The organism is Kitasatospora sp. NPDC057595 (assembly GCF_042800875.1).
Classification (GTDB): Bacteria; Actinomycetota; Actinomycetes; order Streptomycetales; family Streptomycetaceae; genus Kitasatospora.
Genome location: NZ_JBHVGL010000007.1, coordinates 1 through 56,305 on the forward strand (window position 1 = coordinate 1; position 56,305 = coordinate 56,305).

The 56,305-nt window shown below is 73.6% G+C and carries 47 protein-coding genes, 1 tRNA gene and 1 rRNA gene (1 of these 49 cut by a window edge); 22 read left to right on the top strand and 27 right to left on the bottom strand.

Going from position 1 to position 56,305, the window contains the following annotated elements; all coding sequences use genetic code 11:
• Positions 1-93 (top strand): 5S ribosomal RNA (rrf, locus tag ACFU9E_RS13070); the annotation flags it as partial.
• Between the two features lie 57 nt (positions 94-150).
• On the opposite strand, the gene ACFU9E_RS13075 is transcribed toward rrf, so the two are convergent.
• On the bottom strand, positions 151-603 hold the full coding sequence (locus tag ACFU9E_RS13075; RefSeq protein ID WP_380688352.1) for a GNAT family N-acetyltransferase: 453 nt from the start codon (positions 601-603) through the stop codon (positions 151-153).
• A gap of 47 nt (positions 604-650) precedes the next feature.
• Positions 651-1,445 (bottom strand): VOC family protein, encoded by a 795-nt coding sequence (locus ACFU9E_RS13080; protein WP_380688354.1) that lies wholly within the window; start codon positions 1,443-1,445, stop codon positions 651-653.
• A 216-nt stretch (positions 1,446-1,661) separates the two neighbouring features.
• Here ACFU9E_RS13080 and ACFU9E_RS13085 point away from each other — a divergent pair, with 216 nt between their 5' ends.
• From ACFU9E_RS13085 to ACFU9E_RS13095, 3 genes are all read left to right on the top strand, one after another.
• On the top strand, positions 1,662-3,836 hold the full coding sequence (locus tag ACFU9E_RS13085) for an ATP-dependent RecD-like DNA helicase (RefSeq protein WP_380688358.1): 2,175 nt from the start codon (positions 1,662-1,664) through the stop codon (positions 3,834-3,836).
• Between the two features lie 224 nt (positions 3,837-4,060).
• Positions 4,061-5,350, top strand: coding sequence for a citrate synthase (locus ACFU9E_RS13090; protein WP_380688356.1), 1,290 nt, complete (start codon positions 4,061-4,063; stop codon positions 5,348-5,350).
• A gap of 539 nt (positions 5,351-5,889) precedes the next feature.
• A complete protein-coding gene (locus tag ACFU9E_RS13095; protein ID WP_380690376.1) occupies positions 5,890-6,609 on the top strand; it encodes an SDR family NAD(P)-dependent oxidoreductase in 720 nt (239 codons plus the stop codon).
• Positions 6,610-6,699: 90 nt separating this feature from the next.
• Here ACFU9E_RS13095 and ACFU9E_RS13100 read toward each other — a convergent pair whose 3' ends face one another.
• Both ACFU9E_RS13100 and ACFU9E_RS13105 read right to left on the bottom strand, forming a co-directional pair.
• The gene (locus tag ACFU9E_RS13100) at positions 6,700-9,015 is read right to left on the bottom strand and encodes a heavy metal translocating P-type ATPase (RefSeq protein WP_380714999.1); all 2,316 of its coding nucleotides are present in this window, start codon (positions 9,013-9,015) and stop codon (positions 6,700-6,702) included.
• 73 nt (positions 9,016-9,088) lie between these two features.
• A complete protein-coding gene (locus ACFU9E_RS13105) occupies positions 9,089-9,307 on the bottom strand; it encodes a heavy-metal-associated domain-containing protein (RefSeq protein WP_380685848.1) in 219 nt (72 codons plus the stop codon).
• Between the two features lie 318 nt (positions 9,308-9,625).
• Here ACFU9E_RS13105 and ACFU9E_RS13110 point away from each other — a divergent pair, with 318 nt between their 5' ends.
• Positions 9,626-10,801 carry a PP2C family protein-serine/threonine phosphatase gene (locus tag ACFU9E_RS13110; protein WP_380685850.1) on the top strand — a complete coding sequence of 392 codons (1,176 nt, stop codon included), beginning with the start codon at positions 9,626-9,628 and terminating at the stop codon, positions 10,799-10,801.
• A gap of 48 nt (positions 10,802-10,849) precedes the next feature.
• Here ACFU9E_RS13110 and dhaL read toward each other — a convergent pair whose 3' ends face one another.
• The gene (gene dhaL / locus ACFU9E_RS13115) at positions 10,850-11,506 is read right to left on the bottom strand and encodes a dihydroxyacetone kinase subunit DhaL (protein WP_380685852.1); all 657 of its coding nucleotides are present in this window, start codon (positions 11,504-11,506) and stop codon (positions 10,850-10,852) included.
• Positions 11,507-11,525: 19 nt separating this feature from the next.
• Complete coding sequence (dhaK, locus tag ACFU9E_RS13120) at positions 11,526-12,521, bottom strand: dihydroxyacetone kinase subunit DhaK (protein ID WP_380685854.1); 996 nt, start codon at positions 12,519-12,521, stop codon at positions 11,526-11,528.
• A 125-nt stretch (positions 12,522-12,646) separates the two neighbouring features.
• On the opposite strand from dhaK, the gene dhaM reads away from it, so the two are divergent.
• Entirely contained in the window at positions 12,647-13,039 is a 393-nt protein-coding gene (gene dhaM, locus ACFU9E_RS13125; protein WP_380685856.1) for a dihydroxyacetone kinase phosphoryl donor subunit DhaM, read from the top strand.
• A gap of 4 nt (positions 13,040-13,043) precedes the next feature.
• On the opposite strand, the gene ACFU9E_RS13130 is transcribed toward dhaM, so the two are convergent.
• On the bottom strand, positions 13,044-14,759 hold the full coding sequence (locus tag ACFU9E_RS13130; RefSeq protein ID WP_380685857.1) for a bifunctional 3'-5' exonuclease/DNA polymerase: 1,716 nt from the start codon (positions 14,757-14,759) through the stop codon (positions 13,044-13,046).
• Between the two features lie 281 nt (positions 14,760-15,040).
• On the opposite strand from ACFU9E_RS13130, the gene ACFU9E_RS13135 reads away from it, so the two are divergent.
• A complete protein-coding gene (locus ACFU9E_RS13135) occupies positions 15,041-17,065 on the top strand; it encodes a M3 family metallopeptidase (protein ID WP_380685858.1) in 2,025 nt (674 codons plus the stop codon).
• Positions 17,066-17,164: 99 nt separating this feature from the next.
• Here ACFU9E_RS13135 and ACFU9E_RS13140 read toward each other — a convergent pair whose 3' ends face one another.
• A complete protein-coding gene (locus tag ACFU9E_RS13140; protein WP_380687355.1) occupies positions 17,165-18,619 on the bottom strand; it encodes a cellulase family glycosylhydrolase in 1,455 nt (484 codons plus the stop codon).
• Positions 18,620-18,766: 147 nt separating this feature from the next.
• Positions 18,767-19,393, bottom strand: a complete 627-nt coding sequence (locus tag ACFU9E_RS13145; protein ID WP_355368581.1) for a TetR/AcrR family transcriptional regulator — start codon at positions 19,391-19,393, stop codon at positions 18,767-18,769.
• A gap of 123 nt (positions 19,394-19,516) precedes the next feature.
• On the opposite strand from ACFU9E_RS13145, the gene ACFU9E_RS13150 reads away from it, so the two are divergent.
• A complete protein-coding gene (locus ACFU9E_RS13150) occupies positions 19,517-20,734 on the top strand; it encodes an acyl-CoA dehydrogenase family protein (RefSeq protein ID WP_380687357.1) in 1,218 nt (405 codons plus the stop codon).
• A gap of 53 nt (positions 20,735-20,787) precedes the next feature.
• Here ACFU9E_RS13150 and ACFU9E_RS13155 read toward each other — a convergent pair whose 3' ends face one another.
• The 3 genes from ACFU9E_RS13155 to ACFU9E_RS13165 form a co-directional block, all read right to left on the bottom strand.
• A complete protein-coding gene (locus tag ACFU9E_RS13155) occupies positions 20,788-21,375 on the bottom strand; it encodes a hypothetical protein (RefSeq protein WP_380687359.1) in 588 nt (195 codons plus the stop codon).
• A gap of 183 nt (positions 21,376-21,558) precedes the next feature.
• Entirely contained in the window at positions 21,559-22,371 is an 813-nt protein-coding gene (locus ACFU9E_RS13160) for an enoyl-CoA hydratase/isomerase family protein (protein WP_380687361.1), read from the bottom strand.
• Between the two features lie 56 nt (positions 22,372-22,427).
• Positions 22,428-22,856 (bottom strand): hypothetical protein, encoded by a 429-nt coding sequence (locus tag ACFU9E_RS13165; RefSeq protein WP_380687363.1) that lies wholly within the window; start codon positions 22,854-22,856, stop codon positions 22,428-22,430.
• Here ACFU9E_RS13165 and ACFU9E_RS13170 point away from each other — a divergent pair.
• Positions 22,815-23,849, top strand: coding sequence for an MFS transporter (locus ACFU9E_RS13170; RefSeq protein WP_380687366.1), 1,035 nt, complete (start codon positions 22,815-22,817; stop codon positions 23,847-23,849). The genes ACFU9E_RS13165 and ACFU9E_RS13170 overlap by 42 nt on opposite strands.
• A 109-nt stretch (positions 23,850-23,958) precedes the next feature.
• Here the strand turns inward: ACFU9E_RS13170 and ACFU9E_RS13175 are convergent, their stop codons facing one another.
• Entirely contained in the window at positions 23,959-24,519 is a 561-nt protein-coding gene (locus ACFU9E_RS13175) for a GNAT family N-acetyltransferase (protein ID WP_380715001.1), read from the bottom strand.
• Positions 24,520-24,619: 100 nt separating this feature from the next.
• Between ACFU9E_RS13175 and ACFU9E_RS13180 the strand changes: the two genes are divergently transcribed.
• On the top strand, positions 24,620-25,270 hold the full coding sequence (locus ACFU9E_RS13180) for a TetR/AcrR family transcriptional regulator (RefSeq protein WP_380688746.1): 651 nt from the start codon (positions 24,620-24,622) through the stop codon (positions 25,268-25,270).
• Between the two features lie 165 nt (positions 25,271-25,435).
• Here ACFU9E_RS13180 and ACFU9E_RS13185 read toward each other — a convergent pair.
• A tRNA-Arg gene (locus ACFU9E_RS13185) sits at positions 25,436-25,511 on the bottom strand.
• 646 nt (positions 25,512-26,157) lie between these two features.
• Here ACFU9E_RS13185 and ACFU9E_RS13190 point away from each other — a divergent pair.
• The 5 genes from ACFU9E_RS13190 to ACFU9E_RS13210 all read left to right on the top strand — a co-directional run bounded on the left by ACFU9E_RS13190 (position 26,158) and on the right by ACFU9E_RS13210 (position 31,808).
• Positions 26,158-26,751, top strand: a complete 594-nt coding sequence (locus tag ACFU9E_RS13190; RefSeq protein WP_380688748.1) for a single-stranded DNA-binding protein — start codon at positions 26,158-26,160, stop codon at positions 26,749-26,751.
• Between the two features lie 362 nt (positions 26,752-27,113).
• Positions 27,114-28,604: a Cys-Gln thioester bond-forming surface protein gene (locus ACFU9E_RS13195; RefSeq protein ID WP_380688750.1), complete on the top strand. Its 1,491-nt coding sequence runs from the start codon at positions 27,114-27,116 to the stop codon at positions 28,602-28,604.
• A gap of 240 nt (positions 28,605-28,844) precedes the next feature.
• A complete protein-coding gene (ettA, locus tag ACFU9E_RS13200; protein WP_355368563.1) occupies positions 28,845-30,509 on the top strand; it encodes an energy-dependent translational throttle protein EttA in 1,665 nt (554 codons plus the stop codon).
• A 113-nt stretch (positions 30,510-30,622) separates the two neighbouring features.
• Positions 30,623-31,063 (top strand): thioesterase family protein, encoded by a 441-nt coding sequence (locus tag ACFU9E_RS13205; protein WP_355368561.1) that lies wholly within the window; start codon positions 30,623-30,625, stop codon positions 31,061-31,063.
• Between the two features lie 55 nt (positions 31,064-31,118).
• Entirely contained in the window at positions 31,119-31,808 is a 690-nt protein-coding gene (locus tag ACFU9E_RS13210; protein ID WP_380687501.1) for a hypothetical protein, read from the top strand.
• Between the two features lie 39 nt (positions 31,809-31,847).
• Here the strand turns inward: ACFU9E_RS13210 and ACFU9E_RS13215 are convergent, their stop codons facing one another.
• From ACFU9E_RS13215 to ACFU9E_RS13260, 10 genes are all read right to left on the bottom strand, one after another.
• Positions 31,848-32,252, bottom strand: coding sequence for a globin (locus tag ACFU9E_RS13215; RefSeq protein WP_380687503.1), 405 nt, complete (start codon positions 32,250-32,252; stop codon positions 31,848-31,850).
• Between the two features lie 100 nt (positions 32,253-32,352).
• On the bottom strand, positions 32,353-33,516 hold the full coding sequence (locus ACFU9E_RS13220; protein ID WP_380687505.1) for an ABC transporter permease: 1,164 nt from the start codon (positions 33,514-33,516) through the stop codon (positions 32,353-32,355).
• A complete protein-coding gene (locus ACFU9E_RS13225; RefSeq protein WP_380687507.1) occupies positions 33,513-34,430 on the bottom strand; it encodes an ABC transporter ATP-binding protein in 918 nt (305 codons plus the stop codon). The genes ACFU9E_RS13220 and ACFU9E_RS13225 overlap by 4 nt, the downstream gene beginning before the upstream one ends.
• Before the next feature lie 92 nt (positions 34,431-34,522).
• The gene (locus ACFU9E_RS13230; RefSeq protein WP_380687509.1) at positions 34,523-35,755 is read right to left on the bottom strand and encodes an FHA domain-containing protein; all 1,233 of its coding nucleotides are present in this window, start codon (positions 35,753-35,755) and stop codon (positions 34,523-34,525) included.
• Between the two features lie 139 nt (positions 35,756-35,894).
• Entirely contained in the window at positions 35,895-37,247 is a 1,353-nt protein-coding gene (locus ACFU9E_RS13235) for a VWA domain-containing protein (RefSeq protein ID WP_380687511.1), read from the bottom strand.
• 130 nt (positions 37,248-37,377) lie between these two features.
• Positions 37,378-38,775: a PP2C family protein-serine/threonine phosphatase gene (locus tag ACFU9E_RS13240; RefSeq protein ID WP_380685016.1), complete on the bottom strand. Its 1,398-nt coding sequence runs from the start codon at positions 38,773-38,775 to the stop codon at positions 37,378-37,380.
• Positions 38,776-38,778: 3 nt separating this feature from the next.
• A complete protein-coding gene (locus ACFU9E_RS13245; protein ID WP_380685017.1) occupies positions 38,779-41,418 on the bottom strand; it encodes a tetratricopeptide repeat protein in 2,640 nt (879 codons plus the stop codon).
• Entirely contained in the window at positions 41,418-42,833 is a 1,416-nt protein-coding gene (locus tag ACFU9E_RS13250; protein ID WP_380685019.1) for a hypothetical protein, read from the bottom strand. The genes ACFU9E_RS13245 and ACFU9E_RS13250 overlap by 1 nt, the downstream gene beginning before the upstream one ends.
• Positions 42,834-42,939: 106 nt before the next feature.
• Complete coding sequence (locus ACFU9E_RS13255; protein ID WP_380685020.1) at positions 42,940-43,959, bottom strand: glutamate ABC transporter substrate-binding protein; 1,020 nt, start codon at positions 43,957-43,959, stop codon at positions 42,940-42,942.
• Positions 43,960-43,975: 16 nt separating this feature from the next.
• Entirely contained in the window at positions 43,976-45,328 is a 1,353-nt protein-coding gene (locus tag ACFU9E_RS13260; RefSeq protein WP_380685021.1) for a hypothetical protein, read from the bottom strand.
• Between the two features lie 397 nt (positions 45,329-45,725).
• On the opposite strand from ACFU9E_RS13260, the gene ACFU9E_RS13265 reads away from it, so the two are divergent.
• The 3 genes from ACFU9E_RS13265 (at position 45,726) to ACFU9E_RS13275 (ending at position 48,435) form a co-directional block, all read left to right on the top strand.
• Complete coding sequence (locus ACFU9E_RS13265) at positions 45,726-46,301, top strand: nucleosidase (protein ID WP_380685023.1); 576 nt, start codon at positions 45,726-45,728, stop codon at positions 46,299-46,301.
• A 39-nt stretch (positions 46,302-46,340) separates the two neighbouring features.
• The gene (locus ACFU9E_RS13270) at positions 46,341-46,859 is read left to right on the top strand and encodes a DinB family protein (protein WP_380685024.1); all 519 of its coding nucleotides are present in this window, start codon (positions 46,341-46,343) and stop codon (positions 46,857-46,859) included.
• A gap of 148 nt (positions 46,860-47,007) precedes the next feature.
• Complete coding sequence (locus tag ACFU9E_RS13275; RefSeq protein WP_380685025.1) at positions 47,008-48,435, top strand: trypsin-like serine peptidase; 1,428 nt, start codon at positions 47,008-47,010, stop codon at positions 48,433-48,435.
• Between the two features lie 73 nt (positions 48,436-48,508).
• On the opposite strand, the gene ACFU9E_RS13280 is transcribed toward ACFU9E_RS13275, so the two are convergent.
• Positions 48,509-49,414, bottom strand: a complete 906-nt coding sequence (locus tag ACFU9E_RS13280) for a sigma-70 family RNA polymerase sigma factor (protein WP_380683654.1) — start codon at positions 49,412-49,414, stop codon at positions 48,509-48,511.
• A gap of 132 nt (positions 49,415-49,546) precedes the next feature.
• Between ACFU9E_RS13280 and ACFU9E_RS13285 the strand changes: the two genes are divergently transcribed.
• Positions 49,547-50,389, top strand: a complete 843-nt coding sequence (locus ACFU9E_RS13285; RefSeq protein WP_380683640.1) for an SDR family oxidoreductase — start codon at positions 49,547-49,549, stop codon at positions 50,387-50,389.
• On the opposite strand, the gene ACFU9E_RS13290 is transcribed toward ACFU9E_RS13285, so the two are convergent.
• Complete coding sequence (locus ACFU9E_RS13290) at positions 50,376-50,999, bottom strand: cysteine hydrolase family protein (protein ID WP_380683641.1); 624 nt, start codon at positions 50,997-50,999, stop codon at positions 50,376-50,378. The two genes, ACFU9E_RS13285 and ACFU9E_RS13290, sit on opposite strands and share 14 nt — an antisense overlap.
• Before the next feature lie 101 nt (positions 51,000-51,100).
• Here ACFU9E_RS13290 and ACFU9E_RS13295 point away from each other — a divergent pair, with 101 nt between their 5' ends.
• The 3 genes from ACFU9E_RS13295 to ACFU9E_RS13305 all read left to right on the top strand — a co-directional run bounded on the left by ACFU9E_RS13295 (position 51,101) and on the right by ACFU9E_RS13305 (position 55,808).
• Positions 51,101-52,063, top strand: coding sequence for a GlxA family transcriptional regulator (locus ACFU9E_RS13295; protein WP_380683642.1), 963 nt, complete (start codon positions 51,101-51,103; stop codon positions 52,061-52,063).
• 86 nt (positions 52,064-52,149) lie between these two features.
• Complete coding sequence (locus tag ACFU9E_RS13300) at positions 52,150-55,173, top strand: ATP-binding protein (protein ID WP_380683643.1); 3,024 nt, start codon at positions 52,150-52,152, stop codon at positions 55,171-55,173.
• Positions 55,146-55,808 carry an SLATT domain-containing protein gene (locus ACFU9E_RS13305; RefSeq protein ID WP_380683644.1) on the top strand — a complete coding sequence of 221 codons (663 nt, stop codon included), beginning with the start codon at positions 55,146-55,148 and terminating at the stop codon, positions 55,806-55,808. The genes ACFU9E_RS13300 and ACFU9E_RS13305 overlap by 28 nt, the downstream gene beginning before the upstream one ends.
• Here ACFU9E_RS13305 and ACFU9E_RS13310 read toward each other — a convergent pair.
• Positions 55,805-56,305 carry the 3' portion of a GntR family transcriptional regulator gene (locus ACFU9E_RS13310; RefSeq protein WP_380683645.1) on the bottom strand. It continues 429 nt past the right edge of the window, so only the last 501 of its 930 coding nucleotides appear in the window; its start codon lies beyond the right edge, outside the window; it ends in the stop codon at positions 55,805-55,807. The two genes, ACFU9E_RS13305 and ACFU9E_RS13310, sit on opposite strands and share 4 nt — an antisense overlap.

Sequence of the window (56,305 nt, forward strand, 5' to 3'; positions counted from 1 at the left end):
ACGCCCGGTTACATTCCGAACCCGGAAGCTAAGCCTCACAGCGCCGATGGTACTGCAGGGGGGACCCTGTGGGAGAGTAGGACGCCGCCGAACAATTCTTCTGAGAAGCCCCTGCCGGGGATACCGGCAGGGGCTTTTCGCATTTCCGGGTCAGAGGGCGAGCTTGAATCCGATGTGCGAGGGAACGAAGCCGAGGCGCTCGTAGAAGCGGTGCGCGTCGGTGCGGGTGGCGTCGGAGGTGAGCTGGACCAGGTCGGCGTCCAGCGCGCGGGAGCGGTCGATCGCCCACCGGATCAGGTCGGTGCCGAGGCCGGTGCCGCGTTCGTCGGCGTGGATGCGGACGGCTTCGATGACGGTGCGGGTCGAACCCTTGCGGGCGAGGCCCGGGACGACGGTCAGTTGGAGGGTGCCGATCGTCCGGCCGGCGCGTTCCGCGACCACGAGGTGCTGGTGCGGGTCGGCGTCGATGCGCGTGAGAGCGGTGCGGTAGGGGGTCAGGTCGTCGGGGCTTTCGCGGGTCGCGCCGAGCGGATCGTCGGCGAGCATGGCGACGATGGCCGGGAGGTCGTCCTCGGTCGCCCGGCGGATGATCAGATCGTTCATGGGCACACCCTAGAAGGCCCTGGAGGCCCCTTGGGCGTGATCGGGCGTCATGTGCCGGTCGGCGGGCTGGTGATGACCGCGAAAACGGCTCCCTGCGGGTCGACGAGCTGGCCGAGGCGGCCGACGCCGTGGACGTCCATGGCGGGGATCCGGACGGTGGCCCCGAGGCGCTCCGCGGTGGCGAGGCGCGCGTCGACGTCGGGCACCTCGAAGTAGGGGAGCCAGTGCGAGGAGGTGCCGGCGGCGGTCTGCTCGGGGCCGAGCTGCATGATGCCGCCGTGGGCGTCCTCCGTGCCGCCGCCGGGCGGGGTGAGGACGGTGTACTGGAGTTCGCCGCCGACCGGGACGTCCTGTTCCTGCCAGGCGAAGACCGCGCGGTAGAAGGCCTTGGACGCCTCGGCGTCGACGCTGTAGCACTCCGTCCAGCAGAGGCTGCCGGGCTCGGTGACGGTGTCCAGGCCGTGCACGTCCTGCGGCTGCCAGATCGCGAAGTCGGCGCCGGTGGGGTCGGTGTAGCCGGCCATCCGGCCGCTGGTGAACACGTTGAACGGGGCGAAGCGGACCCGGCCGCCGGCCTCGCGGACCAGGGCCGTCGTGCGGTCGGCGTCCAGGGTGCAGAAGTAGACGGTCCAGGCGGGGGCGGCGTGGGTGTCGGTGAACGGTCCGAGCGCGGCGACGGTCCGGCCGTCCTGCTGGAAGAACCCGTAGCCGCCGGCCTCGGGACCGGCCGAGGCGTAGGTCCAGTCGAACACCGAGGTGTAGAAGCCGACCGAGGCCTCGGTGTCGGGGCTGGTGAGGTCGAGCCAGTTGGGTGAGCCGGGACGGAAGGCGGTGGTGAGCATGGTGTGCTGCCCTTCGACGACGTGCCTGGCCCCTCCCTCGTCCTTCCAGCGTGGCACTCGGGCCCCCGGTGTCGCACCCGGACGGTACGGTGCGTAGCGGAAGTCGTCCCGCGCGGTGAAGGGGGCCCGGTGGCCAGGCAGACAGGGGCACGGACCGCCACCGGCGGCACCGCGCAGGCGGCCGCGCCGCCGCGCCAGCTCGCCCAGGTCGAGGGTGTGCTGGAACGGATCACCTACGCCAACGAGGAGACCGGCTACACGGTGGCCCGGGTGGACACCGGGCGGGGCGGCAACGACCTGCTGACGGTGGTGGGCGCGCTGCTCGGGGCGCAGCCGGGCGAGTCGCTGCGGCTGCACGGCCGGTGGGGGTCGCATCCGCAGTACGGGAAGCAGTTCGTGGTGGAGAACTACACCACGGTGCTGCCGGCGACGGTGCAGGGCATCCAGCGGTACCTGGGGTCGGGGCTGATCAAGGGGATCGGGCCGCGGTTCGCGGAACGGATCGTGGAGCGGTTCGGGGTGGACACCCTGGAGGTGATCGAGAACGAGCCGGGCCGGCTGATCGAGGTGCCGGGGCTCGGTCCCAAGCGGACCAAGAAGATCGCGGCCGCGTGGGAGGAGCAGAAGGCCATCAAGGAGGTGATGGTCTTCCTGCAGGGGGTCGGGGTCTCGACGTCGCTGGCTGTACGGATCTACAAACAGTACGGGGACGGCTCGATCGGGGTGGTGAAGAACGAGCCGTACCGGCTGGCGTCGGACGTCTGGGGCATCGGCTTCCTCACCGCGGACCGGATCGCGCAGGCCGTCGGCATCCCGCACGACAGTCCGGAGCGGGTGAAGGCGGGGCTGCAGTACGCGCTGTCGCAGAGCAGCGACCAGGGGCACTGCTACCTGCCCGAGGAGCGGCTGATCGCGGACGGCGTGAAGCTGCTCCAGGTGGACGTGGGGCTGGTGATCGACTGCCTGGCGGAGCTGGTGGCCGTGGAGGGGGTGGTGCGCGAGCAGGTGCCGGGGGACGACGGCCGGCCGATCACGGCGGTGTACCTGGTGCCGTTCCACCGGGCGGAGATCTCGCTGGCGAACCAGTTGCTGCGGCTGCTGCGGGCGGACACCGACCGGATGCCGTGGTTCGCGGACGTGGACTGGCCGGCGGCGCTGGCCTGGCTGGCGCGGCGGACGGGGGCGGAACTGGCGCCGGAGCAGGAGCAGTCGGTGCGGCTGGCGCTGACCGAGAGGGTCGCGGTGCTGACCGGCGGGCCGGGGTGCGGCAAGTCGTTCACCGTGAAGTCGATCGTGACGCTGGCGCTGGCGAAGCGGGCCAAGGTGGTGCTGGCGGCGCCGACCGGGCGGGCGGCGAAGCGGCTGTCGGAGCTGACCGGGGTGGAGGCCTCGACGGTGCACCGGCTGCTGGAGCTGCGGCCGGGCGGGGACGCCGCGTACGACCGGGACCGGCCGCTGGACGCGGACCTGGTGGTGGTCGACGAGGCGTCGATGCTGGACCTGATCCTGGCGAACAAGCTGGTCAAGGCGGTCGCGCCGGGGGCGCACCTGCTGTTCGTGGGGGACGTGGACCAGCTGCCCTCGGTGGGGGCGGGCGAGGTGCTGCGGGACCTGCTGGCCGAGGGCGGGCCGATCCCGTCGGTGCGGCTGACCCGGATCTTCCGGCAGGCCCAGCAGTCGGGCGTGGTGACCAACGCGCACCGGATCAACGAGGGCCTGCCGCCGCTGACCGAGGGCCTGCCCGACTTCTTCCTGTTCGCCGAGGACGACGCGGAGCGGGCGGCGGGGCTGACGGTGGACGTGGTGGCGCGCCGGATCCCGCAGAAGTTCGGCTACGACGCCCGGCGGGACGTGCAGGTCCTGGCGCCGATGCACCGGGGCCCGGCCGGGGCGGGGAACCTCAACACGCTGCTGCAGGCGGCGGTGACGCCGGCCCGGGAGGGGCTGGCGGAGCGGCGGTTCGGCGGGCGGACGTTCCGGGTGGGGGACAAGGTCACGCAGGTCCGCAACAACTACGACAAGGGGCGGAACGGGGTCTTCAACGGCACAGTGGGAGTGGTCACGTCCCTCAGCGCGGACGACCAGCGCCTGACGGTGCTGACGGACGAGGACGAGGAGGTGCCCTACGACTTCGACGAGCTGGACGAGTTGGCGCACGCCTACGCGGTCACGATCCACCGGTCGCAGGGGAGCGAGTACCCCGTGGTGGTGATTCCGGTCACCATGTCCGCGTGGACGATGCTCCAGCGAAATCTGCTCTACACAGCGGTGACCAGGGCCCGAAAACTGGTCGTGCTGGTCGGGTCACGGAAAGCGATCGGGCAGGCGGTTCGCAGCGTCAGCGCAGGTCGGAGGCATGCGGCGCTGGACCACCGGCTTGCGTCTGGATGATTCTCCAAGGGATGGTTGCCTCTATTGTTCTCTTGACGTGAAGAGATTTACGGCAGAGCCTGGTGGGGTGCCGATCTTGTCCGGTTCGTACCGGCGGCGGCGGCAGGTTTTGTAGGGGCGGGCCCTTTCGGGTCACCCCGGGTGCGCGGCTGTCCGCCGGATGGGGGATGGTAGAGACAGTCAGGGCACCTTGGAAGAGGATTCATTTCGTCGGTGAGGAAGACGTGAGCGACAACTCGGTAGTACTGCGGTACCAGGACGGCGAGTACGAATACCCCGTCGTCGAGAGCACTGCGGGCAACGCCGGCTTCGACATCTCGAAGCTGCTCCCGCAGACCGGCCTGGTCACCCTGGACAACGGCTTCGGCAACACCGCCGCCTACAAGTCCGCGATCACTTTCGTGGACGGTGACAACGGCATCCTGCGGTACCGCGGTTACCCGATCGAGCAGCTCGCCGCCAAGGGTGACTTCATCGAGACCGCGTACCTGCTGATCAACGGCGAGCTCCCGGACTCCGAGCAGCTCGCGCAGTTCAACCGCGAGATCACCCAGCACACCCTGCTGCACGAGGACGTCAAGCGCTTCTTCCAGGGCTTCCCCCGGGACGCGCACCCGATGGCGATGCTGTCCTCGGTGGTCGGCGCGCTGTCGACGTTCTACCCGGAGAGCCACAACCCGTTCGACGCGGCCCAGCGCCACCTGTCGACGGTCCGCCTGCTGGCGAAGCTCCCGACCATCGCGGCGTACGCGTACAAGAAGGCGATGGGCCAGCCCTTCGTCTACCCGCGCAACGACCTGAGCTACGTCGAGAACTTCCTGCGGATGACCTTCGCGGTCCCGGCCGAGGACTACGAGCTCAACCCGGTCATCGTCAACGCCCTGGACAAGCTGCTGATCCTGCACGCGGACCACGAGCAGAACTGCTCGACCTCCACCGTGCGCCTGGTCGGCTCCAGCCACGCCAACCTGTTCGCGTCGATCTCGGCGGGCATCTCGGCGCTGTGGGGCCCGCTGCACGGCGGCGCCAACCAGGCCGTGCTGGAGATGCTGGAGAGCATCCAGAAGGACGGCGGCGACGTCGACGCCTTCATCACGAAGGTGAAGAACAAGGAAGCCGGCGTCAAGCTGATGGGCTTCGGCCACCGGGTCTACAAGGCGTTCGACCCGCGTGCCGCCCAGGTGAAGCTGCTCGCCCACGAGGTGCTGGGCCAGCTCGGCAAGTCCGACGAGCTGCTCGACATCGCGCTCAAGCTGGAGGAGCACGCGCTCAAGGACGACTTCTTCGTCTCGCGCAAGCTCTACCCGAACGTGGACTTCTACACCGGTCTGATCTACCGGGCGATGGGCTTCCCGACCAGCATGTTCACCGTGCTGTTCGCCCTCGGCCGGCTGCCGGGCTGGATCGCCCACTGGCACGAGATGATCAAGGACCCGACCAGCCGGATCGGCCGTCCGCGCCAGATCTACACCGGCACCGCGATCCGCGACTACGTCGAGATCGACGCCCGCTGACGCCGTGCACCCGCACTGACGCCATGCGCACGCCCTGACACCGTGCCACGAGGGCCCGGCCGCACTCCTGCGGCCGGGCCCTCGCGCTTCTCCACCTCAACGTCCGGCGCACGACTCCGGGGGCGGCGGTGGACCGGGAACGGCCGCTCAAAGCGTTCCCGGTCCCGCCACACCCCGGCGTCGTGCGCGAAGGCCGCCAACTGTCGGCGACCGACCCGGGGCCCGCCGGAGCCCCGTCGGCGGCAGCGGTGGTCATGCGTCGACGCTGTGCCGTTCGCCACGTCTCCGCCCACCGAAAAACTGCCGCACTACCAACCTAAGACGTATCAGCGTGTGAGAAGTTACGCCGGGGGGGTGTGAGCTGCCTCTCGCCACGCTCCGTGTGCGTGCCGTGCCGCCCCCATACCACACCTTCCACCGGCGGCGACGTCACCCTCCCCGCAGTCACGGCAACCGAGCGTGATAGGAATCGTGGCATTCCGGTACGGACCGTCGCGCACCTTGCAGCGTGGCGGCGGAGCTGGGGAGGGAGTGCGCAGATGACCAGGAACGTGGTTGTCACCGGCGGTGGCACGGGGATCGGGTACGAGGTGGCACGACGGTTCGCCGAGGCGGGCGAACAGGTCGTGATCGTCGGCCGACGGCGGGTGGTGCTGGAGGACGCCGCCGCGGCGCTCGGACCGAACGTGACCCCGCTGGTCTGTGACCTCGCCGACCCGGACGCCGTGGAGGCCGCGCTGGCCGACCTGCCGGAGCGGATCGACGTGCTGGTGAACAACGCGGGCAGCCGGGAGACCGTGATCGGCGCCGGGCCGCACGCCCTGCTGGCCCGCTGGCGCGGGGACTTCGAGCGCAACGTGCTGACCGTGGTCCTGCTCACCGAGTCGATCCGCGACCGGCTCACCCCCGGCTCCGGCCGGGTGGTCACCATCAGCTCGATCGCCGCCCTGCGCGGGGCCGGCTCGTTCGGGGCGGCGAAGGCCTCGCTGCACGCCTGGAACCACTTCCTCGCCGCCCAGCTCGGCACCTCGGGCATCACCGCCAACATCGTGGCGCCCGGGACGGTGGCGGGCACCGAGTTCTTCGGGCCGCGGCTGGACGAGGCGGAGGTCTCCCGGCGGTCCGCCCGGACGCTGCTCGGGCGGATCGGGGAGACCGGCGAGGTGGCGGCGGCGGTGCACTTCCTGGCCTCGCCGGAGGCCGGGTTCATCACCGGCGAGATCCTGCACTGCAACGGCGGCGAGCTGCTCGGCCGCTGAGCCGGGGCGGACGCCCGCAGGGCCCGTACCGCACGCGCGGTACGGGCCCTGCGGGTCCGGAGGGTGCACCAGGTGCCGGGGCGCCCCGGGTCAGGCGGCCCGGAAGCGGCGCAGCCGCAGGCTGTTGGTGAGCACGAAGACCGAGGAGAAGGCCATCGTGGCACCGGCGATCATCGGGTTGAGCAGGCCGGCGGCGGCCAGCGGGATCGCCGCCACGTTGTAGCCGAAGGCCCAGAAGAGATTGCCCTTGATGGTGCCGAGGGTCCTGCGGGAGAGCCGGATGGCGTCGGCGGCCGAGCGCAGGTCGCCGCGGACCAGGGTGAGGTCACCCGCCTCGATGGCGGCGTCGGTGCCGGTGCCCATGGCGAGGCCGAGGTCGGCCTGGGCGAGCGCGGCGGCGTCGTTGACGCCGTCGCCGACCATCGCGACGATCCTGCCCTCGGTCTGGAGGATCTCGACGGTGGCCACCTTGTCCGCGGGCAGCACCTCGGCGTACACGTCCTCGGCCGGGATGCCGACCTCGGCGGCGACCGCCTCGGCGACCAGCCGGTTGTCACCGGTGAGCAGCACCGGCCGCAGGCCGAGGGCGCGCAGTTCGGCGATGGCCTCGGCGCTGGTGGGCTTGACCGCGTCGGCGACCTCCAGGACGGCCCGGGCCGCACCGTCCCAGCCGACCGCGACGGTGGTCCGTCCGGCGGCCTCGGCGGCGCGCTTGGCCCCGGCGAGCGCGGCGGGCAGCGGCAGGCCGTGCTCGGCGAGCAGGGACTCCCGGCCGGCGAGCACCCGGTGGCCCTCGACGTCGCCCCGCACGCCCAGGCCGGGGACGTTCTCGAAGCCCTCGACGGCGGGCAGGGTGCCGAGCTTCTCGGCGGCCGCGCCGGCGACGGCGGCGGCGATCGGGTGCTCGGAGGCGTGCTCCAGGGCGCCGGCCAGGCGCAGTGCCTGCTCCTCGGTGACGCCCTCGGCGGTCCGTACGGCGAGCAGGGTCATCCGGCCGGTGGTGACGGTGCCGGTCTTGTCCAGGACGACGGTGTCGACCCGGCGGGTGTTCTCCAGCACCTCGGGGCCCTTGATCAGGATGCCGAGCTGGGCGCCGCGGCCGGTGCCGACCATCAGGGCGGTCGGGGTGGCCAGGCCGAGGGCGCACGGGCAGGCGATGATCAGCACCGCGACGGCGGCGGTGAACGCCTCGGTGGCGCTGTCGGCGGTCAGCAGCCAGACGATCAGGGTGCCGATCGCGATGAGGATCACCACGGGCACGAAGACGGCGGAGATCCGGTCGGCGAGCCGCTGGGCGGCGGCCTTGCCGCTCTGCGCCTCCTCGACGAGCGCGGCCATCCGGGCGAGCCGGGTGTCGGCGCCCACCAGGGTCGCCTCGACCACCAGCCGGCCGCCGGCGTTGACGGTGGCGCCGGTGACGGTGTCGCCGACGGCGACCTCCACCGGGACCGACTCGCCGGTCAGCATCGAGGCGTCGACGGCCGAGGCGCCCTCGACGACCACGCCGTCGGTGGCGATCTTCTCCCCGGGGCGGACCACGAACCGCGTCCCGACGGTGAGGTGCCCGACGGGCAGCCGCACCTCGCGGCCGCCCTGCAGCACGGCGACGTCCTTGGCGCCGAGGTCCAGCAGGGCGTGCAGAGCGGCCCCGGCGCGGCGCTTGGAGCGGGCCTCCAGGTAGCGGCCCAGCAGGATCAGCACGGTGACGGCGGAGGCCGTCTCCAGGTAGAGCATGGACGAGGCGTCGGTGTCGCCGACCGAGAACGAGAACTCGTGCCGCATGCCGGGCATGCCGGCCTCGCCCCAGAACAGGGCCCAGAAGGACCAGCCGAAGGCGGCCAGGGTGCCGAGCGAGACCAGGGTGTCCATGGTCGCGGCGCCGTGCTTGAGGTTGGTCCAGGCGGCGCGGTGGAACGGCAGGCCGCCGTAGACCACGACGGGGCCGGTGAGGGCGAAGGCCAGCCACTGCCAGTTGGTGAACTGGAGGGCGGGGACCATCGACCAGAGGACCACCGGGAGGCTGAGCACGGCGCTGACGAGCAGTCGGTCGAGCAGCGGGTCGGCCGGCTGCGGGTGGGCGGCGCCGGCGGGGGCCTCGGCCGGGGCGACGGGTACCGGCGGCGGGGGGAGTTCGGCGGTGTAGCCGGTGTTCTCCACGGTGGCGATGAGGTCGGCCACGGTGACGTCCGGCGTGAACTCGACCCTGGCCTTCTCGGTGGCGTAGTTGACGGTCGCCTCGACGCCGGCCATCCGGTTGAGCTTCTTCTCGATCCGGGCGGCGCAGGCGGCGCAGGTCATGCCGCCGATCTGGAGTTCGACGCGCTCGCGGACCGCGGTGGGGTCCTCCTGGCCGGCTATGGCGGTCGCCGCGTCCGGGGAGGTGGAGCCCGAGGTGGAGGTGCTCATGTGCTGATCAGCTCCTAGGGGAGGGCACGGCGGGGGCGGGGTTCGCCGGGCCCCCGCCGCGCGGCGGGGGCTCTCAGGCGGCGCGGCCGACCAGCTCGTAGCCGGCCTCGTCGACGGCGGCGCGCACCTGCTCGTCGTCCAGCGGGGCCGCGGCGAAGACGGTGACGGTGCCGGCCTTGGCGTCGGCGGAGACCTCGGTGACGCCGTCGAGGGCGGAGAGCTCCTTGCTGACCGAACTCTCGCAGTGTCCGCAGCTCATGCCGGTGACGGTGTAGGTGATGGTGCTGGACATCGTGGCCTCCGCAAGGTCGGTACGGCCGCGAGCGTACGCCCGGGCCCGGCTGATAACCACACCATACCCCTAAGGGGTATTCCGTAGGGGTACGGATGGTGTGGTGTGGATCGCATTCCGGTTGGCGCTCGGGTGTCGCCCGGGCCTCGGCCGGTGCGCGCTCCGAGAGCAGAGCGTAGGCGCCCGGACACGCCGCGCTCGAAACCGCGCCGTGACATGGGCGGATTCGGGCGCCGGGAGGGGCCGGGAGGGTCCCTGGGGCACGAAGGGGCCGGGGGTGCGGCGGTGGGCGTACCGCTCGTCCGTTATGTTCGATATGTGTCACCGATCCGCCGTGCCCAGTCGCCGTCCGTCCCGACCGGCGTCGGGCAGCCACCGGCCAGGCGGCGCAGCGCGCTGCTCGCCGTCGACCTGCTCGACCTCCCGTTCTGGCGCCGGGCCACTCCCGCGCTGATCGCGATCGTGCTGGTCGGGATCGCCGACCTGTACTCCGGCCAGGACCGCTACCTCGCGCCGCTGATGACCGTCGTCCCCAGCATCGCGGCGCTCACCCTGAGACCGCTCGAACTGCTCGGCGTCTGCTCGGTCGGCCTGCTCACCGTCTTCGGCCTCAGCCACTACGACCAGGTCGACAACATCAACGACGTCCGCTTCCTGTGGGGCGCGATGGTCAGCTACCTGCTGCTCTCGGTGTTCTCCGCCTGGGTCGCCAGGATCCGGATGCGCCGGGCCGCCGCCTACGCCGCGGTCAGCTCCGTCGCGGAGGCCGCGCAGCGCGCGCTGCTGCGGCTGCCCGGCCCGGTCGTCGGGCCGCTGCACCTCGCGGTGCGGTACGTCTCCGCCGCCGACGCCTCCAGGATCGGCGGGGACCTCTACTCCGTCCTGGAGACGCCGCACGGCACCCGGGTCGCGGTCGGCGACGTGCGCGGCAAGGGGCTCGGCGCGGTGCAGACCGCCGCCGTGGTGCTCGGCGCCTTCCGGGAGGCCGCGTACGACGAGGCCGGGCTGCGCGGGGTGGCCGCCCGGATCGAGGCCAGCGTCGAGCGGCACGTGCCGGACGGCGAGTTCACCACCGCGCTGTTCGCCGAGTTCCGCCGGCCCGGCGTGGTGCAGCTGCTCCAGTACGGGCACGTGCCGCCGATCCGGGTGGACCCGGACGGCCGGGTGCACGTCCTGGACGCGCCCGACCCCTGGGTGCCGCTCGGCCTGGGCCGGCTGGCCCACGGCGAACCGAGCACCTGGGACCAGCCGTTCGGGACCGACGACGTGCTCGTGCTCTGCACGGACGGCGTGATCGAGGCCAAGCACCGGCACAGCGGCGTGTTCTATCCGCTCGCCGAGCGGGTCGGCCCGCTGGTGCGGGGCGCGGCCCGCTCCGCGGCGGAGCTGGAGGCGGCGGTCGGGCGGGTCTACGCCGACCTGCTGGCGCACACCGGCGGCGAACTGCGGGACGACGCGCTGCTGCTGCTGATCACGCGTACGGACACGGCCTGAGACACGCGTCGGTCTCCCGGAAGCCCCACGCCCCGAGCCCCGTCGCCGTCAGGCGAGCGGGCGACCAGCAGCCTCGGCGAGGGCGCGGAAGAGCAGGGCGGTGGAGGTGGCGCCCGGGTCCTGGTGCCCGGTGCTGCGCGGGCCCAGGTAGGAGGCGCGGCCCTTGCGGGCCTGCAGCGGCACGGTCGCCAGGGCGCCCCGCTCGGCGCCCTCGGCCGCGGCCGCGGTGGCCTCCGGGAGGTCGGCGCCGGCGGCGACCGCCGCGCGGTAGGTGTCCAGGGCGGGCGTCCAGGCGTCCACGATGGTCTTGTCGCCGGGTTCGGCCTTGCCGAGCTCCCGCACCGCCCGCAGACCGGCCGCCAGCGCCTCGCCGAGCCCGGCCGCGTCGGCGGGTGCCTCGCCGGGCTGCGGCAGCGCGGCGCCGATCGCCCGGAACGCCTTGCCGTAGAGCGGGCCGGAGGCGCCGCCGACCTTGGAGATCAGCGTGGTGCCGGTCCTGGTCAGCAGTGCGCCGGGCCCGGCGGGGGCCGGGGCGTCCGGCGCGTCCAGGGCGGCCAGCACGGCGGTGAAGCCGCGCCGCAGGTTGCTGCCGTGGTCGCCGTCGCCGATCGCGGAGTCCAGCTCGGTGAGCCGCCCGTGCTCCCGCTCGACGGCGGCGGCCAGCGCGCGGACCCAGGCCTCGGCGAGGCGGGTGTCGACGTCCATGTCGGTGCTCCTGTCCGGCCTAGGCGCGCTTGAGGGCGGGGGTGTCCACGGGGGCGTCCCACAGTTCCAGCAGTGGGCCGTCGGCCTTGGCGAGGGTGAGCGAGAAGCCGGCCATGTCCAGGCTGGTCACATAGTTGCCGACCAGGCTGCGGGCCACCGTGATGCCCTGCTCGGCCAGTCGGGCGGCGACCTCGCCGAAGACGATGTACAGCTCCATCAGCGGTGTCGCGCCCAGGCCGTTGACCAGGGCGATCACCTCGTCGCCGGCGGTCAGGTCGTGGTCGGCGAGGACCGTCTCCACCACCTCGGCGACCAGCTCGCGGGCCGGGCGCAGCCGCTCCCGGCGCCGGCCGGGCTCGCCGTGGATGCCGACGCCGACCTCGATCTCGTCCTCGGCCAGCTCGAAGCCGGGCTTGCCCGCCGCCGGCACGGTCGCCGCGCTCAGCGCGATGGCGAAGGAGCGGGAGGCCGCGTTGACCCGCCGGCCGAGGGCGGCCACCTCGTCCAGCGGCGCGCCGCGCTCGGCCAGCGCGCCCGCGATCTTCTCCACCAGCACCGTCGCCCCGGTGCCGCGCCGTCCGGCCGTCCAGGTGGAGTCCTCCACGGCGACGTCGTCGTTGACCAGCACCGTGCGGACCTCGACGCCCTCCTCGGCGGCCAGCTCCGCGGCGAGTTCGAAGTTCATGACGTCGCCGGTGTAGTTCTTGACGACGAACACCACGCCGGCGCCGGAGTCCACGGCCTTGGCCGCGGCCAGCATCTGGTCCGGGACGGGGGAGGTGAACACCTCGCCGGGGCAGGCCGCGTCCAGCATGCCGGGCCCCACGAAGCCGCCGTGCAGCGGCTCGTGCCCGGACCCGCCGCCGGAGACCAGCGCCACCTTGGGCGCGGCCGGCCGCACGGCCCGGGTGATCACCCGGTTGGTGAGGTCCACCGCCAGCTCCGGATGGGCGGCGGCCACCCCGGCCAGCGCGTCCTCCAGGACGGTCTCCGCGTCGTTGATGAGCTTCTTCACGGCGTACGCGCTCCCCTCGGCAGACGGTGCTGCCCCGACGCTACGCCAGACGGGGGGCCGGGGCACGGAAACCGACACGCCGGAGTGACTCACCCGGCTGGAGCACACCCCCTAGGGTCGGCGGTATGAGTGGACACGTGGGCATCGTTCTGGTCTCGCACAGCGCGGCGCTGGCCGGCGGGTTGAAGGAGCTGCTGTCCGAGCTCGCCTCGGACGAGGTGCGGGTGGTGGTGGCCGCCGGGACCGAGGAGGGCGGGCTCGGGACCAGCTACGAGCTGATCGCGCGGGCCGTGGTCGAGGCGGACGGCGGCGCGGGGGTCGCCGTGCTGCCGGACCTCGGGAGTTCGGTGCTGACGGCGGTGACCGTGCTGGAGGACGAGCCGCGCCCCGGCGTGGTGCTGGTCGACGCGCCGTTCGTGGAGGGCGCGGTGGCCGCGGCGGTGACCGCCTCGACCGGGGCCCCGCTGGCCGAGGTGGTGGCGGCGGCCGAGGAGGCGCGCGGCTTCCGCAAGCTGTGACGGTTCACTTGGCGTCGGCGTAGCACTCCACCACGGCGGTGCTGAGCGGGAACCGCACCGGGGTGTCGCCGAAGACCAGCCGGCGGGCCTCGTCCGCCGCGGCGTCGACCACCGCCGCCACCTCGTCGGCCAGGTTGGCCGGGGTGTGCACCATCACCTCGTCGTGCTGGAAGAACACCAGGTGCGGGCGGTCGGCCGCGGTGGCCACCGGGAGCTCGGCGAGCCCGCGGCGCAGCGCGGCCAGCAGGGCGAGCGCCCAGTCGGCGGCGCTGGCCTGGACGACGAAGTTGCGGGTGAACCGGCCGCGGGCGCGGGCGGACCGGCCGCCGGCGTCACCCGCCGTCCCGGGTGCCTCGGTGAGGTCGAGGAAGTCGGCCGAGGCGGGCGGGCACGGGCGGCCCAGCCGGGAGGCGACCACGCCGCCGTCCTCGCCGGTGCGGGCGGCCGCCTCGACGTAGCCCATCGCGGCCGGGTAGCGGCTGCGCAGGGTGGTCAGCAGCGGGCCGATGTCGCCGCTGGTCTGGCCGTACATGGCGCCGAGCAGGCCGAGCTTGGCCTTGTCGCGGTCGCCCTGGAAGGCGGTGGCGGCCAGTGCCTCGTAAAGGTCGCCGCCGGCGGCGGTACGGGCCAGCCCGGCGTCCCCGGAGAGCGCAGCGAGCACCCGCGGCTCCAGCTGGGCGGCGTCGGCGACCACCAGCAGCCAGCCCGGGTCGGCGACCACGGCGCGGCGCAGGATGCGCGGGATCTGCAGCGCGCCGCCGCCCCGGCTGGCCCAGCGGCCGGAGACCACGCCGCCGACCACGTACTCGGGGCGGAACCGGCCGCCGCGGGCCCAGGCGTCCTGCCAGGCCCAGCCGTGTGCGACGTGGATCCGGGACAGCTCCTTGTAGCGGACCAGCAGCCGGGCCGCCGGGTGGTCGATCGTCTTCAGCTCCCAGGAGCGGGTGGAGCCGAGCGGGATGCCGGCGTCGGCGAAGGCGCGCAGCACCTGGCTGTGCGAGTCGGGGTTGAACGGGCGCCCGCCGAGCGCCCGCTGGAGCTCGACGGCGAGCTCGGCGAGCAGCCGGGGCTGGGTTCCGGGGACGGTGGGGCGCGGGCCGAGCAGTTCGGTGAGCAGCCGGTCGTGGACGTCGACGCTCCAGGGCAGGCCGTCGTGGGCCATCTCGGCGGCGGCCAGCGCGCCCGCCGACTCGGCGGCGGCCAGCAGCCGGAACCGCGCGCGGGCGGCCGGGTCGGTGATCGCGGCGAGCCGGCGCTGCTGTTCGGCGTGCACGGCGACCACGGCGGCCAGCGGGTCGGTGCCGGGCGGCAGCTGGAGCCGGTCGGGGGCGAACAGGGTGTCCTGGCCGTCGCCGGCCTCGGCGGAGCCGGGCTCGGGCAGGTCGGCCGGGACCGGCAGCCCGCGCAGCCGGGCCCAGCCTGCGCCGAGCGAGCGCGGGGCGCCGAACCGGCCCTCGTGGGCGAGCAGCAGCGCCTCGACCAGCCGGAGGTCGTGGCAGCGGGCGAGCCGGTCGGGCAGCCGGGGGAGCAGCGGCGCGTACCCGGAGTCGGCGGCGGCCCACACCCACCGGGGATGCTCGGCGGCCTCCCGGGCGGCGACGGCGGCGGCGAGGTCGGCCACGGGTTCGGGCGGGCCGAGCGGGGCGCCGGCGTCGTCGAGCGGCCGGAGCCGGCCGCCGGGGCCGTGCGGATCGGGGGCGAGGGCGATCCGGGGTGCCATTTGGGCTCCTCCTCCCGTGCGGGCGCTGTTCGGGCTCGGTGCGGACTGTGGACGGGCTTGCGCGCGGACTCCGGCGCGGACTCCGGCGCGGACCGTGGCCCGGCCGGGCCGTCCGAGGCGTACGGTCGGCCGGTGTCGACGGTAGCGGGAGGGTACGACAACCGGAGCCGCGCCGTCCGGAGCGGGCCCCGGGACGCCCCCGGCGCGTGCCGCCGCAGGTGCGCCGGACGGTGCCGGAAAGGGTGTGGGCAGCGCCGATGACAGCGCGTAAGGTCGGCGAAATGACCGAGAACCCGTTCTTCAGGCCCAGTACCCTGGCCTACGAACTGCCGCCGTTCGCCGAGATCCGGCCGGAGCACTACCTGCCCGCCTTCGAGCGCGGGATGGCCGAGCAGCTCGCCGAGATCGCCGCGATCACCGCCGACCCGCAGCCGCCGACGGTCGAGAACACTCTGCTCGCGCTGGAGCGCTCGGGGAGGCTGCTGCACCGGGTCAAGGTGGTCTTCGAGAACCACTCCGCCGCCGACACCACCCCCGAGGTCGACCGGATCGACGCCGGGATCAGCCCCCGGCTGGCCGCCCACCGGGACGCGATCCACCTGGACGCCGCGCTGTTCGGCCGGATCGAGGAGCTGCACGCCGGCCGCGCCGAGGCGGACCTCGACCCGCAGACGCTGCGGCTGCTGGAGCGCCGCCACACCGCGTTCGTCCGGGCCGGTGCCCGGCTGGGCGCCGAGCAGCAGGCCCGGCTTCGCGCGATCAACACCGAACTGGCCGCCGCCTCCTCGGAGTTCCGGCAGAACGTGTCCGCCGACTCGCAGGCCAGGGCGCTGGTGCTGGACTCCGCCGAGCAGCTGGCCGGCCTCTCGGCCGACGAGGTCGCGGCCGCCGCCGAGAACGGCCGGGCGCTCGGGCACCCGGGCAAGTACGTGCTGAGCCTGAAGAACTTCTCCAACCAGACCGAACTCGCCTCGCTGACCGACCGCTCGGTGCGCGAGCGGCTGCTCGCCGCCTCGCTGGACCGCGCCGTCGACACCAACGGCCCGCTGGCGATCCGGATGGCCGCGCTGCGCGCCGAGCGGGCCCGGCTGCTGGGCCACGACACCCACGCCGCCTACGTGGTGGCCGACGAGACGGCCGGCACCGTCGAGGCGGTGGACGCGCTGCTCGCCCGGCTGGTGCCGCCGGCGGTGGCCAACGCCCGTCGCGAGGCCGAGGAGCTGGCCAAGGTCGCCGCCGCCGACGGCGTCGAGGAGATCGCCGCGCACGACTGGGCGTACTACTCGGAGCAGGTCCGGCAGACCTCGTACCGGGTGGACGCGGGGGCGCTGCGCCCCTACTTCGAGCTGGAGCGGGTGCTGCGGGACGGCGTGTTCTTCGCCGCCAACCTGGCCTACGGGGTGACCTTCACCGAGCGGCCGGACCTGGTCGGCTACCACCCGGACACCCGGGTCTTCGAGGTGTTCGACGCGGACGGCTCGGCGCTGGGCCTGTTCCTGGGCGACTTCCACGCCCGGGCGTCCAAGCGCGGCGGTGCCTGGATGGACGAACTGGTCAGCCAGTCCGGTCTGCTGGGGCAGCGGCCGGTGGTCTACAACAACCTGAACATCGCCAAGCCGGCGCCCGGCGAGCCGGTGTTGCTCTCCTGGGACGAGGTCCGCACGCTGTTCCACGAGTTCGGGCACGCGCTGCACGGGCTGTTCTCGGACGTCCGCCACCCGTACGTGGCAGGCACGGCGGTGCCGCGGGACTTCGTGGAGTTCCCCTCGCAGGTCAACGAGATGTGGATGGTGTGGCCGGAGGTGCTGGCCAACTACGCCCGGCACCACGAGACGGGCGAGCCGCTGCCGGCCGGGCTGGTCGAGCGGATGGCCGCGGCGGAGTCCTTCGGGCAGGGCTTCCGGACCGTCGAGTACCTGGCGGCGGCCCTGCTGGACTGGGCCTGGCACACCCTGCCGGAGGGCCAGGAGATCGCGGACGCCCGGGAGTTCGAGGCGGCGGCGCTGGCCGGGGCCGGGCTCGCGGTGGCGGCGATCCCGCCGCGCTACCGGACCACCTACTTCGGGCACATCTTCGCGGGCGGGTACAGCGCGGGCTACTACGCGTACATCTGGTCGGAGGTGCTGGACGCGGACACCGTGGAGTGGTTCAAGGGCGACGGCCGGAGCGTGCGGGAGAGCGGCGAGGTGTTCCGGCGCGAGCTGCTGGCGCGCGGCGACAGCCGGGACGCGCTGGACTCCTTCCGCGCGGTGGTCGGACGCGACCCGGAGACCGGGCCGCTGCTGGCCCGGCGCGGGCTGGTCTGAGCCCGGGCGGCCGGAACGATCCCGGGCGGGTACGGCCCGGCGGCGGGCGAGCGGCCCGGCCCGGCGGCACGGTCGGTGCCGCCGGGCCGCGCCCACGCCTCAGCGCGGCTCGACGGTGACGGTGACCGGGGTGCCCGGGCGGGCGTGCGGCAGCCGGACCCGGACCCGGCCGGCGTGCTCGCCGCCGGGCTGCTCGACCTCGGTGAGCGCGCCGTCCGGGGTGACGGTCACCCGTGCCCCGGCGGGGAAGCCGGCGGCGGGCAGGGCGAGTTCGGTGGACCGGCCGGTGCCGTCGGCCTGCCAGCGGACGGTGTGCCGGGTGCCGTCCGCGCCGGTGCGGACGGCGGTGCCGGCGACCGCGACGGGGTACGGGCCGAAGGCCGGTCCGTCGCCCGGGGCGGGCCGCCCGGCAGGGTCGAGCACGCAGTAGCCGCCGTTGCCCCGGCACCAGTACCACATCGTCCAGCCGGCCGCGAAGCCGTCCATCGCGTCGACCTGACGGCGCACCAGCAGGGTGTTGCCGGGGGTGCGGGAGTCGGGCGGGCCCCACTCGCCGACCAGGACCGGCAGCCGGTGCGCGGCCGGGTAGGCGGTGACGGCGGCGGTGTAGCGCTCGACGAAGCCGCCGGACGGGTCCCAGTCGGCACCGGACTCGACGGCGGTGTCGTAGAAGTGCGGCGCGTAGCCGAGCCGGGGCGCGCCCGGGCGCGGGTCGGCGAAGCCGGGCAGCCGGGTCGGGACGCCCTGGCCGACCAGGACCGTCGGTTCGACGAACAGCCAGGCACGGGCGTCCACTCGGCGGACGGCGGCGATCAGCCGGCGGTACATGGCGGCGAGCCGGCCCTGCTCCAGTTCGGCGGCGGAGCGCGCCAGCACCTGCGGGTCGGCCGGGTCGCCGTCCACCGGGCCGAACGGCTCGTTGAACAGGTCGTAGCCCAGTAGCGAGCGGTGGCCGCGCAGTTCGCGGGCCAGCCGGGTGTAGAAGTCGGCCTGCCAGGCGCGCAGGTCGGGGTCGTCGTAGAGGTGCCGGAAGGCGGCCTGGACGGCGGGCTGGAAGTAGCCGGCGAACCAGTCGTCGGGGTCCGCCTCGAAGGGCAGGCCGTCGTCGCGGGTGGCCCAGGGCGGGACGCCGTTGGTGCCGCCGACGAACCGCGGGCCGTAGACGTCCTGGTGGAAGTCGACCAGGACGAGCACGCCGTAGCGGTCCGCCCAGCCGAGCAGCGCTTGCAGCCTTCGCAGTTCGGCGGGGTCGAGGTGGCCGCGGACGGGCTCCAGCCTGGTCCAGGAGACGGGCAGGCGGATCAGCGTGAAGCCCTGGGCCGCGATGGACCGGACGTCCCCTTCGGTGGCCTCGGCGTACTTGTCGAGGTTGAAGCCGCGCAGCCGGAGCCGGCGGCCGGCGGCGTCGGTGAGGTCGGTGCGGCCGTCCGGGGCGGTGGCCGTCCCGGTGGGGAACGCCGGTTCGGGGGAGGGGGATTGGGCCCGGGCCGGGACGGCCGGGAGGGTGAGGGCGGCGGCGAGCAGGAGGGTGGCGGCGGTGCGGCGGGGGCGCATCGGGACCTCCGGGGCGGGCGAGGGTGGGGCCCGATGATGCCGGGGCGGGCACGGCCGCCACAAGAGCGCGGTGCCGGGCGGCCGTTCGAGAAGCCCGCCCGGCGGCCCTCGGCCGGTGCCCTCGGCCGGTGCGCTCAGTCGGTCGGCTCAGTCGGTCGGCTCCGGCGCCGGGCCGGCGGGCAGGACGGCGCTCGGCAGGTCGGCGGCGGCGGCCAGCCGGCCCCAGAGCAGGTCGGCGAGGGCCTGGACCATCCGGGTGCGCGAACAGGGCCGGGACTCCAGCCACCAGTCGCCGGCCGCCAGCACCATGCCGGTGATGGCCCGGCCCCAGGCCTCGGCGAGCAGTTCGCGGTCGGCGCCGAGGTCGATCTGGGCGGCGACGGCCCGGGTGATCTCCTCGGCGATCTGCTGGAGCGCCGGGGCGAGCGCGTTGCCCGCGCCGCTGGGGTCGCCCGGCTCGGGGTGGGTGAGCAGCCGGTAGACCTGCGGGCGGGCCTCGATCCCGGCGAGATAGGTGTCCAGCACGTGCTCGACCCGGTCGCGGCGTTCCAGCGGCTCGGCGAGCGCGGCCCGGACGGCGGCCAGCAGCCCGCCGGTGTGACGCTCGGTCAGAGCCCGGACCAGGCCGTTCCGGTCGCCGAAGTGCCGGTAGAGGATCGGCTTGGTGATGCCGGCCTCGGCGGCGATGGCGTTCATGCTGGCGCCCGGGCCCTCGCGCTGGATGACCCGGTCGGCGGCGTTGAGCAGTTGTTCCCGGCGGGGCTCTGGATCCATGCGCGGTTCCCTCGTTTCGTGCGTACGGGCGTTGACACCGGTTACCAAGCAGTAGCAGACTCCGACGATGTTACCGGCGGTAACACCCCGGTCGGTCGCACCCTTCCTCGGAGGCCCCCACCCATGAGCACCTTCTCGCTGGACCCGGGTCCGGACCAGATCGCCGTCCGCGACTGGCTGCACGGCTTCGCCGCCGATGTGCTGCGGCCCGCCGCCGCCGAGTGGGACGAGCGGGAGGAGACCCCCTGGCCGATCATCCAGGAGGCCGCCAAGATCGGCGTCTACTCGCTCGACTTCTACGCCCAGCAGTACTTCGACCCCTCCGGCGTGGGCATTCCGATCGCCATGGAGGAGCTGTTCTGGGGCGACGCCGGGCTCGGCCTGTCGATCGTCGGCACCACCCTCGCCGCCGTCGCGGTGCTCGCCAACGGCACCGACGAGCAGATCGGCACCTGGGCCCCGCAGATGTTCGGTACCCCGGACGACGTCAAGGTGGCCGCGTTCTGCTCCTCCGAGCCGGACGCCGGCTCCGACGTCTCCGCGCTGCGCACCCGGGCCCGGTACGAGGAGGCCACCGACGAGTGGGTGCTGAACGGCACCAAGACCTGGGCCACCAACGGCGGGATCGCCGCCGTGCACGTGGTCGTCGCCACCGTCGACCCGGCGCTCGGCGCGCGCGGGCAGGCCTCCTTCGTGGTGCCGCCGGGCACGCCCGGCCTCAGCCAGGGCCAGAAGTTCAAGAAGCACGGCATCCGGGCCTCGCACACCGCCGAGGTGGTGCTGGACTCCGTCCGGGTGCCCGGGCACTGCCTGCTCGGCGGCAGGGAGAAGCTGGACGAGCGGCTTGCGCGGGCCCGCGAGGGCGTCCACAAGGGCGGGCGGAACGCCGCGATGGCCACCTTCGAGGCCTCCCGGCCGGCCGTCGGCGCGCAGGCGATCGGCATCGCCCGGGCCGCCTACGAGGTGGCGCTCGACTACGCGAGGACCAGGGTCCAGTTCGGCCGCCCGATCATCGACAACCAGGGCGTGGCCTTCCAGCTGGCCGACATGCGGACCCGGATCGACGCGGCCCGGCTGCTGGTGTGGCGGGCCTCCTGGATGGCCGCCACCAAGCAGCCGTTCACCGCGGCCGAGGGCTCGATGTCCAAGCTGTACGCGGGCGAGACCGCGAAGTGGGTCACCGCGCAGGCGATGCAGATCCTCGGCGGCAACGGCTTCACCCGGGAGTACCCGGTCGAGCGGATGCACCGGGACAGCGCGATCTACTCGATCTTCGAGGGCACCAGTGAGATCCAGCGGCTGGTCATCGCCCGCGCGATCTCCGGGCTGCCGATCCGCTGACCGCCGCCGCTCCGGCGGGCCGCCGCCACCGGGTGACCGTCATCGGGCCGCCGCTACCGGGCGGCCCAGAAGGTGAGCCCGGCCGAGAGGGCGCCCACCGCCGTGCCGACGACCGTCTGCGCGACGGTGTGGTCCCGCAGCACCACCCGGGACCAGCCGATCACCGCGACCAGCGGGAGCAGCAGCAGCCACCACGCTCCGAGCGCGACGGCCAGGCAGACCACCGCACCGCTCGCCACGGCGGTGTGCACCGAGACCTTCCACCAGGCGGTGATCACCAGGATCGGGACCAGCGAGGCGAACATCGCCAGCACCACCGCGGTGAGGTCGCGCGGCGCGTGGGCGAGGAACATCCCGGTGAGGCCGATCGCGACCGAGACCATGATGAGCGGGAAGAGCGTCAGGCGCCGGCTGCGGTTGCCGACGTGCCGGTCGTCCACGGTGCCCCGGCGCATCCCGTACTGGATGAGCAGGGTGGGGATCACGGCGGTGAAGAGGGCGGCGAACGCGGCCCAGGCGAGGCCGGTCCAGCCGTAGCGGGCCCCGCCGAGCAGGAGCAGCATCGCGATGATGACGTTCTTCGGTTCCAGTCCGTCGGTGATCCGGCGGGCCCAGGACGTCGCGGGCGTGGGGGCGGTCATCGCGTGGTGCTCCAAGGGGACGGCGGTGAATCGGTCGTATTCGATCGGGTGATCGTATCGACCTGTCCCCGGGCCCGCCGTCCCCCGGTGAGGGCTCGCAGCCGGGCGGCACCGGTGAGGGCTCGCAGCCGGGCGGCACCGGTGAGGGCTCGGAACGGATGCGGGCGCGGGGCGGACGAGGGCTCAGAACCGGGGCGGGCGGCGTTCGAGGAAGGCGGCCAGGCCCTCGCGGACGTCCGGCGTCTCGCGCGAGCGCCGCTCCCAGGGGGCGAGCGCGGCGGCGGCCTGCTCCGGCGGGACGGCCAGGGCGGCCTTGACGGCGCCGATGGTCTGCGGCGAGCGGGTGGTCAGCAGCCGGGCGAACTCCAGTGCCGCCGCGTCCAGTTCGGCGGCCGGCAGGACGCGTTCGGCCAGGCCCAGCGCGGCGGCCCGCGGTCCGGGCAGCAACTCCCCGGAGAACAGCAGGTACTTGGCGCGGGCCGGGCCGACCAGCCGGGCCAGCCGCAGGGTCGGCACCGCCGGGTAGACCACACCCAGCTTGGCCGGGGTGATGCCCAGCCGGGCGTCCTCGGCGACGAACCGCAGGTCGCAGGCGAGCGCCAGCTGGCAGCCGCCGCCGACGCAGGCGCCGTGCACCACGGCGAGGGTCGGGTGCGGGAAGGCCGCCAGCGCCTCCTCGGCGGCGACGTTGACCGCGTGGTAGGCGTCGGCGCGGTCCGGATCGCCGTAGACGCCGGCGAGTTCGTCGATGTCCGCGCCGGCGCTGAAGGTGCCGCCGGCGCCGGTGACCAGCAGGGCGCGTACCCCCGGTTCCCCGGCGAGCCGCTTGAGCACCTCGGGCAGCGCCTGCCAGATCGCCAGGGTGACGGCGTTGCGCCGGTGCGGGCGGTCGAACTCCAGGACCGCGACGCCGTCCTCGCCGACGTGGGCGTTGAGGCCGTCGGCCCCGGTGGGCAGCGGGGCGCGCTCGCGGGTCAGCAGCGGCCTGGTGGCCATGGGCACCTCCGGGAGGGTGTGGGTGCGGACACTCTCGCAGAGCGCGGCGGTGCCGGTCAGGGCCGGGTGGCGCCGTAGTCGCCGAGTCCGCGCTCGACCAGCGCGAAGGCCCGGTGGGCGTCGGCGAGGGCCTCGGGAAGGACGTCCGCCGCCCGCTCGCCGGCCAGCATCCGGCGCTGGTTCTCCTCCGTCAGCATCAGCTGGATGCCGAGCAGCTGGGAGGCGGCGGCCTTGGCGGCCAGCGGGTCGTGCTCCGGATCCTGGGCGAGCAGTTCGGCGGCGAGTTCGGCGCGGGCCTTGGTGTCGAACCCGGCGTACGCCCGCAGCGCCAGCACCGGGGTGCGGTGGACCAGCCGGACCACGTCGATCACCGGCCGCTGGTCGCTCAGCCCGGTCGCGGCGGCGGGGGCGGCGCGCTGGGCGGCGTCGTCGCCGGCGGCGGCATGGCCCTCGGTCCGCTGATCGGCGCGCTGCTCGCGGACCACCTCGGCTGGCGCTGGATCTTCTACGTCAACCTGCCGATCGGCCTGTTCGTCCTGGTCGGCGCGGCGCTGGTGCTGCGGCTGCCCGCCTCGGTCGGCCACCGGGGGCTGGACTTCCCCGGCGCGGCGCTGGCCGCCGCGTTCGCCACCGGCCTGCTGCTGGTCACCGAGTGGGGCGGCAAGACGTACGGCTGGACGTCCCCGCAGCTGCTCGGCCTGGCCGCGGCGACCCTGCTGGCGCTCGGCCTCTTCCTGTGGCGGCAGGCGACGGCGGCCGAACCGGTGCTGCCGCTCTCGCTGTTCCGGATCCCGGAAATCCGGATCGGCTTCGTGGTGCAGGGACTGGTCGGCATGGGCCCGACCGGCGCGATCATGTACGTGATGCTCTACCTGCAGGTCGCCCGGGGCATCGCCGCGACCTCGGCCAGCCTCTTCCTGCTGCCGATGGCGGTCGGGATGACCGCGATCGGCCTGGTGGTCGGCCGGCTGACGGCGCGCGGCTGGTCGGTCCGCACGGTGCTGGCCACCGGTTCCGGGTGCACCGCGGCGGCGCTGCTGCTGCTCGGGCTGAGCGGGCCGGGGACGTCGCTCTGGCTGGTGGGGGCCGAGCTGGCGCTGCTGGGGGTCGGGCTCGGCCAGCTGATCGGCCACCTGATCACCGTCGTCCAGCTCGCGGCGCCGCCGCACCAGTTGGGCGTGGCGACCACCGGCATCCGGTTCTTCCAGACGCTGGGCGGTGCGCTGGGGGCGGCGCTGTTCGGCACCGTGCTGGCCCGGGTGTTCGAGCGGTACGAGCCGGGGATGCCGCTGGGGGCGGTCGGCGCCCTGAGCGGCGCCGCTCGGGAGCACGCGGTGACCGGGTTCGTGGGCGCGGTGGACGCCGTCTTCCTCTCGGCGGCCGGGGTGATGGCGCTGGCGGTGCTGCTCACGCTGCGGCTGCGGAAGCCGGCGGCGCCGGCGGAGCCGGTGTCCGGGGAGCAGGCGCTGGCCGCCTGAGCGGGGCACGGGCCGGGGGCTGGGGGAAGACGGGGCCGGGAAGCGCGGGTCGGGGGAGCGGGGGAGCGGCGGGGCCGGTGGGTCGTTCACCGGCCCCGCCGCCGTGCCGTCAGGAGGCGGGGGCGCCCTGCGGCTTCCACTCGTGGGTGAGCAGCGACCAGACCTCGCCGTCGTGGTGCACGCCGCCGTGCAGGTAGCTCTCCCGCATGACGCCCTCCAGCGTGAAGCCCAGGCGCTGGGCCACCGACCGGCTGCGGACGTTCTCCGGCCGGTTGTGCCACTCGATCCGGTGCATGCCGCGGACGGTGAAGGCGTAGTCGATCAGGTGCCGGACGGCGGTGGTGACCAGGCCGTGGCCCTGGCCGGCGGGCTCGGTCCAGACGCCGATCTCGCAGTTGCCGCCCTTGGCGTCGAACTGCACGAACATCACGCCGCCGACCAGCGTGCCGTTCCGCCAGATGCCGTAGAGGCGGGAGCCGTCGGCGGCCTGCCGGTCGGCGTAGCGCTGCAGCACGGCGCGGGCCGAGTCGAGGTCGGTGGCCAGGGCGGCCCAGCCGATCCAGGCGTCGATGTGGGCCCGGCCGCGCTCGATGTGCTCCAGGTACTCGGGTGCCTGCCAGGGCTCCAGCGGGCGGAGCTCGGCGTTCTCGGCGAGGGGGACGGCGAACATGGGCGGGCCTTTCGCGGCGGGGTCGGTGGTGCGGCGGTGGTGGTGGTGCGGGCGGCGGCGCGGACGTCCGTAACAAACGTTTGGTACGTAAGATAACCCCATGACACCCGCCCGTGGAGATCACGAAGCCCGCCGGACCGAAGTCTCCGAGGCCGTCTGGCGGGTGCTGTCCACCCGGGGTTTCGAGGGGCTCACGCTGCGTGCGGTGGCCGCCGAGATGGGGGCCACCACCGGGCTGTTGACGCACTACTTCCCCAGCAAGAAGGCGCTGGTCGCGCATGCGCTGGAGGTGCTGGACCGGCACTCGCTGGCCCGGCCGCGGCGGCTGGCCCCGGCCGACGGGGCGGCGCCGCCGCCCGAGGGGCTGACGCGGCTGCGGGCGGCGCTGCTGGACGTGCTGCCGCTGGACGAGCCGGGCCGGGCGGGCAACCGGATCTGGGTGGGCTCCTGGGACGTCGCGCTGGCCGATCCGGAGCTGGCCGGGGCGCACGCCGCGCGGTACGCGCGGGCCCGCGGCCTGCTGGCTGAGTGCGTGGAGGTCGCCCGGCGGCTCGGCGAGCTCCCGGCCGGCCCGCCGGCGGCCGAGGTCGCGGCGGCGGCGCAGGCCTTCGTCCTGGGACTGGTGGTGCAGGCGCTGTTCGCCCCGGCGGAGTTCCCGGCGCGGCGGCAGACGGAGTTGGTGGACGCCTACCTGGCGCGGCTGACGGCGGGCGGGGACGTTGACGGGGACGCGGGCGGTTCGTCGGCGTAGGGCGTGCCGGTCCGGTGTTTCCGGTACCGGAATTCCCCGCTCGGGTCTTTTCGGAGAGTGCATGACACGGATGGTCACGGGTTATGCGCGCTCGGTGCCGGGCGGAAATGCGCACGGTGCGCGAAGTGCGCGCAGTGCGCGGCGCCGTGACGGCGCGGTGTCGGGTGGTGCCCCCAGCAGGATTCGAACCTGCGACCTACCGCTTAGAAGGCGGGTGCTCTATCCGCTGAGCTATGGGGGCGGGACGGGCGGCGCCCCGGCGGGCGCGACCGTTGCCGGGATCGGGCGGTGGGCGCGTGGCGCCCGCTGTCCGTCCCCGTACCTTGAGGGCGGGGTGTGGGAGTTGGCGGGTCCTTGCCCTGTCGGGGACAGGATAAGGGTGTCCCGTTCCTCGGCCGGGTGTTGCGGCACCGTTGCTGGTGTGTCGGCCTCGGTGGAGCGGTCCGATAATCGCAGGTGAAGGCCGTGAGTGCAGCGGTCTGGCGGTGTTCCGCGCCGGACGTTGTGCACTCGTTACGGGGCTGTCTGCCCACCCGTTATGGATTCGGCACGGAGAAAGCGCCGCGGCCGAGGCCGGCATCGACGCGGGTGGGGGGCCGTATTCGGGTTCGTTCGGTCGGATGACGTGCGCGGACGGTCCCCGGGGCCACCCCTGGGGGTGTCCCGGGGCGGCGGGACGGGCCGGAGATTCTTGTCATGGCCCCGCAGGGTATGGGTGTGATGGTCGCACAAAGGCTGAAATTCACCCCTGCGGGCGACATGGGTTTTCCACAGGCCCGAGTTGTCCACAGGATTTCGGATCTCCCTGGTGCGCATTTCCCGGGAAGCGCACTCTCAACGCGCACCGGTCGATTCCGTACGGTGCATCCGAGAGAGCGGAGCGTGTTGTGAACGAGACCCAGGTGACGGTGATCGGGAATGTCGCCACCGAGGTGACGTACGCCCAGACCCCCGGCGGGGTGCCGGTCGCCAACTTCCGGCTCGCGTCGACCGAGCGGCGCTACGACCGGACGCGGGACGGCTGGGTCGACGGCGAGACGCAGTGGGTGACGGTGACGGCCTGGCGGGCTCTGGCGGGTCACCTGCTCGATTCGCTGGTGAAGGGGGACCCGGTGGTGGTGAGCGGGAGGCTGAGGGTGCGTGAGTGGGCGGAGGGGGAGGCGAAGCGGAGCCGGGTCGAGATCGACGCGCGATCGGTCGGACACGATCTGAGTCGCGGCACCGCGCGGTTCAGCTGGGCGCCGGGTGCGCGGAACGGATCCGCGACCGGATCCGCGGGCGGTTCTCCGGGCGGCTCCCCGGGCCGGGTGGCCGGGGGGTCGGCCGGCGGGGCGGCGGGGCCGGAGGAGGCGTCCGGGGCGGGCGGGGCGGCGTTCGGCGAGGCGGTCCCCGGGTGGATCGTGGACGCCCTGCGCGGTCGGCGGCCGGCCGGGGCGGCCGCCGGCGCGGTGGCGGAGGGGGAAGGCGGGGTCGACGCCTAGCGGCCGGCGAGATGTCCGACGGGGCGGTATCACTGTCGACAAATATGCGAATCGAGAAGGGTGTTGCGACCCGCACGCGCAATCCCGTCCCGGTTAGCGGAATGATCCCGGAATTCTGGCTGTCCGTCAGCTTGTGGAGACACCGAGAGGGTTGATAACGATTCGGATACGGTATCGTCCTAATTTCGCATGGGGGTTTCCGGGCCTCTGACGCTTCATAGGATGCGTCTGGTTCACATCATGAAGCAGCGCCACAGGGGGCGCGGCAGGCAAGGCGGGCTGCCCATCGGCATGGCCCGGCCCGGAGGGATCCCAAGATGTTGCAGAGGCAGGGGCGGACGCTTCCCCGCATCACTACTGTCATGCTCGCGACCAGCGTTGCGCTGGGCGGGGGCCTGTTCGCGGCCGGTGCGGCGGCTGCGGCGGACGCCCCCGGCGGGGCCGTCACGGCGGTGATCAAGCCGACCCTGATGAGCGAGGAGATCGCCATCGAGGGCAGCCACTCCATCCAGGGCGGCCTCTTCACCCTCACCACGCCCGACGGCGAGATCCAGACGTACTGCATCGACATCGACCACCCCGTCGACATCAAGAGTGGCGTCGAGTACCAGGAGTCCGACTGGAAGTCGAGCTCGCTCGGCCGCCCGGACAAGGCCGAGGACGCCTCCAAGATCCGCTGGATCCTGGAGAACTCCTACCCGCAGGTCACCGACCTCAAGAAGCTGGCCGACGCCGCCGGCGTCAAGGGCGAGCTGACCAAGGAGGACGCCGCCGCCGGAACCCAGGCCGCGATCTGGAAGTTCTCCGACGGCAAGACCGCCACCCCGGTCGACGCCGAGGCCAAGCAGCTGCGCGACTACCTCGTCAGCGAGAAGAACAAGGGCATCGCCGCCGAGCCCAAGCCCTCGCTGAGCCTCACCCCCGACTCGGCGTCCGGCAAGCCGGGCAACAAGCTCGGTCCGTTCACCATCAACTCCAGCGCCAACGAGGTGAAGCTCGCCGTCGGCGGCGACTCCGCCGACAAGGTCAAGCTGGTCGACAAGGACGGCAAGGAGGTCAACGGTCTGACCGGCCCGGTCGCCAAGGACACCCAGCTGTTCCTGGACGTGCCCGCGGGCACCCCGGACGGCACCGCCACCGTCAGCGCCGCCGCCGAGACCGTCGTGCCCAGCGGCCGTGTCTTCCTCAGCAAGGGCTACACCCCGGCCAAGCACAGCCAGACCATGATCCTGGCCGGCTCCACCAAGCTCGGCGTCAAGGACGCCACCAAGGCGACCTGGCAGGCCGGCAAGGGCCCGCTGATCGACAGCACCGCGGTTGTCGAGTGCGTCGCCAACGGCGTCAAGGTCTCCGTGGCCAACGGCGGCGACGAGGCCGCCGCGGTCTCGGTGAAGCCGGGCAAGGACCTCACCGTCCAGCCGGGCAAGATCGAGACCCTGGTCGTCAAGGTGGAGGAGGACACCGCCTACGACATCACGGTGACCGGCCCGAACGGCTTCACCAAGAACTTCAAGGGCATCCTGGACTGCAAGACCGCCAGCGTGACCACGCCGAGCCCGTCCGCCACCCCGACGACCGCCAAGCCGTCGACCCCGGCGCCGACCAGCCCGGCCCCGACCACCACCACCGCCAAGCCGGCCACCCCGAGCGCCACCCCGTCGGCCTCCGCCACCACCACGGCCGCCCACCCGCTGCCCCCGGCCACCACGGCGCCCGCCGCCACCGGTGGCCTGGCCCAGACCGGTAGCAGCGACGCCACCCCGGTCATCGCCGCCGTCGCCGGCGGTCTGGTCGTGGCCGGCGGTGCCGCGGTCTTCCTGCTGCGCCGCCGCCGCGGTGGCAACGCCGCCTGAGGCCCGACCCGGAGCACGTTCCGGAACACGGCCCGGAGCACCGCCCGGCAGGGCGTGATCCGGTGACACCCGGCCCGGCTCCCCGCACCACGCGTGCGGGGAGCCGGGCCGCGCCGCGTGCGGGACGCCCCTGCGGGGCACCGGCGGACGGGTACCCGGCGGTTCGGGGCTCCGGGCCGGGTGCGGCACAATGGAAGGCTGCAAGCCGAATTACTCCCGACGACGCCGGAGCGATCTCACGTGGCGGAATACATCTACACGATGCGCAAGGTGCGCAAGGCGCACGGAGACAAGGTCATCCTTGACGACGTGACGCTCAGCTTCCTCCCCGGAGCGAAGATCGGCGTCGTGGGCCCCAACGGTGCCGGTAAGTCCACCGTGCTGAAGATGATGGCCGGTCTGGAGCAGCCCTCCAACGGCGACGCCTTCCTCTCGCCCGGCTTCACCGTCGGCATGCTCCTCCAGGAGCCGCCGCTGGACGAGTCCAAGACGGTCCTGGAGAACGTCCAGGACGGCGTCAAGGAGATCAAGGGCAAGCTCGACCGCTTCAACGAGATCGCCGAGCAGATGGCGACCGACTACTCGGACGCGCTGCTCGACGAGATGGGCAAGCTCCAGGAGGAGCTGGACCACGCCGAGGCCTGGGACCTGGACGCCCAGCTGGAGCAGGCCATGGACGCCCTGGGCTGCCCGCCCGGCGACTGGCCGGTCACCAAGCTCTCCGGTGGCGAGAAGCGCCGCGTGGCGCTCTGCAAGCTGCTGCTGGAGGCCCCCGACCTGCTGCTGCTCGACGAGCCCACCAACCACCTGGACGCCGAGTCGGTGAACTGGCTGGAGCAGCACCTGGAGAAGTACAAGGGCACCGTCGTCGCCGTCACCCACGACCGGTACTTCCTGGACAACGTCGCCGAGTGGATCCTGGAGCTCGACCGCGGCCGCGCCTACCCGTACGAGGGCAACTACTCCACCTACCTGGAGACCAAGCAGTCCCGTCTCAAGGTCGAGGGCCAGAAGGACGCCAAGCGCGCCAAGCGGCTCAAGGAAGAGCTGGAGTGGGTCCGCTCCAACGCCAAGGGCCGCCAGGCCAAGTCCAAGGCGCGTCTGGCCCGCTACGAGGAGATGGCCGCCGAGGCCGACAAGATGCGGAAGCTGGACTTCGAGGAGATCCAGATCCCGCCGGGCCCGCGTCTGGGCAGCGTCGTCATCGAGGTCGAGAACCTCAACAAGGCCTTCGGCGAGAAGGTCCTGATCGACGACCTCAGCTTCACCCTGCCGCGCAACGGCATCGTCGGCATCATCGGCCCGAACGGCGCCGGCAAGACCACCCTGTTCAAGATGCTCCAGGACCTGGAGACCCCGGACAGCGGCACGGTCAAGGTCGGCGAGACCGTCAAGATCAGCTACGTCGACCAGACCCGCTCCAACATCGACCCGAAGAAGACCCTCTGGGAGGTCGTCTCCGACGGTCTGGACTGGATCAACGTCGGCCAGGTCGAGATGCCGTCCCGCGCCTACGTCTCCGCGTTCGGCTTCAAGGGCCCGGACCAGCAGAAGCCGGCCGGCGTGCTCTCCGGCGGTGAGCGCAACCGCCTCAACCTGGCGCTCACCCTCAAGCAGGGCGGCAACCTGCTGCTCCTCGACGAGCCCACCAACGACCTCGACGTCGAGACCCTCTCCTCGCTGGAGAACGCGCTGCTGGAGTTCCCCGGCTGCGCCGTGGTCATCTCGCACGACCGCTGGTTCCTGGACCGGGTCGCCACCCACATCCTCGCCTACGAGGGCGAGAGCAAGTGGTTCTGGTTCGAGGGCAACTTCGAGTCCTACGAGAAGAACAAGATCGAGCGGCTGGGCGCGGACGCCGCCCGTCCGCACCGGGCCACCTACAAGAAGCTGACCCGCGGCTGACACCCAGTCGTGACGACGGCCCGGCAGGCCGCCCGCCCCGTGGGGGCCGGCCTGCCGGGCCGCGGCCCGACCGGCACCACCGCCGGCGGCCCACCGGACGTCGAGGAGATTCCGTGGCACGCCACATCTACGCCTGCCCGCTGCGCTGGTCCGACATGGACGCCTTCGGGCACGTCAACAACGTGGTCTTCCTGCGCTACCTGGAGGAGGCCCGGATCGACTTCATGTTCACCCAGGCCGCCGAGGCCGGCGCGGGCGAGTTCGCGGGCGGCTCGGTGGTGGCCCGCCACGAGATCGACTACAAGCGTCCGCTGGTGCACCGGCCGCAGCCGGTCACCATCGAGACCTGGGTGACCAGGATAGGCGGGGCCTCGCTGACCGTCTCCTACGAGATCAAGGACACCGCCGAGGACGGCACCGAGACCGTCTACGTCCGGGCGTCCACCGTGGTGGTGCCCTACGACCTCGCCGAGGGCCGGCCGCGCCGGATCAGCGCGGTGGAGCGGGAGTTCCTGGCACGCTTCATGGACGAGGAGCCGGCCGTCGCGGTCTGACCGCGCCCGCCCCGCCCGAACCCGTACGCCCGATGCCCGGATGTGAGCCGAAGCGTTGAACAGCACCGCCGCCCTCGCCCTCGCCGACACCGGGGAGGCCGCCGACCTGGCCGCCTTCCTGGTCCGTCTGCTGCGCTTCGACAAGACGGCGTCGGTCCGGCTGCAGGGGGTGCCGCGACCGGACGGCGGCGTCCTGGCCGTCTTCGGGCGGCTGCCGCTGGGCGGTTCGGGCGCGCTGGTGGTGCGCACCGCGCGGCTGGCCCGGCTCGACGGGCCGCTCGACCTGACGGTCTCGGCCGGGCAACTGCTGGACGGCGTGGACACCACGACGGACGGCCTCGCGCTGCCCGCCCCGGTCACCGGCCCGGCCTGGGCCGGGCTGCTGCCGCCGCGCACCGGCTGGCGGCCGGCCGGCACCTCGCCCGCCGCCCAGGTGCGCCTCGAAGTGGCCGCCGCCGTGCGGGAGTTCCGCGAGCGCAGCGAGGCCGTCCCGGCGCACCACCGGACCCGCGCGGTGCTCGACGCGCTGGCCGACGAGATCTGGTCCCGCCCGCTGACCGTCCTGCCCGAACTGCCGCTGCGTGCCGCCCACGCGGCCCAGGTGATCGGCTTCCTGGCCCCGCAGGCCCCGCTGACCGTGCACCGGGCCGGCGGCTGGCTGCGGCTGTCCGCCCCGGCGGGGTCGGTGGCGGTCCGCACGGCGGCCGCGCCCGGCGCGGGGCTCGGCCTCAGCCCGCTCGGGTAGGGGCCCGTCCCCGATGCGCGCCGGGGCGCAGCGCCCCGGTCAGCCCTCGGTGTTGATCATCGAGGCGGCGGCGTAGGTGAGGTAGTCCCAGAGTTGGCGCTCGGCGTCCTCGGGCAGGCCCAGCTCGTCCAGGGCCGTCCGCATGTGCTTCAGCCAGGCGTCGTGCGCGGCCCGGTCCACCTTGAACGGCACGTGCCGCATCCGCAGCCGCGGGTGGCCGCGCTGCTCGCTGTAGGTGCGCGGGCCGCCCCAGTACTGCATCAGGAAGAGCGCGAACCGCTCCTCGGCCGGCCCGAGGTCCTCCTCCGGGTACATCGGCCGGAGCAACTCGTCCTCGGCGACGCCCTGGTAGAACCGGTGGACCAGCCGCCGGAAGGTCGGTTCGCCGCCGACCTGCTCGAAGAAGGTCTCCTCGCTGAGCGTGCCACGCCGGATCTCGTTCACCCGACCATGGTCGCAGACGGCGGCGGGGCCGTACACCGGGACCTGGGGACCAGGACCGCAGGCGTACGACCCCGCCACGACCGAGCGCGGCGCCGCGTGCTCAGTCCTCCCAGCGGAACAGCTTCCAGGAGATGCCGGTCAGCACGGCGGCGAAGAGCAGCAGCCCGCCCATGGTCGGCAGCGCGTCCATCACGCCGCCGCCCCGGGAGAGCACCGACTGCGCCGAGGTGACCAGGTGCTTCAGCGGCAGCGCCTCGGAGACGGCCTTGAGCCAGCCCGGCATGTCGTCGGTCGGGAAGAACGAGCCGGACAGGAACGACATCGGCAGCACGATGATCTGTGCGAAGCCGTTGGCCGCCTCCTCGGTCTTGGCGATCGAGCCGACCAGCAGACCGATCGACATGAAGGCGATGGTCGCGCAGATCACCAGCGGGATCACCAGCCACCAGTTGCCGGTGAGCTTCAGCCCGAAGAACGGCAGGGTGGCGAGGACCAGGAAGATCGTTGTCTGGGCGAGCGCGGTCAGCACCGAGACGGCGACCCGGGAGGCGACGATCGACCCGGCGCTCACCGGGGCGAGCCGCAGCCGCCGCAGCACCTTCTTCTGCCGCCAGCCGACCAGGGTCAGCGCGGCGCTGAACACCGCGCCGGTGGCCACCGCCCAGCCGAGCAGACCGGGGGTGAGGAACTGGATCGGCTTGAGCGAGCCGTCCTCCACCTGGCTGCTCTCCAGGGTGAACGCCGGAGGCTTGCCGGTGGCGGCCTGGTTGGCCTGCTGGACCACGGAGTTGACGATGCCCCGGACGGTGCCGGCGCGGACCTGGTCGGCGGCGCTGTAGCGGACCTCGACCCTGCCGTCCGGGCCCTCCTTGATCACGGCGTCCAGATCGCCCTTGCGGACCTTCTCCAGCGAGGCGGCCTCGTCGTCGCTCCGGGTGATGGTCAGCACCTGCTCCAGGCCGGTCCGGGCCTCGCCCTGGACCGAGTCCAGCAGCCGCACCGCGCCGACCTGCTCGACCTTGGCGTGCTGGGTGGTGGCGCCCTTGAGCAGGGTGCCGAACAGCAGCAGGAACATCAGCGGGAAGAGCAGCACGAAGAACAGCGCGCTGCGGTCGCGGAGGAAGGAGACCAGCATCACCCGGGAGAGGCTGACGAAGGCGGAGACCCGCTCGCGCTCGCCGGCCGCCGGGGGCGTGCCGCCCGGTGCGAAGGAGGCGGTCGTGGGGCCGGCCGCGGGGCGGGCCGTGGTGGGCTCGGCGCTCATGCGCGGTACTCCCGTCCGGTGAGCTGGAGGAAGACGTCCTCCAGGGTGGCGCCGCGGACCTCCAGGCCGCGCAGCGCGCCCTGCTCGGCCAGCACGGAGAGCACCGGCGCCGGCAGGCGGGTGGACAGCGAGAGCGAGGTGCCGTCGTCCTCCAGCGAGGTGATCTCCGCCCCGGCGGCGGTGAGCAGCTCGCGCGCGGTGTCGAGGGCCAGCTGGCCGGACTCCACGCTGATCCGGACGGTGTCGTCGATCTCGCGGACCAGCGCGGCGGGCGCCCCGGTCCGCAGGATCCGGCCGTGGTCCATCACCGAGACGCGGTCGCAGAGCACCTCGGCCTCGTCCAGGTAGTGGGTGGTGAGCACGACGGTGCGGCCCTCGGCGTTGATGTCGCGCAGCAGGTCCCAGAGGTTGCGGCGGGCCTGCGGGTCGAGGCCGGTGGTGGGCTCGTCGAGGAACACCAGCTCCGGGCCGTGGACCAGGGCGCAGGCGATCGAGAGGCGCTGGGCCTGGCCGCCGGACATCTTGTCGGTCATCACCCCCGCCGACTCGGTCAGGCCGACCCGTTCCAGCATGGCGTCGGCACGCTTGGGGCCGACGCCGTAGAAGGAGCCGAAGGTGCGGATGGTCTCCCGCGCCGTGAGCTTGTTGAAGAAGGCGGAGGCCTGGAACTGGACGCCGATGCGCGGCAGCAGTTGGGGGTTGCGCGGCCAGGGCGCCAGCCCCAGCAGCTCGATCCGGCCCTCGTCGGGTTTGCGGATCCCCTCCAGGATCTCCAGCGTGGTGGTCTTCCCGGCGCCGTTCGGCCCGAGGATTCCGTAGAATTCGCCGGCGTCGACGGTGAGTGACACCCCGTCGACGGCCTGCACGTCCCCGTACCGCTGACGGATTCCGTCGGCGGATATTGCAGCAGTCATAACGACTGAGGGTAGGGGCGGCAGGCCGTCGCGGGGAGTTGTCCAAGCATCATTTGATGATCAGTTTTACAACGTTGTCGAGTGCCGGTGGGTCAGGCGCGGTGCACGGTGATCGTGGTCCAGGCGCCGATGTGGATCCGGTCGCCGTCGTTCAGCGGGATCGCGGTGTGCGGGGCGATCGGCTCCGCGCCGCCGTTCACCGTGGTGCCGTTGGTGGAGTCCTGGTCCACCAGCACCCAGCCGCCGTCCGGCTGCTCCGCCAGCAGGGCGTGCTGGTGCGAGGCGCCCGGGTCCTCCGGCGCGACCGAGAGGTCGATCTCCGGCACGGTTCCGCGGTGCTGGCTGCGCCGTCCGATCCGCAGCTGGCCGCGCCCGGTCAGCGGGATCCGGCGCTCGGGGCAGTACGGCGGGAAGAACAGCCCGGCCGCCTCCGGACCGCTGCGGGCCATCATGTCGGTGAAGTACTCGCGGTCGGCCGCGATCACCGCGAACCAGGTGGTCCGCACCGGCTCGGCGGGCGGGCCCTGCGGCGGTGCGGGCGGGGCCAGGTGGAACGAGGTGCCGAACTCGTCCCCGCGCCGGGCCGGTCCGGGCTGGGCGTAGACCGGGCCGGAGTCCTCGCGCGGCGGCGGCGCCCCGTACGGCCCGTCGGGCCGCGGGTTCGGCTGGGTGGGGGCGGGCGGCTCGACCGGGGCCGGGGCCTGCTGCGCGGGGACCGGCGGCGGGTAGCCGTAGCCGGAGGGCACGGCGGGCTGCGGCGGCAGCGCCGGGGCCTCGCCCGGGTGGCCGCCGTGCTGCTGCCCGGCGAACGGGCCGGGGTAGGGGTTCGGGTGCAGGCCCTGACCCGGGTGCAGGCCGGGGTGCTGACCCTGGTGCTGGCCCTGGTGCTGGCCGGGGTGCTGGTCCGGGTGCGGGGCGGCCGGGGCCTGCGGGGCACCGCCGTACGCCGCCGGGATGTTCAGCGGGGCGGGCGCGGGCGGCGGCGCGGGGGCGGCCGGGAACGGCTGCGGGGCGCGCTGCGGTGCCGAGAGGTCGTAGTCGTAGCCGCACTCCTCGCAGAACCGTCCGGTCTGCGGGCTGCGGCAGATCGGGCAGACGGCCAGGCCCTCGGTGAGGTCGCGGAAGCCCTGCGGGGCCGACGGCGGGCCGGCCGGCGGGGGCGGGGGCACGGCCCCCGGGGGCGGCGGGACGGCGCCGGGCTGCGGCAGCGCGCCCGGCGGGAGCGTGGCCCCGTAGGGCGTGCCGGGAGCACCGTGCGCCCCCGGGTTCCCGGGCGCACCGGGGTGCGCGCCGGGCTGCGGCGGCAGTGGCTGCGGTGGTGTCATCGGAAAACCGCAGAAGTCGCACCAGTCCTCGGCCTGCGACTCATGGCCCCTCGGGCAGATCGGCATCAGGTCCCCCCTCAATTCCAGCCCGGCCGGGGCCGGCCCCGGCCGGTTCGCGGCCCGGTCGACGCTTCGGCGGTCACTTCTTCACACGGACGGTCTTGGTCGACCGGGTCTCGACGATCATCGAGTCGGCCTCGCTCACGTTCTTACGGAACCGAACGGTACCCTCCTTCGGGTCCACCACGTCCACCACCTTCTGCAGCAGCCGGTAGGTGCCCTCGTTCCCCGTCGCGTGCGCGATCCGCACGGCGGCCCCGAGCTTGGCGGTGGCCCGGTGGACGTCCCCCGCGCGGTGCGCCTCCATGCCCTCCTGGACGGCCGCGGCGAGCTCCGCCTGACCGGTGTAGTGGGCGACCTGCGGGCTGATCCGGGTGGACGAGGCGAGGTCGTCCGTCCAGACCGCCTTGACCAGGCCCTGCGACAGCACCTCGGGCGTCCCCCCGACGACCGACGGCGGCAGGACCAGGCTCACCCGGGCGGCCAGCATCTCGTTGCCGACGGCCGCCGCCGGGACCTCCACGCAGACGTGGTAGTCGCGGCTCTCGTCGCCCCAGGAGCCGGTCGGGTAGTCACCGGCCCGCGGCCCGGCCTCGGAGCGGCGGTCGGTGAGGTCCTCCAGCGCGGGGGCGACCTGCTTGACGAACCTGACCACCGCGTTGGCGGGCGTCCAGATCCGCAGCGCGACGTCGGCGACCTGCTTGCCCATCGCGCCGGCCATCATCGAGCGGAAGTCCTCGGCCAGGCCGGACGGCTCGGGGACGATGTCGACGGTGCCGAGCAGCGCGGAGGAGATCCTGCGCAGCTCCTCCACCTTCCAGTCGGTGCCCACGCCCCGGCAGTCGGCGGTGAAGCGGCCGCCGACCCGGTCGATCACGCGCTCCAGCTCGGCGGCGCTCTCGTGCTCGTTGTTGCCGTCGGTCAGCAGGATGGCGTGCCGGATCGGTATGTCGGGGCGGGTGAGGAAGAGCTGGTCGGCCTTGGTGAGCCAGGTGCCCATGGCGGTGCCGCCGGCCGCGGTGAGCCGGCGCAGCGAGTCCTTGGCCAGGTCGCGGGTCCGCGCCGAGGCGACGGCGAGGGTGCCGTCGCCGGGGAAGACCTCGCGGGCCTCGTGGGTGCCGGCGACCACGGCGAAGGCGACGCCGTCGCGGACGGTGTCGATGGCGGCGGCGGTGGCCTCGCGGGCGCCGCGCAGCTTGCTCGACGGGTAGTCCATCGAACCGGAGCAGTCCACCAGGATCACCACCGCGGCGGACTGCCCGCCGCCCTGCGCGGCGTCGGCGACGCCGAGCGGCCGCCCGCCGGAGGTGCCGCCGCCGGTCGCGGTCACGGTGACGATGGCGTTCACCTCGCGGGCGCCGTCCGCGAGGTACTCGTTCTGGAAGATCTCCACGTCGAACCTGGGCAGGTTCGGCTTCGCCAGTGTTGCCATGGGCCGGTGGCTCCCGTCGGGTGGTCGGTTGGTGCGGGGGCTGCGGTGCTCGGAGGTCGGGTGGCCGTGCTGGGGCGAGCGTGGTGGGGCCCGCGCCCGGGAGGGCGCGGGCCCTGGCGGGACGGCCGGGTCAGCGGGCCGGCGGCACGGTGGGGCGGGGCGGGACGGTCGGCGGCACGACGGGCGACGGCGGGACGGCGGGCAGCGGGGGCACCGGCGGCAGCGGGGCGGCGGCGGAGCCGATCACCGGGATGTCCGGCAGGGTCGGCTCGTACTCCTCCTCGTCCTCGTCCCCGCCCGCGGTGACCACCGGCAGGTCGAGCGCGGTGGCGGTCCGGGCGTCCTCCTCCTGGTCCTCGGCCGGCGGGGGCGGGTCGATCGGCAGCACCGCGACGGTGATGTTGTCGTGCCCGCCGGCCGCGACGGCGAACTGCACCAGGGCCTGTGCGGCGGCCAGCGGTTCGGTGCGGGCGTCCGGCCGGACGTACTGCGCCAGGTCGGTGGCGGCCTCGGCGTAGTTCCACAGCCCGTCGGTGCAGACCAGCAGCACCCCGGGGACGTGCGGGGTGAAGCCGAGGGTGTGCGGCACCACCTCCTCGGCGTCCGCGCCGAGCCAGCCGGTGATTGCGTGGGCGCGTGGGTCCGCGTACGCCTCGGCCTCGCCCATCAGCCCCGCCTCGACCATCCGGGCGGCCCAGGAGTCGTCCTGGGTGAGCCGGAACGGCTCGGCGGAGCGCCGGTCGTCGGGGATCCAGTAGGCGCGGGTGTCGCCGACCCAGCCGACGGTGATCCGGCCGCCGGCCGCGATGGCGCTGACGTAGGTGCAGGCGGGCGCGTTGACGTCGGGCCGGCTCGGCCGGGTGCCGTCGGTGGCGAGCGCGGCCACCGCGTCGGCCGCGTCGGCGATGGCCCGGCGCATCGCGGTGGTGGGGTCGGTGCCCGCCTCCAGTGAGCTGAGCAGCGACTCGGAGGCGGCGTCGACCGCGGTCTCGGAGGCCTGGTCGGGCCGGTCGGAGGAGGAGACGCCGTCGCAGACCACGGCCACCACGACCGGCTCGCCGCCGGGCAGCGAGGTGGCGGCGACGGTGAAGGAGTCCTCGTTGCGGTGGTGCCGCAGGCCGCGGTCGCTGACCCCGGCGACGCCGGCCAGCGCCTTCTCCATGTGGTCGCGGGGGCGCGGCTGGGCGCGGCCGCAGGCCTCGCAGTAGCCGTCGGCGGTCACCTGGTGGAGTCCGCAGTGGGCGCACCCGGCCGCGCCCGGCGTGCCGTGGCCGCCGTGGGCGCTCTGACCGCCCTGACCGCCCTGACCGCCCTGACCGCCCTGACCGCCCTGGGCGGGCACGGCGGGCGTGTTGGGCAGGGTCGGCGGATGGTCCTCGTCGCCGGCGGCCGCCCGGGCGGCGGACCAGCCGGGCGGCATCGCGCCGGGGGCCGGGCGGCCGTCCCGGCTCGTGCCGCAGGAGCCGCAGAAGACGTCCTCCGGGTCCATCGGCTCGGCACAGCTCTGGCACACGGTCTGCTGCGGCATCTCTTACACCCACGTCCTGGGACGGGCCCGGTTGGCCCGTTCCACCATCTCGATCCTGGTATCGGCCCGGTCGGCCAACCGGGCGAGTACCCGGTAGGACTGCTCCAGGGCGAACCGCAGTTCCCGTTCCACCGCGGGCCGTCCCAGCACGCTGACCTCGCCGGTCGTCCGGCCGGGGCCGGATCCGCCGGAAGCGCCGGGTCCGCCGGGCGACCCGGCGGTCACCCAGCCGAGCGCCGCGCCGAGCACCTCGACGGCGAGTTCCTCGCGGCGGCGGTCGTCCAGGCGCAGCGCGGTCAGCTGCTCGGAGCTCGCGCCGAGGTCGGCGCCGAGCGGGTCGGTTGCGGGCCGCTCGCGCAGCCGGGCCCGGACGGCGGCGATCCGGGCGGCGGTGTACTGGCTGGAGGTGGCCGGGACGGACTCCAGGACGGCGACCGCGCCGGCCCGGTCGTCGCCGGCGAGCCGGACCCGGGCCAGCCCGAAGGCGGCGCTCAGGTAGCTCTGGTCGGTGCTCCACACCAGACGGTAGAACTCGGCCGCGTCGCCGCCGTTGCCGAGGAGTTCGGCGCAGACGGCCAGGGCCAGCTTGGGGGCGGCCTCGCCGGGGAAGGCGTCGTAGACGGCGTCGAAGGCCTCGGTGGCGGCGCGCAGCGCCTGTTCGCGGGGGTTCGCCGCCGCGGTGTCGGGACCGGTGGCGGCGGGACCGGCGGCGTCGGGGTCGGCGGCGGCGACCAGCGAGGCCAGGCCCCGGTACCAGACCACCCGCCAGTCGTCCGGGTGGTCCTGCTCCAGCGCGGCGAGCGCCTCGGCGGCCTGCCGGCCGCGGCCGAGTTCGAGCAGTGCGCGCAGCGCCCGCAGCCGGCGTTCGAGCGAGTCGGTGGGCGCGCCGTCCAGCGCGGCGAGCGCCTCCCGCGGGTCGGTGGCCAGCAGGGTGGCGAGGAAACCGGCGTTGGGGTCGTCCGGGTCGACCCGGGGGACGGGCAGCGCGAGTGCGGCGCCGGCCGGGTCGACGGCGGTCAGCCGCAGTGCGCCCACCTGCACCGTGGGGGCCACCAACTCGGTGTCGACGACGCGCAGTTCCGGTCCGAACAGGGTGGAGAGCGCGGGCCGGGCCCGGCCGTCCTGGAGCGCCAGCACCTCGCGCAGCACACCCGTGAGCTGGTCGGCCATCTCCTCGGCGGAGGCGAACCGGCGGGCCGGGTCGGGGTCGGTGGCGCGCACCAGCAGCCGGTAGTACGACTCGTAGGCGGCGAAGGCCGGGACGGACTCCGGGCCGGGCAGCGTGTCCCGGTAGGTGGTGGAGTAGCCCTGGAAGTCGAAGCTGAGGACGGCGAGGGTGCGGGCCACCGTGTAGAGGTCGGAGGCGGGGGAGGGGCCGTCGGCGGCGATCTCCGGCGCCTGGTAGCCGATGGTGCCGTAGATCGGGCCGTCGTCGTCGAACCGACGGACGGCGCCCATGTCGATGATCTTGAGGGTGTCACCGCTCTGGATCACGTTGTCGATCTTGAAGTCGCAGTAGACCAGCCCGCGCTGGTGCAGGTAGCCCAGCGCCGGCAGCGCCTCCAGCGCGTAGGCGATGGCCTGCTCGACCGGCAGCGGGTCGCGTCGGCCGTCCGGGGCGCGGCGCTCGTTGGCGATGTCCTTGAGCGACTTGCCGCCGACGTACTCCATCACGATGTAGCCGTCGGTGGCGCCGGTCCGCAGGTCCGGGTGCTCGGCGAAGTTGATGATGCGCACGATGCCCGGGTGGTCCACCTCGGCCAGGAAGCGGCGCTCGGCGACGGCCACCGCCAGCGCGTCCTCGTCCCCGGTGTCCAGCAGGCCCTTGAGCACCACCCACTTGTCGTTGACCCGGCGGTCCACCGCCAGGTAGATCCAGCCGAGGCCGCCGTGCGCCAGGCAGCCGACCACCTCGTACTGTCCGCCGACCAGGTCGCCGCGGCGCAGCTTGGGGGTGAACGAGTACGGGGTGCCGCACTTGGTGCAGAAGCCCTCCGGGCGGCCGGGCGTGCCGCCCCGCTCCCGGCCCACCGGGGCGTCGCACTTGGAGCAGTACCGCTTGCGCTCCGGCACCTCGGGGTTCTCCAGCACCGCCTGCGCCGGGTCGGCGGCCGGGACGGTGGGCACGGTCACCAGGCCCGCGCCGAGGCGGTGCCGGTTGGCGGTGGCGCCGCCGCGGCTGCTGCGCACCGAGACCGAGCGGCCGCTGCCGGTGCGGGTCGAGCGGTGCGAGCGGGAGCGGCCGGACAGCGAACGGGCCGAGCCGCTGCGGGGCGATCCGGTGTCCGGGTCGAACGCGATCTCCACGGTGGAGGTGTGCGAGGTGGAGCGGCCCGTCGCGGAGCCGCTCGTCGCGGAGCGTGCGGCCGGGACCTCGGGCGGGGTGAGGCCGCACTCGTCGCAGTAGCCGTCGGCGTCGATCGTCCCGGCGCAGTCGCGCGGGCAGGGGTCGCCCGCGCCCGTCGGGGCCGCCGTGGCGGTGGCCGGTCCGACGGCCGGGCCGGTGGCCGATCCGGTGGTGGGTCCGGTGGCGGTCCGCACCGAGGAGGTGCCCTCCGGGGCGAGCCCGCACTCGTCGCAGTAGCCGTCCGCGTCGATCGTCCCGGTGCCGCCGCACTGCGGCCGCACGCACGTCTCGCCCATCACCCTCGGCCCCCCTGTCCCCGCCCGTCGACAACCTGTCCGTCGACCGGCTCCCCGCCCGCCGACGCCCCGTCCTGCCCGGTTCCGTCCTGCCCGGTTCCGCCCTCGCCGGCGTCCGGCCCGCCCGCCGCGGGGCGCAGCGCCTGCTGGAACCGGGCCACCGCGCCCGCCGCCGCCCGCAGGTCGCACGGCGCGCTCCACAGCAGCCAGCGCGCCTTCTCGTAGCGCTCCAGCACCTCCGGGTCCTCGGCCACCCGCAGCCGGGCCGCCATCGCCTTGTACGCGTCCAACCGCCCGCGCAGCTCGGCCCGGACGGCCAGCGGCTGGGTCACCTCGGTCAGCGACTGCCAGGCCCGGGCCAGCTCCTTGGCCGCCGCGTCCTCCAGCGCGTCCAGCAGCGGCGCCAGCCGGTACCACTGCCCGCTCTGCCGCAACTCCAGGGCCACCACGATCCGTTCGCGCAGTGCCGAGGCCGGTCCCGGTACGGCCGGCACCTCGGTGGCGGCGATCTTGGCCAGCACCTCGCCGCGCGCCCGGCGGGCCTCGGCCAGCGTGGCGTCGGCCCGCTGCAGCAGGTCCCCGACGCCCTGCAGGCGCTCCTCGGCGTCGTCGCGCAGCCGCAGCAGGTTCTCCAGCTCCAGCCGGACGTCGTCCAGCGCCCGCCCGGCCAGGTCGAAGCGCTCGGTGTCCACCACCCCGGACGGCGTGGCCAGCGCGCCGCCGTCCGGCACCGTGCCGCGCTGCGCGGGGACGCGGGCGGGCCGCCAGAGCGCCAGCGGGTCGCAACGCACCTCGGTCCGCAGCCCGCCGAGCTCGCCGTCCAGCGCGTCCAGGTCGTCGCCGAGCGGATGGGTGCCGACGCGCACGCCGAGCGAGGCGGCCAGCGTCTGCACCCGGCGCAGCTCGGCGATCAGCAGGTCGATCCGGGCGGGCAGCGCCGTCCAGACCGCGTCGGCCGCCGAGACCACCTCCAGGACGGTGGCGTACCAGGCGTTCATCCGGTCCATCAGCCCGTCCAGGCTGACCCGCTCGACCAGCCGGGCGGGCGCGCCGAGGCGCTGCGGGCCGTCCGGCGCGCCGCCGGGCACGGTGACCGCGTCGCCGGTCAGCAGCTCGCTCAGCTCGGCGAGTTCGGGCGCGCCCGGCCGGGCCTTGCGCGCCCGCACCGCGCGGGCGGAGGCGAGTGCCTCGGAGTAGCGGTCGAACAGCGCCCAGAGCATCGGCAGGCCCTGTCCGGCGACGGCCCAGCGCTCCTGGGTCCGCCCGGTCAGACCGGCGCCGTCGAGCAGGCGCAGGCCCGGGTGGTCCTGGAGGGAGAGCAGCGCCGACTCGACCGCGTCGCGTTCCGCGCCGAGGCGCGCCAGCGCGCGGTCCACCTCCTCCCGGCTCAGCGCCGGGCCGACCGAAGCCGCCATCGTTCCCTCCCCTCCTCCACCTGCGTCGTTCCCGCGACCGGGGACCGCTCCCGACCCCGGGCGGCCGTCGGACAGACCCTAACGCGTGCCCCCGCCCGTCCGGCCGTCACCGCGGTATCGGCCAGTGCCGGTCGGCGTCGTCCCGCAGGTACGGCTTGAGCCAGCTGTCGTACGCGCCGCGCCAGGCGCCCCTGGCGTAGTAGTCGTTGATCACCTGGTTCACCCGGGCCGTCAGATCGGTGCTCTCCTTCAGCATCCCGACGCCCATCACGCCCGGCCGCACGTCGCCGTCCAGCACCTTGACGGTCTGGTCCTGCGCCGCCTGACCGGCCGCCAGGCCGTCGTCGGTCATCGTCGCGTCGACCTTGCCGAGCTGCATCAGCACCAGGCAGTCCAGGTTGTTCTCCACCGGGACGAGCTGCTTGAGCGGCCGGGTCTTCAGCTCCTCCAGGGCGGAGGAGCCGTTCGCCGCGCACGCGGTGGTGCCGTTCAGCGCCTCGTCGAGGCTCTTGGCCGGTGAGGTCCTGGGCACCAGGACCCGTTGGCTGGTGGTGAAGTACGGCCGGGAGAAGGCGATCTCCTGGAGCCGGTCGCAGGTGATCGACATGGTGCGGACGATGATGTCGACCCGGCCCTCCTTGATGTACTTGATCCGGTCGGCGGTCGGTACCGCCTTGAACACCACCTTGTCCGGGTCACCCATGATCGCGGTGCCGATCGCCCGCGCGAGGTCGATGTCGAAGCCCTCCAGCTGGCCGGTGTTGGGGTTGCGCGAGCCCCACCGGTAGCTGTTCAGGTCGATGCCGACGACCAGGCTGCGGCGGGCCTTGATGGCCTTCACCGCCGCGCCGTCCTCGGTGCTCGGCGGGACGCTCCTGTAGAGGTCGCAGGGCTCCGCGGCCTGGCCGGACCGGTCCTGCTGGTCCTGCTGGTCCTGCTGCGCCTGTTGTCCCGCCAGCGGTGCTCGCGCCGGCCCGTCGGCCGTACCGTCGCCGTGCGGCCCGCCCGCGCCGAGCGCCAGCGCGCCGGAGGCCAGCAGGGCCAGCGCCGCCGCCGTCCGGGCGGCCCGCAGCGCCGTGGCGCGGCCCCGTCCCCGTTCCTGTTCCCGGTCCGTGACCGTGTCCATCCCGTCCGTCCCCCCTCTACCGGTACTCGGCCAGTCGTCGGCCGAGGCCGACCAGCGCGGCGGCGGCGGCCACCAGGCCCAGCGCCGCGACCCCCGCGGCGGCGGTGCGCAGGTCCCCGTCGACGCCCAGCGTCGCGTCCCGGAACCGGCTCTCCTCCACCACCGCGGCCCGGGCCAGCTGCTGGTCGGCCGAGCTGAACGCGGCGTCGGCCGTCTTCGGCGCGTCCGCCTCCTTGGCCGTCACGGTGGCGTCCAGCGCGGCCTGGTAGTCGCCCTGGTTCTCCAGCGCGGTGGCCGCGGCGTGCCGGTCGCTCCACTGCTGGTAGTCGCTCAGCGCCTGGTCGACCGTGGACCGGGCCTCCAGCGGCGCCAGCGCCCGGGCCTGCGCCAGGGTGCCGGTGGCGTCGCCGCGCTGCGGGTCGCGGGTGTACAGGTGGTCGGTGGTCGTCGACCACAGCTTGGCGTAGGTCGCGCTGGAGCCGCGCGAGACGTAGTGCAGGTTCTCGGCCAGCCGGGCGGTCAGCACGTCCACCCGGGCCGCGTTGAGCGCGCGCAGCGGCGCGGCCCCCTCGCGCTCGCCGCGTCCCAGCGCCGAGTGGGCGGCTGTCGCGCTCACGGTCAGCCAGAGCACCGCCGCCAGGACGGACGCGGTGGCGGCCAGCAGCCCGATGTTGAAGACCCGGTTGGTCCGCCGGAACAGCGTCAGCTGCACCCAGACCAGCGTCAGCAGCGCCACCAGCCCCAGCGCGTACCCGGCCCACGGGGTGGCCCGGGCATCGGCCAGGTCGCGGGCCAGCACCTCGTTCTGGGCGGCCGACAGCCGGGCGGCGGCCGGCAGCAGCTCGGTGCGCATCTGCTCGGAGGCGTACCGCTGGTAGGCGCCGCCGAGCGGGTAGCCCTGCCGGTTGTTGGCCCGGGCGCTCTCCACCAGTCCCGCGTACACCGGGACCTTCTGGTTGAGGGTGGAGAGCAGTTCCCCGAGGTTCGGGGAGGCGGAGGTGCGGGTGGCCGCCTCGGAGATCAGCCGGGAGGCCGTCGCGAGGTCCTGCTCGTAGCGCTGCCGGACCGCCCGCGGTTCGGCGCCCGCGAGCAGGAAGCCGCTCGCCGCGGTGGCGTCCGCGTCGGCCAGCGAACGGTTGATGTCGGCGGCGGCCTGGCTGAGCGGCTGACTGGAGCCGAACACCCGTTCGGCCGCCGCGGCCCGGGAGTTCAGCTGGACGGCGGTCAGCGCGCCGAACGCGAGGGCCAGGGCCGCGAGCAGCACCCCGGCGAGCCGCAGCCGCCCCGGCGCCGTCCGGGTGGCCCGCCCCAGCCGGGCGACCGGACCGCGCCGCGGGAGCACCGCCCCGGTGCCGCCGGACCGCGGCACGGGCGGTCCCGGCCTCTCGATACGCACCGGTGTCGCCACCAGCCTCCCCCTCCCCAGTGGCCCGCCCCCCGGTCTCCGGGGCCCGGCCGTTGCCAGCAGTATGGCCGTCACTTCCGACGGCCACACCCGAGTTGCGCGGATCTTGAGCTGTGCTTCCCCGCCCTGCGTTCCCGCGATGCGTTCCCGCCGTGCGTCCCCGCCCTGCTCCGCGGCTCCCGGCCCTCCCCGGCCCGGGCCGCCCCGTGGCGAGGGGCGGACGGCGAACGGGTCGACGCGCGGCGGGCGGCGAACGGTTCCCGGGCGATCCGGAGGCGACGGGCCCTTTTGCGCGGTCCGCTTCCCGGCACGGGCGGTTCGTGTGCCGGTGCGACGGCCGGGCCCTCCGTACCATGGCGGCATGCGTCTTCTGGGAACGATCTCCGCCGACCGACCGCTGCTCGTCGTCGCCGTCCGGGAGGAGGCCGCCCACCTCGGCGACCACCTGCCGGTGCTGCTGACCGGCATCGGCAAGGTCAACGCCGCCGCCGCGCTGGCCACCGTCCTCGCCGACGGCCCGCACCCCTCCGAAGTCGTCAACCTCGGGACCGCCGGCGCCCTGCGCCCCGGCTGGGAGGGCACCCACACCGTCACCCAGGTGATCCAGCACGACCTCGACACCCCGACCCTCTACGCCCTGACCGGCCGCACCTACGGCGCCCCGCTGGTCGTCGGCAAGGGCGACGGCCCGGTGCTGGCCACCGGCGACCTCTTCGTCTCCGACCCGGCCGCCCGCGACCGCCTCGCCGAGCACGCGGACCTCGTCGACATGGAGGGCTACGCCGTGGCCACCGTCGCCCACCGCGCCGGACTGCCGGTCCGCCTGGTCAAGCACGTCAGCGACGAGGCGGGGGACGGCGCCGGCCACACCTGGCGGGAGACCGTCGACGACTGCGCCCGTCACCTCGCCGACTGGCTGCACAAGCAGGGCTGGTGACGGGAGGTCGGGTGTCGGACCGGCGGTTAGTGTGGCGAGATGACCGATGACGCCGCCGCCGGCGGGCCCACCGACCTGCGCCCGCCGGGGATCAACGCCGACGAGCACACCACGCTGCTCTCCTTCCTCGACTACCTGCGCGACTGCGTGATCGCCAAGACCGCGGGACTCTCCGACGAGGACGCCCGGCGGCCCGGTGTCGCCTCCGGCACCAGCCTGCTCTGGCTGGTGCGCCACCTCACCGCCGTCGAACTCAACTGGTTCCTCTGGGCCTACCGGGGCGACGAGGTCGAGCGGTGGGACGACGACGCGCCCTCGCCCGGCGACGAGACGGTGGCGGGGTCGGTCGCCGAGTACCGCGCGGCGATCGCCCGCGCCAACGAGGTGATCGCCGCGGCGGCCGACCGGCTCGACCGTCCCGGCGTGCGCTCGCTGCGCCCCAACGCCGAAGCGCCGTCGATGCGTTGGCTGCTGGTGCACATGATCGAGGAGACCGGCCGGCACGCCGGTCACGCCGACATCATCCGTGAGCGGCTGGACGGTTCGGTCGGCCGCTGACGGGGGCGGGTTGGGTGGTCGCTGACGGATAGTGGAATACTCCCCCGCGCAGTACCCGGCGCCGCTTCGGCGGTGCCGGGTGTTTTTCATACAGGGGGAATAGAAGTTCATGTCATCGACTGACAGAAATGTTGGCCGCCGTCGTACCGTGCGCACCGCCAGGACGGCCCTCGGGGCCTCGGCGCTGGCGCTGACGATGCTCACCACCGCGGCCTGCGGCCCGGACAACAGCTCGGCCGACTCGGCCGTGACGGCGGCGGCGGGTTCGGCCGGGGGGCCGAACCTGGGACTGCCCGCCAACCTCGACGACCTGAAGAAGTGGAAGTTCGAGGACTGGGAGAAGTGGGCGAAGGACTACGCCCTCCCGGCCGCCGCCAAGGGCTTCTGGACGCTGGACAAGCTGCTCAAGGCCAAGCCCAACGAGCCGATCGCGCCGCCGGCGCCGCCCACGGCCGCACCGACCCAGGCGCCGGCGCAGCCGCCCGCCCAGCCCGGGCAGCCCACCCAGGCGCCGGCGCAGCCCGGCACGCCGTCCGCCCCGACCGGCAAGCCGCCGGCGGGACAGCCGACCCAGCCGGGGCAGCCGACGCAGCCGCCCGCGGCGCCGAAGCCGTCCAACACCCAGCAGCCGGCCTCGCAGGCTCCGGCCCAGCCGCCGGCCCAGCCCGCGCAGCCGTCGCAGGCCCCGGCCCAGCCCGGCCAGCCGTCGCAGGCCCCGGCGCAGCCGCCCGCCCAGCCCGCGCAGCCCGCCGACAACGGCAACGACCCGCTGCCCAAGACCGTCAACGCCCAGCCCCTCCCGCACCCGTACACCAAGCCCGGTGTGCACGGGAAGCTGTTCGCCGACAAGCCGGGCAGCGGCGCCGACGCAGCCGGCGGCCTGGGCCACTACCAGTGCTCCGCCACCGTGGTCGCCGACCCGGCCCACCCCGGCAAGAGCAACCTGGTGTGGACCGCCGGCCACTGCGTCCACCAGGGCAAGGCGGGGCAGTTCTACAGCAACATCTCCTTCATCCCGGCGTTCAACAGCACCGGCGCGCTGAGCGGCGGCAAGCAGGCGGAGGAGGCCCAGTACGCGCCGTACGGGGTCTGGAACGGCACCCAGGCGGTGACCTCCCCGCAGTGGAAGGCCGAGGGCGGCGAGAACGGCTCGCCGGCCACCCACTACGACTTCGCGATCGTCCGGGTGCAGCCCGCCGACGGCGGCAAGTCACTGGAGGAGACGGTCGGCGGCGCGGTGCCGGTCTGGTTCAACGCCCCGCGCGACCAGCTGAGCATCACCGAGTACGGCTACCCGGCGGCCCCGCCGTTCGACGGCATGGAGCTGAACCGCTGCGAGAGCGGCAAGCCGAGCCGGGTGTCCTACGACCCGACCCGCCCGCCGATGCTCGCCCTCGGCTGCAGCATGACCGGCGGTTCCAGCGGCGGCGGCTGGCTGACGGTGAGGGACGGCAAGCCGACGCTGGTCAGCAACGTCTCGGTCGGCAAGCACACCGGTGACCCGAAGTTCCAGGCCGGCCCGTACCTGGACGACGTGGCGGCCGGCGCGTACGACTTCATCTCCAAGAAGGGCTGACGCCCGCCGCACCGACCGCGACGGCCGCCCCCGCGCACCCTCCTCGGTGCGCGGGGGCGGCCGTCGCCCCGCCTCAGTCCGCGAACGCCGTCAGGTCGAGCGCGGCCAGCCGCTCCGGCTCGCTGAGCACGTCGATCGCCACGATCACGCCGCCCACCACGGTGAACGCCATGACCGACACCGGCCGGCCGTTGGCGCCGATCACCACGACGCCCGCCGCGCCGTTGACCAGCGCCGGGCGCGCGTACGGCGACAGGGCGCGGAACATGACCGCCTGCCCCGCGACCGTCCGGGCACCGGCCAGCAGCACCGGACGCCGCTCCCGGCCCGCGCCGCCGTCCGCCCGCAGCACCACCTCGGGGTCGAGGACGGCCAGCAGCGCGTCGAGGTCCCCGGTGCGGGTGGCGGCGAAGAACGCGTCGACGGCGACCCGCTGCCGGGCGAGGTCCCGGTCCGGCGCGGGCGCCCGGCCCCGCACCTTGCGGCGGGCCCGCGAGGCCAGCTGGCGGGTCGTGGCCGCCGTCCGCTCGATCAGCGGGGCGATCTCCTCGAACGGCACGGCGAACAGGTCGTGCAGCACGAAGGCGACCCGCTCGGCGGGGGAGAGCGACTCCAGTACCACCATCAGCGCCAGCCCCACCGAGTCGGCGAGCAGCACCTCCTGCTCCGGGTCCGGCGCGTCCGCCCGTCCGATCAGCGGGTCCGGTATCCGCGGCGGCTCCTCGACGCCCGCCTCGGTCCGCGACTCGAAGGACTCCTCGCGGCGCGACGCTCGCGCGCGCAACCGGTTGAGGCAGAGCCGCCCGATCACCGTGGTCAGCCAGCCGCCGAGGTTCTCCACCCCGGAGGTGTCCGTGCGGTCGTAGCGCAGCCAGGTGTCCTGGACGGCGTCCTCCGCCTCGGCGAGCGAGCCCAGCATCCGGTAGGCGACGGCCCGCAGCTGCGGCCGGTGCGCCTCGAACGGCTCCGCGTCCCCCATGGATCCGGCGGCCAGAGTTCTTTCGTCCACCCGTGTCACATTCCTTCGTCGCCGAGGGTCAAAGCTCCGGAACCACGAAACCTAACGGCTCCACCGGAGGCCCGGCTTCCGGTCGGCGAAGGAGAGACGACCATGACAAACCCGACCCGCTCGACCGGCGCCGTGAACCCGGCCGGCGCCCCTGTCCTGGTGACCGGCGGCACCGGCACCCTGGGTCGTCACGTGGTGCCGCTGCTGCGCGCGGCCGGGCAGGACGTCCGGGTGCTCACCCGCAACCCCCGCCCGGCCGCCGACGGCGTCGTGTACGCCGCCGGCGACCTGCTGAACGGCGAGGGCGTGGACGCGGCCCTGGCCGGCGTCGAGGTGGTGCTGCACCTGGCCGGCGACGCCAAGCACGACGAGGCCACCACTCGCACCCTGGTCGCCGCCGCCCGCCGGGCCGGGGTGCGGCACCTCGTCCACATCTCGGTGATCGCCGCCGACCGGGTGCCGCTCGGCTACTTCCGGGCCAAGCACGCGGCCGAGCGGGCGGTCGCCGAATCGGGCATCCCCTCCACCACGCTGCGCGCCGCCCAGTTCCACGACCTGACGCTCAGGACGGTGGCCGCGATGGCCAAGCTGCCGGTCGTCCCGGCGGTCAACGGCGTCCGCTGGGAGCCGGTGGACGCCCGGGACGTCGCCGAGCGGCTGGTCGCGCTGGCCTCGGCGGCACCCGCCGGGCTCGTCCCGGACCTCGCGGGCCCGGCCGTGCGCACGCTCGGCGACCTGACCCGCGACTACCTGGCGGCCGCCGGCAGGCGCCGCCCGGTGCTGGCGCTGCGCGTGCCCGGCACGGTGGGCCGCTGCTACCGGGAGGGCGCCAACCTGGCCGCGCCCGGCGCCGATCGGGGCGCCCGCAGCTGGGAGGCGTTCCTGGCCGAGACCTTCCCGGCTCGTGCGCGCGAGGTCGCCACCGGCCGGGTCAGGACCAGCTGACGGTGGCCGGCTCGCCGGTCCTGGCCGCCGTGACCACCGCCTCGGTGGTCACCACCTTGGCGAACCGCATCGCGTGCAGCACCGCCCCGGTGGCGCGGGTGAGTTCGGCGGCGGGGACGGTCACGCCGTCCGGGCCGGTCAGGTCGAAGGCGTGCATGGCGTCGAGCGGGAAGACCGCGTCGTAGCCGAGGTTGCCCGCCATCCGCGCCGTGGTCTCGTTGCAGACGTTGGTGATGATCCCGGTGATCACCACCTGCCGGGCACCCCGCTCCTGGAGCCAGGCGTGCAGGTCCGGGGTGCCGTAGAAGGCGCTGTTCACGGTCTTGGTGATGTGCAGGTCGGGCGTGATCGCCGCCACGAAGTCCTTCAGCTCGTACCCGGGCGTGCCCGTCGCGAGCGGGCCGGCCGGGGAGGCGTGCTGCACGGTCACGACCGGCCGTCCGGTGGCCTGCCACACCTCGATCAGCTCGCCGATCCGCTGCTCGGCCCCGGGGTTGTCGCGCTCGCCCCAGAAGGTGTGGTCCTCGAAGCCCTTCTGGACGTCGATGACGACCAGGACGGCGTCGGAGTCGATGGTGAGCGGGGCGTCGAGAGCGCTGGTGTTCGTCATGCGTCCATGCTGCGGCGGGCCCGGGCGCCGCCGTGAGCGGCAGTGGAGCCACCCATCGATACGATCCTGCCACTACGGGTCCTGCCACTACGATCCCGTCCATGCGGACGGTGGGATGCGTGATCTTCGACGATGTCCGGCCCTTCGACTACGCCGTGATCGGCGAGGTCTGGGCGAACCGGGAGAGCCGCCCCGGCCTGCCCGCGTTCGAGCTGCGGATCTGCGGACCGGAGGGCGCCCGGGTCCGGTTCGCCGGCGGGCTGGAGCGCGTCCCGGACTTCGGGCTGGACGCGCTCGCCGACTGCGACCTCGTCGTCGTGCCCGGCATGCAACGGCCCGACGAGCCCGCCGATCCCGCCGTCCTCACCGCCCTGCGCGCCGCCCACGAGCACGGCGTCACCCTCGCCTCGCTCTGCGCGGGCTCCTTCCTGCTCGCCGAGGCCGGCCTCCTCGACGGCCGCGCCGCCACCACCCACTGGGCGTTCACCGATCTGCTGGCCCGCCGCTTTCCGGCGGTGGACGTCCGCCCCGAGGTGCTGTTCACCGGCGAGGACCGGCTCTGGACCTCCGCCGGGGTGGCGGCCGGCATCGACCTCTGCCTGCACCTGGTCCGCGCCGCCCACGGCGAACGCGCGGCGGCGGCCATCGCCCGCGCCATGGTCACCGCACCCTTCCGCTCCGGCGGGCAGGCCCAGTTCATCCCCTCCCCGGTCCCGGAGCCCGCCGACTCCGACGACCCCCTGGCGCGCGTCCGCACCGAGGTCCTCGCCGCCCTGGACACCCCCTGGACCGTGCGCCGGATGGCCGCCCTCGCCGTCATGTCCGAACGCACCTTCGCCCGCCACTTCGCCGCCACCACCGGCACCACCCCGCTGCGCTGGCTCCTCGACCAGCGCATCCTCACCGCCCAGCACCTCCTGGAGGACACCGACCTCCCCGTCGACACGGTCGCCACCCGCTGCGGCTTCTCCTCCGCCGTCTCCCTGCGCCCACCCTTCACCGCCCGCCTGGGCATCCCGCCGAGGGAGTACCGGCGGACGTTCCGGGGGCGTGACGTGGGGTGATGGCGGTGATCTGGTGATCCGTCAAACTCCCTGACGTGCTTGTCAGGTGGCGCTAACATTCAGCGACCGAAGCCCTGGGAGTTGGATTGAACGTCTTTCCTTCGGAAGCCGAGCGGTATGCGAGCGAGGCTAGTGACCTGCCGGCCTTCGGCGGGATCAGCCTGGCGCAGACCAGGAAGGACCTGGGGGAAATCCTCGGGAAGATCGGCAGCTTCGGCTTCTTCGACGAGTACACCAAGCACGACATCTCGCACATCGACGCGATGCTCGGCAAGCTCGACTGGCTGGTCACGGCGAAGACCCGCGAGGCGATGACGCCGGCGGACTGGCTGCTGGTCGTGCTCGCGGTCTACTTCCACGACCTCGGCATGCTGGTCACCAAGAGCGAGTACCGGCGTCGGGAGGAGTCGGACTTCCCGCAGTTCCGGCAGGACGCCCTCAACGCCTCGGACCCCGACGGCCGGGACTACCTGGCGCGACTGAACGTGCTGGGCGCGGAGGAGCGGGAGAAGTTCCTCTACCAGGAGTTCGTGCGCCACCACCATGCCGCGCGGGTGCGGAAATGGATCACGGGGGACTTCTCGCCGAACCTGGGCGCGACGGACAAGGTCGTCACGGAGATCCAGGGCCTCCTCCGGCAGGTCGAGCCGGTCTTCCGGGCAGACCTCGCGATGGTGTGCGAGAGCCACCACCTGGACGACCTCTACGAGGTGAAGAAGTACCCGGTCGAGCGCTACTACGGCTCGTCCGAACGCGAGCGGGCCAACGTTCAGTTCGCGGCGATCCTGCTCCGCTCGGCCGACCTCCTCCACATCACGAGCGACCGCACCCCGTCGGTGGCCTTCCGGCTCTTCAATCCGATGGACCCGATCAGCCAGAACGAATGGGCCAAGCAGCGCGCGGTCCGGGCCGTCGTCGCCATGAAGGGGCTGGACAAGGACGGCGCCCTCTCCGAGGACGCGCCGCAGGACACCGTTGGCGTCCACGCGAGGTTCACCGCCGAGAACGGCTTCTTCGGCCTCACCTCCTACCTGAAGTACGCGGAGGAGCAGCTGCGGAAGAGCCACACCTGGGCGCAGCACTCCAACGCGAAGGAAGGCTCGAAGTACTACTTCCCCTGGCGGTTCATCGACACGAGCCATGTGGAGGCGGAGGGGTTCCTCACTGAGCCCTTCCAGTTCACCATCGATCACCAGAAGATCCTGGACCTCCTCACCGGCCACACGCTCTACAACGACACCAACGTCGTTCTGCGGGAGCTCCTTCAGAACTCGATCGACGCGGTGCGGCTTCAGTACGGTGCCCGGTCGCCCGAGTTCGGCAGGGTCGAGGTCCGTTGGGACAGCGCTGAACGGACTTTGGAGATCTGCGACAACGGCACGGGCATGACGCAGAGCGTTATCGAGAACAACCTCTTGAAGGCCGGCTCCAGCCGTTACCAGGACCCGGAGTTCCGGAAGCAGAACCCGGATTTCAACCCCATCAGCCGCTTCGGCATCGGCGTGCTGTCCACCTTCATGGTGGCGGATCAGGTGGAGATCATCACTTGCCACCCCGAGGAGGAGAAGGCCCGGCGGCTGTCGCTGCGCTCGGTCCACGGCCAGTACCTGGTGCGCACCCTCGAAAAGAACCAGGACGTGCCCGAGCAGATCCGGTCGCACGGGACCATCGTGCGGCTGACGCTCAGGCCGAGTGCCCAGCTCAGGGGCGTGATGGAGACCGCTCGACACTTCGTGGTCCTGCCCGAGTGCATGGTCACGGTCCGGGAGGACGGCGGTGTCGAGGAGGAAATCGGGTACAGGTCCGTCGGAGCGGCGCTGCGTGGCTCGCTCGAACGATCGAACCCCGCCCTCGCCCGGGATCTCGAAAAGGGGACGGTCAGGATCGTCGAGCGGCTGATCGGCGACATGGCGATCGCGTACGCCCTCGGTTGGAACGAGTACTTCCGGGAGTGGATTTTCTTCGGAGTGCCGGTCGGAGGCGTCTGTGTGGCCGGAATCCGAGTGAACTCGACAACGCCGGGTTTCCGACAGAGCGGACCTTTTGCCGCGCTGGCCAACGCTTCCGGGAGAGGATCGCCGCGTACCAATGTGGCGAGGTCGGCGTTGGAACCCACTCCGGAACTAGCGGCCTTCATGCGGACCTGCTATGCGGCCTACTGCGATCACGTGGCCGAGGAGATCGAGCTGATCCAGGCGGAGCGAGGGCATTCGATCACCTGGGCGACGCAGGAAGCCGCTTTCATCGCCGGTCCCCTGATGGACAAGAGCGAGGCGGTCCTGCCGCAGGCACTGTGGGAGGAGGTCCGGCGGATTCCCTTCTTCCTCATCGAGGAGGGGGGAGTGAGAAGGGGCCTCGCGGTGGACGAGCTACGTGCGCTGGCGGAAATCGAGACCGTGGAGAGCGTGGTGACCGAACACGTGGAGTCCCTGCTCAGGGAACTGCCCGGGGGGACCCGGGAAACGCTCTTCACGGCGAGCGGCTCGCGGTCGCAGAAGAAGGTTCCGGTGCTCTGCCATCGGCTCGGCAAGGCAGCGCTGATCGATGCGATGCTGCTTGCCGACTGGGAGGTCGGCAGGGTGTTCGGTGACCTCGAGAACCGCGTGTGCAGCGTCAGATGGGTCAAAAAGGAGGGCCTGCCCCGGTGGGACGACGTCCGCCACGGGCTCGATGTCATGAAATACCTCTTTCGGCAGGCCGAGGGTTACGTCGTCCCCGATCAATTGGTCAGAATCCCACTGCGCGGCGTGGAGGAGAGCGGATTCAGCCGGGATGTCCGCGGGTTCATCGTCGGTGACACCAAGTACCTCTTGCGCGGCCATCCCTGGCAGGAGATGGTGGATGACATCCTGGCCGCCCCGGTGGAACAGTCGGACAAGCGGATCGCGGTCCTTTCCTGGTTGATTTCCCAGCGGATCGACAGCGCTGAATCCCGCGGGTGGGAGATGAAGAGGGTCATGTCCATCACTGACCTGGAGGGGTTCGTCCGGCAGGCAGGCCTCATCGGACTCGTCGACTGGGAGAGGTTCTCGACGATCGCGCGGTCCGAGGAGAGCGCGGTGGAGTTCTTCGACACCAGGAAGTGGCAGCGGCGCTGGGGGAATCGATGACAACCGTAGAGCACGAGGATGCGACGCGGCCCGACCCGCGCGTCACGGCGGCGGGGGATCTGCGGGCGGTGCGGTTGCCGGATCTGTCGAACACGGCGGATCTGCGGGTCGGGCTGCGGGAGCTGTACCTGTGGGTGGAGGCGTACGCGGTCGAGTCGATCAACTGGTACACCGAGGAGAAGGTGTCCAAGGCGCGGTGGTCGAAGTTCCTGCGGGTGGCGGCGGTGCTCAGCATCGCCGGGGGGACGGTGACGCCGGTGGTGGCGGTGGGAATGGGGTGGGCGGGGGAGTCGATCTGGGGGTACGGGCTGATCGGGATCGGCGCGTGCTTCGTGGCGATGGACCGGGTGTACGGCTACTCGTCCGCGTGGATGCGGTACGTGTCGACGGCGATGGCGCTGAACCGCCAGCTGGTGCGGTTCCAGGCGGCCTGGCCGCGGATCGAGGCGCGGTTCGCGGCGGATCCCAGTCAGGAGGGGTTCGCGGCCGCGGCTCAGGAGTTGGCGCGGTTCGTGGATGAGTTCGCGTTGGTGGTGGAGAACGAGACGATGATGTGGGTGGCCGAATTCCAGAGCCACCTGGTGCAGTTGGAGTCGGGGGCGGTGCCGGCACTGCCTTCGCAGACTTCGCGTTAGCGGTCGGCGGTGGCGGCGTCGATGCGGGGGGTGAGGCCGTCGAGGAGGGTGGCGAGGCCGAGTTCGAAGAGGGCGTCGAGGTCGAGGTCGTAGCCGTCGGTGAGTTCGGCCGTCAGGCGGGTGAAGACCGGGAAGCGGGTGGCGGCGCCGGGGGTGGCGAAGGCGGCGAGGCGGGTGTCGGTCCACTGGTCGTCGGTGAGGCCGGTGGTGGCGCGGGCCTGGGTCTCGCGTTCGAGGTTCACGGCGATGCCCTCGACGTGGCTGTAGAGCAGGACGTGGATGTCGAGCGCGGCCGTGGGGGAGAGGCCGTGGCCGTCGAGGGCGGCGAGCGCCCACTCGGCGTGGGTGAGCAGGTTGGGGAGCAGCAACGGGCGGGTGAGCGGGCTGAGGTGGGCGAGCCAGGGGTGGCGGCGGAAGAGGGTCCACAGGGTGCGGGCGCCGAGTTCCAGGCGGGGGCGCCAGCCGGTGGGGGGATCGGCGGGGTAGCCGGCCTCGCC

Coding starts and splice junctions, on each gene's coding strand:
- ACFU9E_RS13075 (WP_380688352.1), bottom strand. CDS start 603: ATGAACGATCTGATCATCCGCCGGGCGACCGAGGACGACCTCCCGGCC.
- ACFU9E_RS13080 (WP_380688354.1), bottom strand. CDS start 1,445: ATGCTCACCACCGCCTTCCGTCCCGGCTCACCCAACTGGCTCGACCTC.
- ACFU9E_RS13095 (WP_380690376.1), top strand. CDS start 5,890: ATGACCAGGAACGTGGTTGTCACCGGCGGTGGCACGGGGATCGGGTAC.
- ACFU9E_RS13100 (WP_380714999.1), bottom strand. CDS start 9,015: ATGAGCACCTCCACCTCGGGCTCCACCTCCCCGGACGCGGCGACCGCC.
- ACFU9E_RS13105 (WP_380685848.1), bottom strand. CDS start 9,307: ATGTCCAGCACCATCACCTACACCGTCACCGGCATGAGCTGCGGACAC.
- dhaL (WP_380685852.1), bottom strand. CDS start 11,506: ATGGACGTCGACACCCGCCTCGCCGAGGCCTGGGTCCGCGCGCTGGCC.
- dhaM (WP_380685856.1), top strand. CDS start 12,647: ATGAGTGGACACGTGGGCATCGTTCTGGTCTCGCACAGCGCGGCGCTG.
- ACFU9E_RS13130 (WP_380685857.1), bottom strand. CDS start 14,759: ATGGCACCCCGGATCGCCCTCGCCCCCGATCCGCACGGCCCCGGCGGC.
- ACFU9E_RS13135 (WP_380685858.1), top strand. CDS start 15,041: ATGACCGAGAACCCGTTCTTCAGGCCCAGTACCCTGGCCTACGAACTG.
- ACFU9E_RS13140 (WP_380687355.1), bottom strand. CDS start 18,619: ATGCGCCCCCGCCGCACCGCCGCCACCCTCCTGCTCGCCGCCGCCCTC.
- ACFU9E_RS13145 (WP_355368581.1), bottom strand. CDS start 19,393: ATGGATCCAGAGCCCCGCCGGGAACAACTGCTCAACGCCGCCGACCGG.
- ACFU9E_RS13150 (WP_380687357.1), top strand. CDS start 19,517: ATGAGCACCTTCTCGCTGGACCCGGGTCCGGACCAGATCGCCGTCCGC.
- ACFU9E_RS13155 (WP_380687359.1), bottom strand. CDS start 21,375: ATGACCGCCCCCACGCCCGCGACGTCCTGGGCCCGCCGGATCACCGAC.
- ACFU9E_RS13160 (WP_380687361.1), bottom strand. CDS start 22,371: ATGGCCACCAGGCCGCTGCTGACCCGCGAGCGCGCCCCGCTGCCCACC.
- ACFU9E_RS13170 (WP_380687366.1), top strand. CDS start 22,815: ATGGCCCTCGGTCCGCTGATCGGCGCGCTGCTCGCGGACCACCTCGGC.
- ACFU9E_RS13175 (WP_380715001.1), bottom strand. CDS start 24,519: ATGTTCGCCGTCCCCCTCGCCGAGAACGCCGAGCTCCGCCCGCTGGAG.
- ACFU9E_RS13180 (WP_380688746.1), top strand. CDS start 24,620: ATGACACCCGCCCGTGGAGATCACGAAGCCCGCCGGACCGAAGTCTCC.
- ACFU9E_RS13195 (WP_380688750.1), top strand. CDS start 27,114: ATGCTCGCGACCAGCGTTGCGCTGGGCGGGGGCCTGTTCGCGGCCGGT.
- ACFU9E_RS13220 (WP_380687505.1), bottom strand. CDS start 33,516: ATGAGCGCCGAGCCCACCACGGCCCGCCCCGCGGCCGGCCCCACGACC.
- ACFU9E_RS13225 (WP_380687507.1), bottom strand. CDS start 34,430: ATGACTGCTGCAATATCCGCCGACGGAATCCGTCAGCGGTACGGGGAC.
- ACFU9E_RS13230 (WP_380687509.1), bottom strand. CDS start 35,755: ATGACACCACCGCAGCCACTGCCGCCGCAGCCCGGCGCGCACCCCGGT.
- ACFU9E_RS13235 (WP_380687511.1), bottom strand. CDS start 37,247: ATGGCAACACTGGCGAAGCCGAACCTGCCCAGGTTCGACGTGGAGATC.
- ACFU9E_RS13240 (WP_380685016.1), bottom strand. CDS start 38,775: ATGCCGCAGCAGACCGTGTGCCAGAGCTGTGCCGAGCCGATGGACCCG.
- ACFU9E_RS13245 (WP_380685017.1), bottom strand. CDS start 41,418: ATGGGCGAGACGTGCGTGCGGCCGCAGTGCGGCGGCACCGGGACGATC.
- ACFU9E_RS13250 (WP_380685019.1), bottom strand. CDS start 42,833: ATGGCGGCTTCGGTCGGCCCGGCGCTGAGCCGGGAGGAGGTGGACCGC.
- ACFU9E_RS13255 (WP_380685020.1), bottom strand. CDS start 43,959: ATGGACACGGTCACGGACCGGGAACAGGAACGGGGACGGGGCCGCGCC.
- ACFU9E_RS13265 (WP_380685023.1), top strand. CDS start 45,726: ATGCGTCTTCTGGGAACGATCTCCGCCGACCGACCGCTGCTCGTCGTC.
- ACFU9E_RS13270 (WP_380685024.1), top strand. CDS start 46,341: ATGACCGATGACGCCGCCGCCGGCGGGCCCACCGACCTGCGCCCGCCG.
- ACFU9E_RS13280 (WP_380683654.1), bottom strand. CDS start 49,414: ATGGGGGACGCGGAGCCGTTCGAGGCGCACCGGCCGCAGCTGCGGGCC.
- ACFU9E_RS13285 (WP_380683640.1), top strand. CDS start 49,547: ATGACAAACCCGACCCGCTCGACCGGCGCCGTGAACCCGGCCGGCGCC.
- ACFU9E_RS13290 (WP_380683641.1), bottom strand. CDS start 50,999: ATGACGAACACCAGCGCTCTCGACGCCCCGCTCACCATCGACTCCGAC.
- ACFU9E_RS13295 (WP_380683642.1), top strand. CDS start 51,101: ATGCGGACGGTGGGATGCGTGATCTTCGACGATGTCCGGCCCTTCGAC.